Origin of the sequence: Streptococcus sp. HMSC057G03 (genome assembly GCF_001808745.1) — a bacterium.
In the GTDB taxonomy this organism is placed as follows: Bacteria; Bacillota; Bacilli; order Lactobacillales; family Streptococcaceae; genus Streptococcus; species Streptococcus parasanguinis_Z.
In genome coordinates this window covers 1-57,671 of sequence record NZ_KV794415.1, presented here as the reverse complement: position 1 = coordinate 57,671, position 57,671 = coordinate 1, and the positions used below count along the sequence as shown (strand labels likewise).

The following is a 57,671-nucleotide window of genomic DNA, read 5'->3' as shown; positions in this document are numbered from 1 at the left end:
CTGTAATGATTCCGACATTTCTCCAAAACCGGTAACGAGCGGATCGTTCTTGTTGTTGCTTTTTCATATTATTCTTCTCCCTCTACTAGACTAAAGACATTCTCCACTGGTTCATTGAAGATCTGGGCAATGGTCATGGCGATAATGACAGAAGGTGTATACTCACCACGTTCCAAGAGACTGATGGACTGGCGCGAGACCCCTGCTAGCTTGGCTAGCTCGGATTGGTTGAGTCCATCACGCGCCCTCAGCTCTTTCAATCGATTTTTTAAAATCATGGCATCAGCCCCCTTATAGTTGAATACCTTGAATATCTTCGATACGGACTAACTTGGTTTCCCTCTGTTGTTTATGAATCACACGGGTCAGTTTGACCCAATCTTCATCGATATCTATAATTTCATACTCAAATCCAACACCATCTACTGTAACAGTGGCCGTTTGGCCTTTCAATTCTTCTAAAAGTCTAGACATGTCTTGATTTCCTTTCACTTGTTTTTCTAATCGTCTGATGCGTCTGTTCAATCCTTTTATCTTCTTTTCTGAGCTTGCATAAACGATAACCAGAAAAGGGATAAATAGAATCCATATGGCTCCCATAAGAAACCTCCCCTTCTTTCAACTAAAAACATTGTAACACTTCTTTTTCTTTTTGACAAGCATATTTGTCAAAAAAATAAAAATATTTGTCAATAATAGCAGGATGGTTGACATGGATATTTTGAGTACTTAAAGGAATTTCTTTATTTTTATAGGGTTTTAAGGCCTATAACTTGCAAATCCTGGAAGAAAAAAACAGTTGAGAAATTCTCAACTGTTTCATCTTTTTACATCTTAACGCACTTCTGCATTGACTTTTTCTTCAAGTGAAGCTTGGATTTTTTCCATGTAGCGTGCGACTTCTTCATCTGTCAAGCTATCTTCTGGATTTTGGAAGGTCAAGCTGTAGGCCATAGACTTCATGCCAAGTCCTAGTTTTTCACCTGAGAAAACGTCAAAGAGTTTGATATCTGTTAAGCGTTTCACGCCAGCAGCTTGAATCGCATCAACCACTTCTTGGTGGGTCACTTCTGCTTTGAGGAGAAGGGCGATATCACGGCTCACAGCTGGGAATTTGGTGATTTCCACAAAGGCTGCGGCTGGTTGAAGAGCTGCTTCAATAGCAGATAAGTTCAATTCTGCCACATAGGTTTCTGGAATGTCATAAGCCTTAGCTGTTACAGGGTGGACTTGTCCCAAGACCCCAATCACCTGGTCACCAAGTGAGAGCAAGGCTGTACGTCCTGGGTGGAGACTCTTGATTTCCTGTGTTGCTGTATAAGTCACTTCAAGACCCAAGCGAGTAAAGAGGACTTCCAAGATTCCCTTGGCATAGAAGAAGTCAACTGGAACAGCTGGAGTTTGGAAGTCTTTTTCAGCAACTAAGCCAGTCAAAGCAAAGGCAAAGCTATTGATTTCGTTTGGCAAGTCTTCTTTTGGATTACCTGTCTGTTCAAAGACTTTTCCGATCTCATAGAGGGCCAAATCTTTGTTCTTACGAGCGACATTATAAGCTACAGTATCCAAGATTCCTGAGATCATATTTTGACGGAGGACCGAACGATCCACAGTCATTGGCCACATGAGCTCCGTTAAGTTGCTTGGTGCAGTCGTGAACTCCACTGCTTTTTCAGGAGTTGTCAGTGCATAAGTAATGATTTCAGTCAATCCAGCCCCTTCAGCGATAGTCCGAACTTGGCGACGCAATTTTTGAGTCGCTGTCAATTCACCTGCTGTCCCGTCATCTTTTGGAAGGGTTGCTGGTAATTTGTCATAACCATAAATTCGAGCAATTTCTTCAAAGAGGTCCGCTTCGATAGTGATGTCCCAACGGCGACGAGGAACGCTGACTGTGAAGCTTTCTGCATTTCCAGAAAGGCCAAAACCAAGACGACGGAAGACATCTTCGACATCCGCGTAGGAAAGTTCTGTTCCAAGGACACGGTTAACGTCTGCAAGAGTAGAAGAAACTTCTACATCAGAAGTGTCTAACTGGCCTGCTGAAACGATGCCCTTACGTACGGTTGCACCAGCCAATTCAGCAATCATACTTGCTGCGGCATCAAGGGCTTCATTAACAGTTGCCACATTGATGCCTTTTTCAAAGCGAGAAGATGATTCAGAGCGTAGGTTGAGGCGACCACTAGTCTTACGGATCGATTTGCCATTGAAAACAGCCGCTTCAAGAACTACACGAGTAGACTTTTCAGAGATTTCTGTAGCCTCTCCCCCCATGACACCTGCAAGGGCAACAGGTTTGTCAGCAACCGTAATCACGAGGTCACTTGTTTCCAACTCACGCTCTTCCCCATCCAAGGTCACTAATTTCTCACCTGCACGCGCTTCACGTACACGGATGTCATTTCCTTCAAAGGTATCCAAGTCAAAGGCATGCATGGGCTGACCAAAGTAAAGCAAGATATAGTTGGTCACGTCAACCACATTATTTATGGGACGGATGCCTTCATTCATGAGGAGGTTTTGCAACCATTGTGGACTTGGTGCGATGGTTACATTGTCCAAGATACGAGCTGCATAATAAGGAGCCTTATCTGTGTCGATGCTGACAGAAAGAGCATCCGCTGCAACTTGGTCTGTTTCTGTTAAAGTAAATTCTTTGAAGTTGACTGCCTTGTCATAGATGGCTGCTACTTCATGTGCTACCCCACGCATCGAAAGAGCATCTGCACGGTTTGGAGTGATAGAAAGCTCGATGATTTCATCATCCAAGTCTAGGTAAGAGAAGACTTCTTCTCCTGGAACAGCATCCTCTGGCAAGATTTGGATGCCATCCGCAAATTCTTTCGGTACAACTGAGTCAGAAATGCCTAACTCACCAAGTGAACAGATCATCCCAAGGGATTCCAAACCACGGATTTTCCCTTTTTTAATCTTGTAGTTATCTGCGATGCGAGCACCTGGAAGAGCCACCATCACCTTGATGCCTGCTCGCACATTTGGTGCTCCACAGACGATTTGACGCGCTTCTTCTTCCCCCACATTAACTTGGCAGACATGAAGGTGTGTCTCTGGCACATCTTCACAAGACAAGACTTCTCCGACGACAATTTTTGAGAGACCAGTAGCAGGCGATTCCACACCTTCTACTTCGATCCCTGTAGTTGACATTTTTTCAGCCAACTCTTCTGATGGCACATCCACGTCCACCAATTGTTTTAACCATTTATATGATACTAACATTATTCTGATCGTAAGATCCCACTTGGTGAGATCTTCTCAATTCCTTTCTCTCAATTTGGACCCACAATTAAGCTTGCGGATTCTCCTTCAAATGCTTGCGCAGCAACCAGTCGATATCCACAGCTTCCCCTGTGATAAAGTGGTGCTCGCTAAATCGTTCAAATCCGAATTGTTTGTAAAAGTTTTGGGCCTTAAAATTCCGTTCCCAGACACCCAGCCAGACCCAGTCAAATCCACGTTTTTGAGCCTCTTTTAAGGCAAAGGTAAACATTTCCTTGCCATAGCCCTTGCCATGATGTTCTTTTTTGACATAGATGCGCTGAATTTCAAAAGCATTGTCCATCTCTACTGGCTCCGTTTGTGCCTTGCCCCAGTTAAACTTGAGGAAACCACAAATTTCCTGATGGTGATCAAGGACAAAATAGGTCTCTGATTCCGGGTCTGCTAGGTCCTTTTGGATTTGCTCTAGCGATAAAACCATCTGGTAGTAATCTTCCATATCGGCATCAGAGTTGTAGGGACCAAAGGTATCCCCATAGGTTTCCACCTCTAATTCCCTTAAAATATGAAAATCTTTCGCCTTAACTTTAACTAACATGATTATTTAAATTGTTCTGAAAAACGGATATCCCCTTGATAGAAGCCACGGATATCATTGATTCCGTAACGAAGCATAGCCACACGCTCTTGACCAAGTCCAAAGGCAAATCCTGAATAAACTGTTGGGTCAATACCGCTCATCTCAAGGACGCGTGGGTGAACCATACCAGCTCCCATGATTTCAATCCAACCAGTTTTCTTACATACGTTACATCCAGCTCCACCACATTTGAAGCAAGAAACGTCCACCTCAACCGATGGCTCGGTAAATGGGAAGTAAGAAGGACGCAGACGGATTTGACGTTCTGCCCCAAACATCTTTTGCACGATCAATTGAAGCGTTCCTTGAAGGTCTGCCATTGAGATGTTCTTCCCAACGACCAAGCCTTCGATCTGATGGAATTGGTGGCTGTGGGTCGCATCATCTGTATCCCGACGGAAAACACGCCCTGGAGAGATCATCTTCAATGGTCCCTTGCTAAAGTCATGCGCATCCATCGCCCGTGCCTGTACTGGTGAGGTATGGGTCCGAAGCAAGATTTCTTCTGTGATATAGAAGGTATCCTGCATATCCCGCGCTGGGTGATCTTTAGGCAGATTCATCCGTTCAAAGTTATAATAGTCTTGCTCCACTTCAAAGCCGTCTACGACTTGATAGCCCATCCCGATAAAGATATCTTCGATTTCTTCACTGGTTTGGGTCAAAATATGACGGTAACCACTAGCAACTGGACGACCTGGTAGGGTCACGTCGATACTTTCACTAGCCAATTTGGCTTGGACTTTCTTTTCTTCCAAAAGTTTGGCCGTTTCTTCAAAGGCAGCCGTCAAGACATCACGCGCTTCATTGACGTGTTTCCCGATAACCGGACGCATCTCAGCAGAGACATCCTTCATCCCTTTAAGAATTTCCGTCAGAGATCCTTTTTTTCCAAGAACAGAGACCCGTAGTTCTTGCATCTCTTTTTCATTTTCAGCAGAAATCTGCTTCAAAGCTGCCAGCGTTTCTTCACGAAGCGCTTTTAATTGTTCTTCAATCGTTGACATATTTCCTCCATCATGGTCCCTCTACAGACATAGAAAAAACCACGCGCCAACACCCTCATTCGGAGCGTTGACACGCGGTACCATCCGTTTTTTATCCGTAAACCAGACCTTAATTTCTAAATCCTTTACGCAAGTGAATTCACTCAGCTTTCATGCAAAGAGCTTTCAGTCACGGCTCTTCTCCCTGTCGCACTTCCCTTGAGATACTAGTCTTGCAGATTTCTATTCGATTACTATCTAGTTTAGCAGATTTTTTGTTAAAAAACAAGTTAGATGAGACTAATTTCAATAGAAGAAGGAACTGGACGTAATGCATTATCTATTTGCCTGGTCGGTTTCATCTGCATTCCTTTTCAATAGAAGAGTTGCTGCTTGGTTAAAACCATCACACCAGTTATACCATTTTGCTTCATACTCATCTTGAGGTAAGATACGATTTTTTAAATCCAAGACAGAGTCTATCTTTCTTTCCTCGCAAGCTTGCGCATAGAGAGCATACAAGTCATCGCCACCATCTCTATCAAACTCAGCAGAAATCGTATCTTGACCCGCCAACAAAGCCTGATAAGCCCTGTGATGCCCGTCTGTAATCAAGAAGCGATTTCCAAATGTAAGAATACTAATTGGATCCATATTGATGATTTCTGCCGACTGATCAAGCATCTGGATATCATGTAACTTCTTTTCTGATAAGTATAGTTGGGTCGGATGAAGGTCCGTTAGCTTGACTTTCATTTCTTTCTCCTCAAAGGTCCCGATTAAAAGACCTATCAAAGCCAAATTCTCCTGCTACTCTTGTGATTCGTTTCGTTTTTATTTAATGACTTGTCCAGCATCTTTCAAGACAGATTCTGGAATAGTAATGCCCAATTCATCTGCGACTTTTTTATTGATGACAGATTTTCCTTGGCTAAAGATTTCAACAGGTGTGTCTGCAGGTTTTTGACCTTTCAAGATCTTCGCAGCCATTTTACCAGTTGCTACCCCAAGATCATGTTGGTCGACAACGACTGAACCAAGGCCACCAGCTTCTACCATGGCTGTCGCACTTGGGAAGATTGGTTTTTTAGCATCTTTATTGGCTTCAACAACAGTTGAGAATGCTGATGCGATGGTATTGTCGATTGGAACCCAGATAGCATCCACTTTACCTGACATAACCGATACTGTTGAAGCAATTTCGTTTGTAGAAGGAACTGAATACGGAACCACCTTGTAGCCTGCTTTTTCAGCCAATTTTGTAAATTCTTCTACTTGAGATTTAGAATTGTCTTCACTGGTTGAGTAAAGAACCCCGATTGTTTTTACGTTTGGAGTCAACTCTTTGATCAATTTCAACTGTTGCTCAGTAGGATTGTGGTCAGATACCCCAGTGATATTGCCACCTGGTTTTTTCAAATCTTTGACCAAGTTTGCACCGACTGGATCGGTTACAGCACCCATGACAATTGGTTTGTCTTTGGTTGCACTAGCCAAACCTTGAGCAGATGGGGTTGCAATCCCAATCAAGACTTGATTATCTTTTTCTGCCAATTGCTTACTCATAGTTGCAACCTTGTTTTGGTCCCCTTCTGCATTGAGGAAATCAATGTCCACTTTGTCCTTGTCATAGCCTTCTTCAGCTAGACCATCTTGAATCCCCTTGTAGATCAAATCAAGCGAAGGGTGGCTGACCAACTGCAAGACCCCAACTTTTGCCTTTTCATTGCTAGTTGCTGCCTTGTTGTCCTTACCAGCTGTAGCTGAATAGATCGCTGTCCCAATGACTGCTGCTGCAATCAAACCAATAATTCCCATTAACCGTTTATTTTTCATTTTACTACCTCTTCTATTTTTTCATTTTCTTCTATTTTTCATCCTCTAAAGAATGCGACGCCATCGTTTCTTCATATCTTTTCTCCCTTCTCATCTAAAACAAAAAACACGCCCACACATAGCAAAAGCTATGTGAGGACGTGTCATCGCGGTGCCACCTCACTTATGGGAAAAGGATAGTCTCCCCCCCATATCTCTGTCTTGTCTAGCAACAAGTTGCACGATAAGGTGTGCCAACCGAATTTTTATTGTTTCAAATTCATCTCATCATTAGTCCAATTTCATAAACTGCCGCTACCCACTCTCAGCAACCGTGGGCTCTCTTGAAACTTTCATTTACTACTTTTCTAATTTCTTACATTTTAAAGTTTTCTTTCAAAAAAGTCAATACTTTTTCAGTATTTTTTTGGAAACGTTCGCATTTTCTATATTACATCCCCTTGCTTCTTTCTGGGATTTCCGCTCTATTTTTGATATAATTTACTAGAATAACAGCTAGAATGATGAGGAATCCCATGTCTTTTGATGGATTTTTTTTACACCATATGGTGCAAGAATTGAAGGCCGAACTCTTAAGTGGTCGCATTCAAAAAATTAATCAACCTTTCGAGCAAGAATTGGTACTCCAAATCCGAGGCAATCGGAAAAACCAAAAACTCTTACTCTCTGCCCATTCTGTTTTCGGACGGATCCAACGGACCCAAACCAACTTTGAAAATCCTGCCTTTCCTAATACCTTTATTATGGTCATGCGTAAATATCTTCAAGGCGCTGTCATCGAAGGGATTGAGCAATTGGAGAACGACCGGATTCTCGAAATCCGTGTCTCCAATAAAAACGAAATTGGAGATGCCATTTCTGTCAGCTTAATGATCGAAATCATGGGCAAGCACAGTAATATTATTCTCCTAGACCGGACCAGCAATAAAATCATCGAGGCCATCAAACATGTCGGCTTCTCACAAAATAGCTACCGGACCATTCTTCCTGGATCAATCTATGTAGCCCCTCCGAAAACAGACGCGGTTAATCCTTTTACAATTGGAGATGAAGCCCTTTTTGCCCTTCTTCACAAAGAAGAGTTAAGCCCAAAGAACCTTCAAAAATGTTTCCAAGGTTTGGGGCGAGATACGTCTCAAGAATTGGCCAAGCGACTTGAGACGGATGAAAAATTAAAAACCTTCCGTGCCTTTTTCCAAGCTCCAACTGAGCCACGCCTAACGACCAAATCCTTCTCGGCTATTCCCTTTGAAGATGCCACTAGTCAAACCTTTGAGACACTTTCCGATCTGCTAGATGACTATTACCGAGACAAGGCTGAGCGCGATCGGGTGCAACAACAGGCTAGTGAATTGATCCGCAAGGTCGAAAACGATCTTGAAAAGAACCGAAAAAAATTAGCCAAACAAGAAGCGGAGTTAGCGGCGACCGACAATGCGGAAGAATTCCGCCAAAAAGGAGAATTACTGACCACCTTCCTCCATCAGGTACCAAACGACCAAGACCAGGTTGTCCTGGACAATTACTATACCAACGAACCCATCACCATCCAACTCAATAAGGCTCTGACCCCCAACCAAAATGCGCAACGCTACTTCAAACGCTACCAGAAGTTAAAAGAAGCCGTTAAACATTTGACCATCCTCATTCAAGAAACCAAGGAAACCATTTCTTATCTTGAAACGGTTGAAACGGCCCTTTCTCAAGCGAGCCTGGCTGAGGTGGCAGAGATTCGTGAAGAGTTAATCCAGACCGGCTTTATCAAACGGCGCAACCGAGAAAAAATCCATAAACGGAAAAAACCAGAAAAATACCTGGCTAGTGATGGCAAAACCATCATTTTAGTGGGTCGCAATAATCTGCAAAACGATGAACTGACCTTTAAGATCGCTAAAAAAGACGAACTCTGGTTCCATGCCAAAGATATCCCAGGCAGCCATGTCGTCATTACCGGAAATCTAAATCCATCGGATGAAGTGAAGACCGATGCCGCAGAGTTGGCCGCCTACTATTCCAAGGCCCGTCTCTCAAATCTGGTCCAAGTCGATATGATCGAAGCCAAGAAACTCAATAAACCAACCGGCGGAAAACCAGGCTTTGTGACCTATACTGGTCAAAAGACCCTGCGGGTTACCCCAGAAGAAGAAAAAATCAAGGCCATGAAACTAACAGACTGATTTCAAAAATAAAAGAGAGTGGGACAGAAATCGGTAATTCGTTAGAATTCGATTTCGTCGTCCCGCCTCCGCACAGTTGAGTAGGGCTGTAAAAGCTGATGAAATCAGCGTAGTAGAGCCCACTCAACCACTGCGTCTTGCTCTACAATCCAAAAATAATTGAGAGGCTAGGACTTTTGTCCCAGCCTCTTTTTATTCTGCTTTATTAATGTCTTCTTTGACCTCATCAACATTGAATTTGGCAAAGAGGTACTGACGGTCTTGAACTGGGAAACGTTGATCCAGCTGATCGATGGCCCCCACCTCTACAATCCCTTCTGTGATGACAAAATCCATGACATGGCCACCAAAGGTGTGGTCATCTGAAATAAAGTGCAAATGATAACCAGCCACGCTCACGCCATGGAAAATTTCTGGTGTCCAAAAACCGACGATGGTTCCAGTAACATTTTCTCGTGTATACTCTGGCTGATGGGTGGCAACCTCTGCAAACTTCATCTCAGGTGTTGATTTTGGAATCATACGGACATGCATCTTGGCAAAGTCACCATGAATCTTAATGGAGCGGAAAAGATTTTCCCCATCATAATAAGACTCAATACGGGCTTCCAATTCCTCGTCTGTCATTTCAAAACGTTGGCGGAAAATCACTTCTGCTTGGTGAGGGACGACTGCTGCATAAGGAACCTTTGCATCCGGAGAAACTTCGACTATTTCAGGATGGTCCCCTGATCCCTTGGCCTGATATGCCTTACCATCTAAAACGATCAACTCTCCATCAATAGAATCAAGCGTCCCAACTCCGAGATCTCCGTGTTCCAAGAGTTCTCCAATCGTAAATGAACCCCCGTACAGACCCGCCATTAGGGCACCTAAGGTATTGTATTGAAAAAGTTTCACTGGTTCCATGTTTTTCTCTCCTCATTCTATCTTCTACCAGTATACCACAAACTATTCCGAATCTTCACGATATGGTTTTGATTAGAGGCTATCATAGAGGGTTTGCATCTGCACATCGTCTGGTACGATGGCCAAATACTGGTTAGCCACTTCACGCGCCTTCGTCACATCTCCAGCCTCACGCAACAAATAAACATAGGCTTCGAGGAATTCTGGGTTGTCCTTTAAATCCTCATAGAGCTCTTGGTAGGCTGAGACGGCCTCTTCTGTTTTCTCCAAGGCAGCCAAGGCACGGGCAATGTTCCACCGAGTGACAACTGTTTCGACTTCTTCATTTTGCCAAGTCAAGACTTGGTCAAAGCGTTCCTGTTCCAAATAAAGAGTGGTCAGGCGAAGAGCAATCTCTTCGAGATCATCTGCCACTTCTTTAGCCTCTAATAGATAAGCTTCTGCTTGCTCAGGCTGGTGGAGTTCATAGGAAAGCTGAGAAGCAAGGAGCTTCAATTGGGCATCAAATGGATTCTTCTGGATCCCTTGTTTAGCAATCTCAAGCGCTTTTTCACGGTCATTTTCAGCCTGTAAAGCCAAGGCATAACCGTACTCATAGCCCTCAAAATCAGGCGACAAGGTATCAATTTGTTTGTAGTAGATCAGGGCTTTTTGGAATTCTTCTTGGTCAGACAATAAGGTCGCTAATTCGTAAGCAATCTGGTCATCAAATTCAATCTCCAGAGCTTTCTCTAAGAAAGGAACAGCTGCTTCAAACTTACCAAGATTGGCATAGGCAAACCCAATTCGTTGATAGGTGGAAATTCCTGTTGCTTCTAAAATCTCCCGATTGTCTAACTGGGCATACTCTTGGATAGCCTCTTGGTAGCGTTCCAATTCCAGATCAATTTCAGCTAGCCCTAATTGAATGATCGGATCATCAGACAAATGAGCAGCTTCAACTAATTTTTCACGCGCCACATCTGCTAGGCCTTCCATCTGATAGAGATCCGCCTTAACCAAGAGACTGGCCACATACCAGTTTGATTCAGGTCCAATTTCTTCTAAATAAGCAAAGGCCTCTTCCGTTTGGCCTTCCTCTGCAAGGATGGTTGCCAAACTCAGATACACTTCTGGGTAGGTTTCTGCAATCTGTTCATAGATTTCTTTTGCCTGAGGGTAAAAACCGATACTTTCAAGATATTGACCTAAATCCAATAATTGTGCTTCACTATCTTCTAACAAAGCCTGTTGAAATTGAACTTCTGCCTCTTCTAGCTCTTGCCGATCGAGAGCCTCTACCATTTGTTGACTATGACTCACTGTGTGTTTCCTCTTCTATTTCATTGTGTTCTTCATACAAGCCACTGACGACCTTATACCATTCAAAGATAGCTCCGATCACCACCTTAGCAGATGCATAGACTGGAATTCCAAGGAAAACTCCCCAGATTCCAAACATAGATCCTGACGTCAAGAGCACAAATAAAATGGTAATCGGATGGATATTTAACTGGCTTCCCAAAACCAACGGTGATACAAAACGTCCTTCAATGGTTTGCTCCACTGCAAATACAATCAAGACCTTGATAAACATCTCTGGCCCTGCTACCAAGCCCAATACTAAGGCAGGTAACATGGCTAAGAAACTACCCAAGTATGGGATCAAATTCAAGATCCCTGCAGAGATCCCTAGTGTCACCGCATAGCGCAAGCCAATGATCTTAAAGAAGATGATGAACATAATGGCGACGACAATGGCTACCGTAATTTGCCCTCGAACGTAGTTGGAGAGTTGGGTATTGACATCTGAGAGAACCTGTTCAGCCGATTTACGAATCTTAGTCGGTAAAAAGCGAACAATGTGGCCCTTTAAATTTTTTCCATCTCGAAGAAGATAAAAGACAATAAAAGGCATGATGATCAAGGCAACAATAACTTGCGAAGCCACTCCGATCAAGTTGCTGACCCAATTGACAGCCCGCCCAGAGATCGAACTGGCCCAAGAAGTAATGTTTGCAGACAATTCCTTAGTGATTTCATCTAATTGGGGTTTGATATCTGAAGAGACGCGATTATCTAGAAAATCATCGATGGTTGCATTGGCCTTTTCCAAATAAGTTGGCAGGTTATGAAAGAAACTCACCACTTGACGTTGGACGGATGGAATCACTACAGCTAGACCCCAAATTAAAAGCACTGCAATCAAGAAAAAGACTAAGGAAATCGCAAAAATCCGCTTGAGTCCTTTTCTTTCAAGAAAGTCAACAATGGGGTTAAGCAGGTAATAGAGCAAACCAGAAATAATGACAGGCAGCATGACGGCTCCTGCAAACTCAAAAATAGGAATAAAAATAAAGGTGATTTTACTCAAAACCAAAAGGTTCAAGCCCAACAGCAAGGTAACTAAAAATACGGTAATGGCCTTGTTGTCTAAAAACCATCTAAAAAACCAGGACAAACTAAACTGTTTTTCTTTATTATCCACAGAGAACTCCTTTTCATTTCAATCTGTTTCTATTTTAGCATTTTTTGAGCTTGAAGTTACGAAAAAACTAGCAAAATAAGAAAGAAAGGCCCTCGCCTTTTCAACTAGCAATTGCCTTCCAATAGGACCTTTGATATAATAAACCTAACAAATCATACGAGGTGTCCTATGTCTCAAACCATTTATTTCGGTACCTATACCAAAAAAGAATCCAAAGGAATTTACAAGGCACAATTTGACCCTGAAACAGGGACATTGAGCCAACTTGAACTAGTGGCAGCTGAGCCCAATCCAACCTATATCGCTTTTTCTGAAAAAGGCAACCTCTACAGTGTCGGAGCTGAAGAGGGAAAAGGAGGAATCGCAAGTTTTACAGCTGATTTTCAGCCGCTCAATCACGTTGTTGAAGAGGGAGCACCACTCTGCTATGTCTCTGTCGATGACAAGCGTCAACTGATCTATGGAGCCAACTATCACAAAGGCCAAGTTCTCGTATATAAGCTAGAGTCAGATGGGCGTTTGTCCTTTGTCAATCAAGACACCCACCAAGGAAGTGGTCCTCATGCCAATCAAGCAAGTCCACATACCCACTATGCAGACCTTACACCAGATCAGTACTTGATCACGTGTGACCTAGGAACAGACAGTTTGCATGTCTATGATGTCAGTGAGGAAGGAAACCTAACCCTGATCAATCAGTATCAAACAGCTCCAGGGGCAGGACCTCGTCACCTGGTCTTTCATCCCCACTATAAGACTGCCTATCTCATCAATGAATTAAATGCTACGATCGATGTACTCTTTTATGACGGTATGGGTGAATTCGAACACTTCCAAACTGTTTCCACAATTCCATCAGACTACGATGGTCAAAAATGGGCTTCTGCGATCAAGCTCTCAGCTGATGGAAAATTCCTCTATGCATCTAACCGTGCTCACAATTCCATCGCTGTCTTCAAAGTTGTGGCTGATGGTAGTCTAGAACTGATTGAAATTGTTCCAACTCAAGGGCTCAATCCACGTGATTTCACGCTTAGTCCTGATCAAAACTATTTGATCGCAGCCCATCAAGATTCACCTAATGCCACCGTCTTCAAACGAGATTCTACTAGCGGAAAATTGACCCTTCTATCCGACGACTTCTATGTTCCAGAGGCCGTTTGTACAGTTTTTCATTAAGTCGTTTTAGTTGTCAAACCTCTAAAAAAATGATTAAATAGATGAGAAAAAGGCGCGAGCCTGACTTCACAACTTATATTTTAGGAGATCCAAGCATGAATCCAATGGACTTATTTAACCAAGTAAAAGAAATGATCGAAAAGAAAGATTTCGACGCTGCAAAGAAATTTGTTGATGACAACAAAGACAACCTCGGTGACTACCTTGAACAAGCCAAAGGGCTTGTATCTGGAAATGAAATGGTCAGCGGTGCCTTGGACAAAATCAAAGGCTTGTTCTAATAGAACTACTCCTCAACGCTTTAGTTGAGGAGTTTTTGTTTATACCAATCGCAAAAAAGATCCTTGAGAAAACTCAAGGATCTTTTTAGTCTAGTAAACTAGATTATTTCTTAAGGTTGTAGAATGATTTCAATCCACGGTATTCAGCTACTTCACCAAGTTGATCTTCGATGCGAAGCAATTGGTTGTATTTAGCGATACGGTCTGTACGTGAAAGTGAACCAGTCTTGATTTGTCCTGCGTTTGTTGCAACTGCGATGTCAGCGATTGTTGAATCTTCAGTTTCACCTGAACGGTGTGATACAACGGCAGTGTAACCAGCTTCTTTCGCCATTTCGATAGCATCGAATGTTTCAGTAAGAGTACCAATTTGGTTAACTTTGATAAGGATAGAGTTAGCACATTTTTCTTCGATACCACGTGAAAGGTAGTCAGTGTTTGTTACGAAGAAGTCGTCACCAACCAATTGAACTTTACCACCAAGACGTTCAGTAAGAGCTTTCCAACCGTCCCAGTCGTTTTCATCCATACCATCTTCGATAGTGATGATTGGGTATTTGTTTACCAATTCTTCAAGGTAGTCGATTTGTTCAGCAGCAGTGCGGACAGCAGCTCCTTCACCTTCGAATTTAGTGTAATCGTAAACTTTGCGTTCTTTATCGTAGAATTCTGATGATGCACAGTCAAATCCGATAAATACGTCTTTACCTGGAACATAACCAGCAGCTTCGATAGCAGCGATGATAGTTTCTACACCATCTTCAGTTCCGTCAAAACGAGGAGCAAATCCACCTTCGTCACCAACGGCTGTTTCAAGACCACGACCTTTAAGGATTTTCTTAAGTGCGTGGAAGATTTCAGCACCCCAACGAAGAGCTTCTTTGAATGTAGGTGCACCAGCAGGTACGATCATGAATTCTTGGAAAGCGATTGGAGCATCTGAGTGAGATCCACCATTGATGATGTTCATCATTGGAGTTGGAAGAACTTTAGTGTTGAATCCACCAAGGTAGCTGTAAAGTGGGATTTCAAGGTAGTCAGCAGCAGCACGAGCTACAGCGATAGACACACCAAGGATTGCGTTTGCTCCCAATTTACCTTTGTTAGGAGTACCGTCAAGAGCGATCATTGCACGGTCAATAGCTTGTTGGTCACGAACATCGTAGCCGATGATTGCTTCAGCAATGATGTTGTTTACATTGTCAACAGCTTTTTGAGTTCCAAGACCACCGTAACGAGATTTGTCACCGTCGCGAAGTTCTACAGCTTCGTGTTCACCAGTAGAAGCTCCTGATGGAACCATACCACGTCCGAAAGCACCTGATTCAGTATAAACTTCTACTTCAAGTGTTGGGTTACCGCGTGAGTCTAGGACTTCGCGAGCGTAAACATCAGTAATAATTGACATTTCTTACTCTCCTTATTGAGTTATATTTTTTACTCCTCTATCATATCGTAATTAGGCTATTTTTTCAAGAAAAAACAAGGAAATCTACGAAAATTGAGAAGTTTTTAACAAGAAAACGGTTCCACTGCCTTATTTTCTTCCATTTCCCTTCCTTATTTAATTTTTTAGCATTCCTCTACTCTTCTGCTACGCTTTATGCTATACTAAACTTATGACAGATATTAATAAAACGATTTTAGAAAAAGCTGCTGGTCCTACTCGGTTCAATCCTGATGAACAGCGTCGATTTTTGGAGACATATGAGGAGCGTGTGATTGCATCATGTACCTTGGAGGAGGCAAGGGACAATCTCTATTTGGAGCACTATTCTTCAATTCTTACGAACATTTCAGAACGCTTTGAACCTGTATTGGTCAAGATTTCGCCTGCCTTGGATGAAAGCAGCCAACTTCAATATTTGAAAAAAACAAAGGATCTTGGTCTTGTGGCAAGCATTGTTTCAGATGACTGTCGCCACTCTCCCTTTGGTCTCATCATCCATACTGATCATCCATCTGGAATTTCTCCAACCGATATCAGCCTCCAGTATCCAAATTTGTTTGAAAAGAAGGAAGAGAGCACAGCACCTGAAAAAAAATCATTTTGGAAACGCCTCTTTGGCTAAAGAAAGAACCAATTGAAAAGGAATTTCCTTTTCAATTGGTTTTTTAGTTTGCTTTCATTTTTAAGAGGTTACCAATATTTCGAGCACAGGAAATCAGATTTTTTTCAGCATGAGTAAGTGCATCTGCCACCTCACAAGGACCTGGTACAATAGAGAAGGCAGCCTCAATATGATGACTTGGGAAAGCTGGCAAATCCTCTGCTAAGGCCCCACAAATAGCAAGCACTGGGATCTTATCTGGTGTTCGTTTGGCTACCCCGACAGGAGCTTTTCCAGACAGAGATTGGAGGTCCATCCTACCTTCTCCCACGACGACCAGATCCGCTTTTTGAACCTTACGATCGAAGTCGATTAGATCCAAACTTTTCTCAATTCCCGAGGAAACCTGACCACCCGCAAATGCGACCAAGCCAGCTGCCATGCCACCTCCAGCTCCGGCGCCAGCCATGGATAAAATTCGGGCATCTGCTAGCTGGTAAAAATCCTGCATAGCCTGGTCGACAGCTGGAAACAGAAGGGGATTCAAACCCTTTTGCCCGCCAAAGATATAGGTTGCTCCTTGACTGCCACAGAGAGGATTGGTGACATCCGTTAAGACCAGGAGCTCGATGTCTTGTAAAGCATTTGGAACCGCACTGGTATCTATTCTATCCACACGACCGATCGAAGCACCTACAGGACGAAGCAGATGACCTTGGTCATCATAGAAGGCTACCCCTAGTCCGGCTGCCATCCCAATCCCACCATCATTGGTCGCTGAACCACCAATTCCCACACAGATCGTTTTAACCCCTTGGTCAACCAATTGCAAAATCAGTTCACCAATTCCTCGTGTCTCTAGTTCTAGTGGATTGCGTTTTTCAGCTGGGATAGAGCCTAAGCCAACAAGAGAGGCCATCTCAAAAAATGCCATCTCATCTTTTTGGTAGTAAGACATTGAAACAGGCTGTCCAAATGGTCCGGTTACTTGCGTTTGGTACTCAGTTACATCTAGAACACCAGCTAGGGTTTCCATGGTTCCTTCGCCACCATCCCCTATGGGAAGGAGGTCAAAAGTTGCATCTGGTAGAGCCTCTTGAAATCCTTTTTTTAAGGCTTCTGCTACTTGTTTGGCGGATAAGGATTCTTTAAAAGAATCCGGTGCTAGTAGGATATGCATGCTGTTTCCTTTCTATGCTGGTCTAGAATTTCAAGAACAAGGCTTAGATCGCTCGTTTCAATACGGTATGGAGCTCGTTCGGCTACGATTGGCTTTGCCATAAAGGCAATCCCGATTCCGGCTGTTTCAATCATGGGAAGATCATTGGCACCATCTCCCATAGCAATCGTCTGACTTCGTGGAATATGATTTTCTCTCGCCCATGTCAGGAGGTTGTCTTTTTTTCTTTCAGGGGTCACAATCTCTCCGAGCACTTTCCCTGTCAGACGGCCATCAAAAGTCTGCAAACGATTAGCACGAACCAGATCAATTCCTAAAGACCTCGCGATAGGATCGATGACTTCATGAAATCCCCCTGAAACAAGGCCAACCTTGTAACCTCTTTGATGAAGTTCCGTGATTAAGGTCTTAGCTCCCGGTGTAACGTCCATCTGCTCTATAATTTTCGGAAAGATAGATGTCTCCAAACCTTTCAATAAAGCGACACGCGCCTGTAAAGATGCTGCAAAATCCAGCTCTCCATTCATTGCTTGTGCTGTTATCTCTGCTACTTTTTCTCCCACGCCAGCTTCTTGAGCTAGTAGATCAATCCCTTCCTGTCGGATCAAGGTTCCATCTACATCCATAACGAGGAGACCGGTTACTTCTTTCATCGCTTTCCTTTCTTATTTCTCCCTTACTATACAAAAATAGGGTTTAAATTTCAAGTTTCAATGATCATTTGAAGATAAAAAAAACGACATCCTAAGAAGTCGTTTTTTTGTTATTAGAAGCGAATTTGCTCGCGGGTTTTTTCATAGGAAGTAACAAAGCGATCGGTTACGCCTGCTTCTACCATTTCCAAAGCATCTGAGATGACTTTGAAGGAAGCCGCATAGTCATACTCTCTTTCGAAAATATAGAGGGACTCATCAAAGGCTGCCTGTACATGATCGTCAAATGAACGGTAACGGTTCGAGTATTGCAACAATTGTTCTGTCAATGTCGCATTTTGAACAATTCGATACGCCGCTTCTTCCAATTCATTCATATCATTGGTCAAGATTTCCAACAAACGATTGGTTGATTCGATGTTGATTTTATCCCCTTCCAACTCATCCATCAAAGCTTCTGTATTGTTACTTGCAGTGAAGAAAATTTCTAAGAATTCTTGAGGAATTCCTGGCAAGTTCCGTTTGTCCATATAGCGTTTAATGGCATGCAAACGGTTGGCATAGATGTTGACTTTTTGGCGAGCATTGGCATCGTCTTTTTCAATTTTTGAAAGGGAATCACTTAAGCCAATTTGCTCATCTTCGATTTCTTTCAAGCGAGCTTCAATAGCTTCTAACTCTTCTTCTACGATAGAATAGGCCTTTTCTGTTTCAGATGAATCTTTCAAGGCATCTTCTACCACATTTTCTTGTGAAGATAGCTCAGCTTCCAACTCTTTTAACTGTTGGCTGAAGGCTTCATTCAAGACGAATGTTTTACCGAGACGTTCCACTTCTGCCGCAAGCTTGCCATTGTTATCTTTAGCATGTTTCAAATAACCAGGTAGTTGTTTCACTAACTTCTTCACAACTTTTTGTGATTCAATTTCACGGGTAAAGATGTGATACAAAGCATCGATTTCTTCTTGAATTTGTTCATTTTCGTAAATGGCATTGTCCAATTCAAGGGCAGATACATTTGCCATATTGTTCTTCAAGGAAGCATGCAACTGTTGGAAACGAGATTCAATATCTGTTTCAGTGAAGTGGTATCCAGATTCCAAAAGCTTGCGGTAGCCACTTTCCAAATCCTCTAATTGATCTGGAAGTTTTGCTTGAAGAGCAGTGACAATTTCTGGCACTCGCTCAACAATTTGTTTTAAGGCTACAATATGATTTTCAGCTGTATCAAGGATTTCAGCCGCTTCAACAGGGTCACCTGAAGAATTCAAGGTTACAAATTGTGAAAACTCAGATTGAATATTTCCAATTTGTTTTTCAATTTCAGGAAGCGCACTGCCATAACGATCTGGGTCTGAAGTGACTTCTTTTTGAAGTTCTTCAAACATATCCAAGGCATGAACCACACGTCCGCTATTCTTTTGTTCCTGCTCTTCCAGATCAGAAAGGGCTTTGCGAATCGCCTTGATATCTTCGTCGATCAATTGGATCTGACTTTCGATATTGTCAATGGCTTGTTTAGCCTTCATGAAACGGAAAGAATTGTTATAGCCTTCCGCTTCAAACAGATTGTTTTCAATATCAGCAAATGAATTTAAGGATAAATCTACCCATTTTTGATTCCATTCACGAAATGCAATTTGACTTTGACCAATCAAATGCATGTTTTTTACGGCCTCTACTTCATCGTTGACCGGAAGGTTGTATAACTTTTCTTTTCGTTCTTCCAGTGCTGCCAGTAAGGCTTCATTTCGTTTTCTCAAAATGACTGCAACCACATATCCTACAATCAAGATAAGGGCGACAATAAAGATGAGAACAATTAGTCCACTAGACATATAAAAACTCCTTCATCGTATTACTTGAACGTAATCCTAGTAATTATACCATAAAATATCCATTAATGGGAAGCGTTCGGTGAATTTTATACATCGAGTGTACTATATTCAGCGTTTTCTTCGATAAATTCACGACGTGGTTCCACGCGGTCCCCCATCAACATATCAAAGATTTTATCTGCTTCCGCAGCATCGTCTACTGATACTCGTGCCATCAAGCGGTGTTCTGGATTCATGGTTGTTTCCCATAATTGGTGATCATCCATTTCTCCAAGACCTTTATAGCGTTGGATGGTTGGTTTTGAGCGACCTTCTGAATAACGTTCCAAAGCTGCAGCTAATTCGGCTTCTTGGTTGGCACCAGGTTGGATATATTCTTTGATTTCACTACCGACTTTGACCCCATAGATTGGTGGTTGCGCAATATAAACATATCCCGCTTCCAAGACTGGTTTCATATAGCGATAGATCAAGGTCAATAGAAGGGTTCGGATATGAGCGCCATCGACATCGGCATCGGTCATGATCACTAATTTTTGATAACGCGCTTTTGTAACATCAAATTCGGCACCAAATCCAGTTCCCATAGCAGTAAATAAACTACGGATCTCTTCATTGGCTAGAATTTTGTCCATACTTGCTTTTTCAACGTTCAAGATCTTACCACGGATTGGTAAAATCGCTTGGAATTCCCGATTTCGACCAGATTTTGCAGATCCTCCGGCTGAATCCCCTTCGACGATAAAGAGTTCTGTTTCTTGTGGATTATTTGAAGAACAATCTGCCAATTTACCAGGTAGGTTGGAAATCTCAAGCCCTGATTTCTTACGGGTCACCTCACGCGCTCGCTTAGCAGCCACCCGAGCTTTCGCCGCTAAAATCCCTTTTTCGACGATTTTCTTAGCAATTTGTGGATTTTCCAAAAGGAAATCCGAAAAGGCGTCACTAAAGAGTCGATTGGTAATTTTAACAACTTCTGAATTTCCAAGTTTGGTCTTGGTTTGTCCTTCAAACTGTGGATTTGGATGTTTAACCGAGATCACTGCTGTTAAGCCTTCTCGAACATCTTCCCCAGTTAGATTGTCTTCGTTTTCTTTTAAGAGTTTATTTTTCTTAGCATAATCATTGATCACACGAGTGAGAGCTGTACGGAAGCCCTGTTCATGCGTTCCACCTTCATGGGTATGAATGTTATTCGCAAAACTCATGACCGTCTCATGGTAGCCTGTGGTATATTGCATAGCTACTTCAACTGTAATATCATCCATTTCACCATCTGTGTAGATTGGTTTTTCAAAGATGACATCTTTGTTTTCATTGATGTATTCAACGTAACTAGAGATCCCACCTTCGTAGTGGTAATGCTTTTCTTGCTCTAAGCCTTCTCGCTTATCCGTCAAAGAAATACGCAAGCCACGATTCAAAAAGGCTAATTCTTGAATCCGTTTATTTAATTTTTCAAAATCATACTCGGTGGTTTCCGTGAAGATTTCTGGGTCTGGAATAAAGTGGACGGTTGTCCCTGTCCGATCTGTCTCCCCGATGACTTTCAAATCATCCACAACGTGTCCACGTCGATACTCTTGGTAATGGATACTGCCATTTTTATAGACGCGAACATCGAGGGATGTGGAGAGGGCGTTGACGACGGATGATCCTACCCCGTGAAGACCACCAGAAACCTTGTAGCCGCCTCCGCCGAATTTTCCTCCTGCGTGAAGTACGGTAAAGACAGTTTCGACGGCAGGTCGACCTGTCTTTTCTTGGATATCCACTGGGATCCCACGACCATCATCGACAACCGTGATCGAATTATCTGCTTCAATGAAAACTTCAATATGGCTAGCAAAACCAGCTAAGGCTTCGTCAATCGAGTTATCTACGATTTCCCAGACCAGATGATGAAGACCTTCTTTTGAGGTAGAACCAATATACATTCCCGGACGCATCCGAACGGCTTCTAGTCCTTCCAAGACCTGAATCTGACTGGCATCATATTCTTGCGCTTGAATTTCTTGCTGTTTATCCTCTGTCATAATTTCCCTTTTCTATTCAAATATAAACTGGTGTAAGTGGGGCATGGTATCAAATAAATAGGTTGAAAGCCCTGCAGCCTTCCCAGCTTCAATATCGATCGGACGATCTCCGATGACCAGACCGTCTTGAATGCCATATTTTTCCTTCAAATAAAGCATAGAGGCTGGGTCTGGTTTTCGAGGAAAGCCCTCGTCTGCTGTTACAATCTCCGTAAAGTAGGGTGCAATGCCTGTCTGTTCAATAAGGGTCAAAACTTGGCGATCCCGATGAGATACCAAAAAATGGCGTCCTCCATGTGCTTGGATCTCTTCTAGTAACTCTTTTGCTCCCTCAAATAAGACCGGCTCTTGCAAGCCCAAGGCTTCTTTTTTCTTGTATTCCGTACGAAAATTGGAAATATGAGGGGCAAAGGTTTGAATTGCATCCTGTGTTGAGATTTTTAATGCTGCATAAACAGAATCATGATCGGCTTGGATGTGAAAGTCCTTCAATGTCGCTACAAAGGCATTTGTGGACGTTTCGTAATTATCCAATAGCGTCCCACCAAGATCCCATATAAAATCATGATAATTCATAGTCAATATTATACCACAAATGGACAAAAAAAATAAGCTAAAACCCTCATTTAGGGGGGATTTTAGCCATTTTTTACGGTCATTTCATTTTAAATCAAAGAGAAGTCATTTCCCGTCATAGAATGTAAACTTTCACCAGAAAATATGGTGTCCAAAAGAGCTCTTTTAAGCATCTCCAAAGACATCTTGATAGAGCATTCCTTGACGAAGGCTTTGGGCATCTCCTCCAAATTGCTCTACCAAGGCATAAGCTAAGGCAAGAGCCGTTGAAGGACCACGACTGGTCAAGAGATTACCGTCTTTCACCACTGTTTCTTTCTGATAGTGTCCATCTTGAATCTCTTCTTCAAAACCATCGTAACAGGTATAGTTTTTATCTTTTAAGAGGCCGGCACGCGCCAAGACAATTGGTGCTGCACAAATCGCAGAAATGATTTTTCCCTTCCTACTTTCTTCTTGAAGAGCTGCAATCAATTCCGGATTATCCCGCAAATTCGCGGCTCCTGGCATCCCACCTGGTAAGAAGATTCCATCATAATCTGACAGATCCCCATTCCAGAGGCGGTCGACTTCCACTGTGATCTGGTGAGAACCTGTGACCGTTTCTTCCATGCCAACGAGGTCACAGTCGATCCCAGCACGTCTCAAAACATCGACAATGGTCAAGGCTTCAATTTCTTCAAAACCGTTTGCTAAAATCGTTGCTACTTTTTTCATTTTCATTCCTTCTTTCTATCTATTGCGCCCTTTTAAGGACTACTTTTTTACGGATTGGAGGCCCTTCTTCTGGCTCTTTCTTTTTGCTACTATGATTATATATTGAGAGGACCAGACCAACACCAATTAGATTACTAATAATAGACGATCCACCCTGTGAGATAAAGGGGAGGGGAATCCCCGTCAAGGGGAGAAGACCCGTTACCGCGCCAACATTTTCAAAAATATGAAAGACCAGCATCATGATAAATCCAATGGAAATATAAGTATAAAATTGGTTATTGGACTGGAGGGTAATTTTTAAAATGCGGTAAATCAGGGTCACGTATAAAATCAACAGCACCAGAGCTCCAACAAAGCCAAAGTCTTCTGCGACGACCGTAAAAATCATATCGCTTTCCCGTACGGGAACCAATAAATTGGAGACATTAAAGCCTTGACCAAAGAGGCCACCACTAGCAATAGCTAGCTGTCCTTGTGCCTGCTGGTAGGTGGTGGTTTGTGCATAGTCAAAAGGATTTAACCAGGCTAAAATACGGTTCATCTGGTAGGTTGGCATCCCGACTTGCTGGTGCAGAAAAGCCCGACCCCCTTCTGAAAGAAAGAGGAAGAGAAAGCCTGCTAACCCACCTGCCAGAAGCAAGATGACCGGCAAGATAATTTTCCAGGAAACTCCTGAAACGAGCACTAAGCCCGCAAAAATGGCCAAGAATACTAAGGCCGTTCCCAAGTCCTGCTGGAGAGCCAATAAGGCAAATACAGGAATCGTATAGATGGTCAACTCTAGAATCAAAAACCAATCTTGTCGTAATAATCGCTCACGCCCCTTATTTCTTTGCAAAAATCGGACAATAGAGCGTGACAGCATCAGGATGAAGGGGATCTTCATAAATTCTGAGGGCTGAAATAAGGTGATGTTCCCATAAGCCACCCAGTTTTTAGCTCCTGTTGAAGCTACCAAGTTGGGATTATAAAACACAAGAGGAAGAACCATCAAGGCTAGGCCAAGCAGGTAAAGAAAGGGAGTGATTTTCCAAAGAAATTTCGTGCTAAAAATCGTCACAATCAGGCAAATGACACATCCCACACCAATCCAGGCCAATTGCTGCCCTAAAAAAGGCCACACCATTTGGGGATAGTCATGAGAAACTGCTACATAAACAGATAAAATCCCAATCATGAGAAGGGCGAAGACAATCCCAATGATCGAATAATCCAGGTGAATCGTCCAAAAATGATGTTTCTTCATTCACGTTCCTTTCTGTGAGAATCATCAAATCAATTAATAGAACAACATTTGTAGAATCAAGCTAGATCCTGCTACACAAAACCAAGCAATCAACCCTACTAGAAGGGGGGCTGCTCCTGCTGCACGGAACTGTTTCCAAGAAACCTTGCTTCCAATTCCGACCAAGGCCATGGCCATAAAGAGGTGAGAAAGGTCCTTTAGGTAAGGAAGAACCACTTTAGGTACCAAGCCGATAGATGAAAGAATAGAAGCCACAATAAACCAGATGATGAACCAAGGAATAATTTTCTTTAACATTCCTTTGTTTCTTCCTTGTTGCTTGCTCCGATACCATTTTAAACCGATCAAGCCCAAACAAACTGGTACAATCATCAGGGCGCGTGTCAACTTAACAATGGTCGCCATTTCACCCGCCGCTTTACTGTAGGAAAATGCTGCTGCTACAACTGATGACGTATCGTTAATAGCTGTTCCTGACCAGAGGCCAAATTGAAAATTAGACATATGCCATACATGCCCTAATACTGGAAAGATAAAGACAGCCAAAATGTTGAAGAAGAAGATGGTTGACATAGATAGGGCAATTTCCTCTTCGTCTGCTTCAATGATCGGTGCTGCTGCTGCGATAGCAGATCCACCACAAATAGCTGTTCCAAACCCAATTAAGGTCCGTAGGTGAGATTTCAGATGGAAGACTTTCCCAAAAATCATCGCTGCAAGAAAGGCAACTGTTATCGTTGGCAGACTAATCTTCAAAGAAGACAAGCCTGTAGAGGCAACTGTCGCAATCGGCAAGCTAAATCCCATGAAGATAATCGAATACTGCAATAATTTCTTACCAGACCAGTTCAGTCCTGGTCGTGAATTCTCTGGTAAATCTACTAATTCGTTGAGGACAATTCCTAAAATCAAAGCAAAGACACTGGAGCCAATGATGGGAAAGAAAGTTCCCAATAACATGGCGCAAAGAGCCAGTACAAATGCAATTGCAAGTCCAAATCCTTTATTTTTCATTCTCTCAATTCCTTTCAAAAAAATCAGCTGCTTGCTCAACAAGCCGCTCTCTCACTGTCGTGTGAAGGGGCAACAATTGTTGCAAGCCATCTAAAATTTGTTTTCCATATCGTTTGGTCACCACCCGCTGATCCAATAAAAGGACCAACGATTCCTGATCTTGAAAACGGCTGGTTCTCCCAATAGCCTGTTTGAGCCTTAAAATTGCGACTGGAAGACTATAGTCATAAAAGGGATTTTTTCCCTGTTCTCTGAGTTGGGTATTCAGCTTTTGAACCATATAATCTTTAGGGTTGTCAAAAGGAAGGCGCGTGATGATTTGAATCACTTCTTTTTGTTGGGAAAAATCGACACCCTCCCAGAAGCTTCCTGTTCCCAATAAAATATAGCTTTCTCCTCTGTCAAATCGTCGCTTAATATTAGCTGCATCGCCATTTCGATACTGGGCTAAATGAGGAAACTTCAAGGCGTTTGACGTCTCCAGTAACAATTCTTTTGAGGTAAACAAAAGAAAAATTGGTTTTCTTAGAGGAAGGAGTTCATCGATGAGCTGACAAATCTCTCCTGCATACTCCACGGAAGATAAAGAAACGACATCTGGAAAATCTATCGGCACCAATAATTCCTGGTGTTGTTTGACTGTTATTGGCACCCGGTAGATCTGCTGCTCTTGGTATCCCAAAAGGGCAGGTAAATGCACCTTTTTGCTGATCGCGATCGTCGCTGATACAAAGAGCACGGGCACTTCTTCAGGAACAAACTCCTTAAAGGATAGCAAGTCCTCAACTCCTCCGTGGAGACGAAGAATCTGGTAGCTTTCGACCACTTCCTTGTCCATCCAAAAGGTTTGGTAGCGCTCATCAAACAATTCCCTTAGATTCTCTAAAGATTCGTTTTTTAATTCCGATACATCCTGTCGAATTTTTGCCACTGTTTGATCTGATAAGATCGCTGTTTTTCCTTGTACAACTTCCTTAGAGCAGGCATTTAACTCAAATTGAATACTCTCCAGCAAACGCCGCTGCAGCAGATCTTTTTCCTCTTCGATGGCGTGTTGCAAGCTTAGAAGAAGAGATTGCAGCGTTTCTTCTCTCTGTGAAAACTGTTCTAAAGCAAAGAAGAGTTTTTGCGCTTCATCCACTACCAGAACAGACTCTTGAAGTAGACTCTTATCATCCTCTAGACGGGTCAACAGATAGGCATGATTGGTCAGAATTACCCGGCTGGTTTTCACTTTTTCCTGGCCCAGACGCCAAAAATCTTCTTGATAAAAAAGCGAACGCTTTGACAATTGGCCATCGTGGCATATTTCAGCTACAAAATGAAGATGACGATAGAGTTGACCAATTTCACTGAACTCTCCCGTTTCCGTCATGGTCAGCCAAACCAACAGTTGCATTTTAAAGCGTCGGATCATCCCATTATCTGACTCACTCTGTAAGGCCTCATAAAATTTATCGAGTTGTATGTAATCCTTGGGACTTTTCAGGCTATGAAAGGGAATTTGGAAAAGTTCTTGGATGGTTTTTCCTTCCTTCTTCATAATTTGATCCTGAAGAATTTTAGTTGGAACACTGATAAGAATGCGCTTGGAAGTTTTCGCCAAAAGCGTTAATAGATAGGCATAGGTCTTCCCGATACCCGTTGGCGCTTCAATAAAACTCGGAAGTGGCTGTTGCAAACTATCCTCGATATAAGCAACAAATTCTCTCTGCTCCGGATAAGCCTCCATTCCCAACAGCTGCATATTGAGTTCAAACTGTTTAGACAAATGCCGACTTTCTAAAAACTGCTGTGGCTTTCGCAGATAGAGACCATGAACTTCTACTAAATGAGCTGGTAAAAAAAGGCTACTGTCTTCAAGCGCATCTTCTATTAAGAGTCGCGATTCATAAATCAAACAATCTGCCATCGAAATAAGTTTTTCGATCAATCCTCTTGGTAAGCTCGCAATTTTCTCTCTCATTTTTATCAGCAGCTGGGCCGTTGCCATAGCATCCGCTAGAGCGGAGTGAGCATGGTGCAACTCAATTTCCAGTTCAGCCGCAAGCGCTCCTAAATTGTAGCGTTCTAAAGTCGGATAGAAAATTTGAGACAATTCAACCGTATCAATCCGAGGAGTCGTTAGCTCAAATCCTTCCCAAAAGAGGGCTTCTGCCAATAAATTCGCATCAAATTTGACATTATGGGCCACAAAGACGGCATCTTCTATTAATTCAAAAATTTCTTTTGCCACTTGTGCAAACTCTGGTGCTTTTTTCAAGCGAGCATCTGTCAGGCCAGTCAATTGTTTGATATGCTCATCCAATCGTTCATGGGGATTCACATCCGTCTCATAGGATTGCATAATCCTCCCATCTTCGATGATGACAATCCCAACCTGAATGATTTTAGCATTGCTTCCAGCACTGGTCGCTTCCAGATCCACAATGGCATATTTCCGTTTCTGTCTTGTCATAATACTTAAAATTATATCACGTTTGAGCAAGCTCTGCAGATTTTTTTCTCCTTTCATGCTGACTTCAATCCTGTTATTTTCCTCGCAATTTGATACACTATTCTAGAAAGGAGTCCTTATGAAAATCTATCGTACTGTTAATCCTGTAGCTTATGAAAACACCTACTACCTTGAAAATGACCACTCCCTCATTCTTGTCGATCCAGGTAGCGACTGGGCGACTATTCAAAAACAAATAGATCGCATCGGAAAACCAATTGTAGCGATTCTTTTAACCCATACGCATTATGATCACATTATGAGTCTTGAAAAGGTTCGTCAGACCTATCATTTCCCACCTGTTTATGTCCATTCAGCAGAAGCCAGTTGGTTGTCTTCTCCTGTCGATAATTTATCTGGTTTGGATCGTCATGCGGATTTAGAAGATGTGGTATGCAAGGAGGCCGACTTCCTTTATGACATTCGCTCCGATTACCAGATAGCTGATTTCCACTTTTATGTTCTGGAGACACCAGGCCACTCTGCAGGAGGAGTCTCCATCGTCTTTCCTGAGGATCACCTGGTTCTATCCGGTGACGCCCTTTTTCGCGAAACCATTGGACGGACCGATCTTCCAACAGGGAACGCGACACAGTTGCTTATCAGTATAAGAGAAGAACTCTTTACCCTTCCATCTTCCTACACTGTCTATCCCGGTCATGGCCCTGAGACTTCTATTGGTCACGAGAAGATGTTCAATCCCTTCTTTAGACAATCCTAAAGAGTCCTTATCATCCTTCCTGTCCTCATAAAAGTAGACAAAAAAAGCAAGTGCGAACTTGCTTTTTTATTATATCTTAAGAAAACGTCTCATGGAGATTGAAGAACCAATCGCTCCAATCAAAATTCCTAATCCAAAGAGGCCACCAACCATGATCGGTACCAAGAGATGAGGACTATAGAGATACAAGTTTTGGTCTGCCAAGTTATTGTTCATTGACGTATAGACAACATTATAAACATAGAAGACCAAAGCGGAAGGAACCAAGGCTCCCAAGAGACCGATCCAAGCACCTTCTAAAAGGAATGGTGCACGAATATAGCCATTTTTTGCTCCTACCAGTCGCATAATCTTAATCTCACGACTACGTGAAATGATGGTAATCCGAATGGTATTCGAAATCAAGAAGACTGCGATGAAGATCAATAAAGCTACACCAATCAAGCCCCAGTTTCGGATGAAGGTTCCAAGAGCAAACAAGCGTTGGGTATCGACCCCACCATCTTTAACCTCAGAAACTCCTTCAATTTTTTTAGCATCTGCTGAGACTTGCTTCACATATTTTGGAGCAGTCGTCTCTACATAATAAGCATCATAGAGAGGATTGGCATCTCCATCAAAAATCTTCCAGTTGTTCCCAGCCGTTTTGATCAGTTTATCATACTGTTCTTCCTTGCTAGAAAAATCAACCTTGTCGACATGCTTCATGGCTGTCAGAGCATCGTAGACCTTATGGTAGTTTTCATTGGTCACGGTTTGACCGTCTTTTTCAATCTGCTCGCTCTGATCTTGAATATCCTTGCGCATGTATACTACAACCCGCACACTGTTTTGAATATCATCTGAAAGCTTGATGGTATTGGCAATAACTGAGGCGAAAATAGCAACCAAGCTAAGGGTAATCATAACCGAGCTGACCGCTGCAATCGTCATCCAACCATTTCGTTTCAAGCTTTTAAGCGATTCGATTAAGTGTCGGAAAAATCTTCTAATCATCGTATCCGTACTCTCCTTCCGCTTCATCACGCACTACACGACCATTTTCAATCGCGATGACACGGTGACGTAAAGTATTTACAATCTGGCTATTGTGGGTCGCCATCAATACTGTGGTCCCTTGCAGATTAATCCGCTCCAAAAGATTCATGATTTCCCATGAATTATCTGGGTCCAAGTTACCCGTTGGTTCATCCGCAATCAAGACTTTCGGATTGTTGACGATCGCACGAGCAATCGCAATCCGTTGTTGCTCCCCACCGGACAATTCATTCGGGAATGAGCGGACCTTGTGTTTCAATCCGACAAGATCCAAAACTTCCATAACACGCTTTTTAATATTGCGACGGCGCTCACCGATAACTTGCATAGCGTAGGCAATATTTTCATAAACGGTTTTCTTTGGAAGCAATTTATAATCTTGGAAGACCACTCCCACATTGCGTCGCAACATAGGAATATCGCGTTTTTTGATTTTATCCAAATCAAAATCAGCTACTTTCAAACTTCCTTTATCGTGTTTGACTTCACGGTATAAAAGTCGAATAAAGGTCGACTTCCCTGCACCAGAAGGTCCTACGATGTAGGCAAATTCTCCTGGTTCAATTTGGACAGAGACCCCGCGAAGGGCCGTCGTCCCGTTGTCATACTTTTTGACAACATCTTTCATTTCAATCATTGACATGTAATGAAATTCCTTTCATTCTTTTCTGGTTGATTCCCTCGAGGTTATTGGAGACGCCATTTAAGGTAGGCATCGATAAAGCCATCGATATCTCCATCCATCACCTTGTCCACCTGCGCTACTTCGTAGTTGGTCCGGTGATCCTTAACCATCGTGTAAGGGGTAAAAACATAGGAGCGGATTTGACTTCCCCAGGTGATTTCTTTTTTATCCCCTTTTAGAGAATCCACTTCTGCTGCTTTTTTCTCTTGCTCTAATTGGTAGAGTTTAGCTTGCAACATCTTCATCGCACGATCACGGTTCCCGTATTGGGTCCGATCCACGGTGGATGCCACTACAATCCCTGTCGGAATGTGGGTCAAGCGCACCCCTGTAGAAACCTTGTTGACGTTTTGTCCACCAGCTCCACCAGAGCGGAAGGTGTCCATCTTGATATCATCATCACGAACTTCGACTTCGATGGTATCGTCTAATTCGGGCATGACCTCAACAGATGTAAAGGAGGTATGACGACGTTTAGCGGAGTCAAATGGAGAGATCCGAACCAAACGGTGTACCCCCATTTCAGATTTCAGAAGACCGTATGCATGTGGCCCTTCAAAGGATAGGGTCACAGACTTGATTCCAGCCTCATCCCCAGCCTGATAGTCCAAGACTTCAACTTTAAAGCCGTGGGCATTTCCAAAACGAGTATACATCCGAAGAAGCATGTCGCCCCAGTCCTGAGCTTCTGTCCCTCCTGAACCTGGGTGGATTTCTAAGATGGCATTATTATTGTCATAGGGTTCAGACAATAGCAAGGTCATCTCATAGCTGGTCATCCGTTTATCCAGCTCCTCCAACTTCTCGATCAATTCTTCCTTGACCGAATCATCTTCTGCCAAAAAGTCCAGTAAGATTTCTGACTCATCAAAGAGATCCACCATTTGATGGAAATTTTCATAGGTCTGCTTGAGTTCATTTAATTCTTGAGATGTTTTTTGCGCAGCAATGTTATCATCCCAAAAATCAGGTTCTGTCATTTTATTTTCTAAAATGGCAATTTCTTCTTCCAATGCCTCTAAGTCAAAGAGACCCCCTGAAAGAAGCTAATTTTTCACGATTTGCGTCAATTTTTTGACGAATTTCTGAAATGTCCATAAGTACCTCTTTCTATGTATCTAGTCTATTATATCATAACCTTCACTATTTGCCCACCTTCCAATATTGGATCTGCTGGTTGACCATTGCCAAACCAGCTAATTTTCAAAATTTTTCCATTCATTTGTAACCTATTTGTTAGAAAAAAAGATCCTCTTATGCTAGACTGGTAGCATGACAACAGTAGCTTTTATGTCCGATTTACATATTGATTCAAACAACTTTGGAAAAGATGAATTAGAAACCCTTATCACTCTTTTCAAGGACAGAAAAATTCAACATCTCCATATTGCAGGAGATATTGCCAACGGCTTTGAAAAGACCTCACAAGAATTTTTAGCCCAACTCCAATATCAGCTTCCTGTGACCTTTAGCTTGGGAAATCATGATATGTTGGGCCTATCAGAAGAAGCCATGAGACCTTTTGAATTTCAAAAGATTCCTTTTTCAAAGCATACACTCCTTGCCTTTTCTGGCTGGTATGACTACAGCTTTGTTCCTAATCTCTCTCCCCAAAAACATCTCCAAACCAAGAATCTGTTTTGGTTTGACAGACGCCTCCAACGAATGGGATCTGATCCAGCCATTACTCAACGTTTGTTGCGAGAGCTCGAAACAGAACTCATGCAAGTGGATCAACCCCTGATCATCGCTATGCACTTTGTTCCCCATAGTCAGTTTCTCCTACGCCACCCTTATTTTGAACGTTTCAATGCTTTTTTAGGGAGCCAAGCCTTTCATGAGCTTTTTAGACAATTTCCTGTCAGAGAAGTAATTTTTGGTCATAGCCACCACCGAATGCCAGCAACAACTATTGACACGATCACCTATCATGCCAGACCTTTAGGCTATGTCAGAGAATGGGAGCTCTGCAAACAATTCTTTGAGGTTTTTCCTGAATATGATTTTCCAAAACGATACGACCCCTACAAACGCTATCGCAGAATTAAAGACCTTCCTGAATTTAAAGCCTACAAGAAAAAACAGCTTGCTCATGAATTTTCTCAAGCCATGACTATACTTGAACTATAAAAAAATTGGTTCCTTCGGAACCAATTTTTTATTACTCTTCTGTATCCAAGAGATTTTTTGCAACGATTGCAGCCAGAACACCACCGACAATTGGAGCCAAGATAAAGATCCAAATTTGTTGAAGGGCTGCACCACCAACAAAGAGGGCAGGTGCCAAGCTACGAGCTGGGTTAACAGAAAGTCCTGTAATGTTCAAACCAACAAGAATAATCAAAGTCAAGCTCAAACCGATCACAAGACCAGCGATTTTCCCATTACCTTTGGTAGCTGATGTCACTGTCATGATGACTAAGATAAAGATAAAGGACGCAATCACTTCAAACAAGAAACCGCCAAATGGGGTCACTCCTTTAGCCAAGGCATTTTCACCAAGACTAGCTGTTGACATACCTGAATTTGACAAGAGGAAGAGTACTGTTGCAGATGCGAGAACCGCACCCACTACTTGCGCTGCAATATAATTAACCAAGTCTTTAGATGACAAGCGTTTGTTTACAAACATGGCAATCGAAACAGCCGGGTTCAAGTGGGCACCAGAAACAGTCCCAATTGAGTAAGCTGCTGCAACAATGGATAAACCGAATGCCAAGGCAATTCCTAAATGTCCCAGACCTTCTGTCCCATTTCCAAAAACAACTGCGCCAGTCCCGATAAAGACAAGCATAAATGTGCCGATTACTTCAGCAAAAAACTTTTTCATAACTAAGTTTCCTTTCTTCAAACTGTTGACTAGTTTATCAAAAATCCACACGTACCTCAAGAAATATGCCCAGTCTATTTTGCCCGCAAAAAAAGCCATCCGAAGATGACTTTTTTTATGTTTAAATGGCGTTTTTATCTTTTCCAAGTGCACGTTGAACGGCTTTGACAATCTCAACGAGAACAACAATCAAGAGCGAACCAATCATAACAGCTAACCATTGTGTCAAACTCAAATGAGAGACATGGAAGAGTTTGTTAAATCCAGGGACAATGATGGTCGCCATCAAGAGAACAAAGGCAACTGGAATCGACCAGTTAAAGGTCTTGTTCTTGAAGAGTCCCACTTTAAAGATGGATTGGTAAACCGATTTAACGTTAAAGGCATGGAGCAATTGGATCAAACCAAGAGTTGCAAAGGCCATGGTCAAAGCGTCTGCATGGATTTCGGCACGAGTCGCATGTTCTGGATAGAGTAAGGCCCAGCCATAAACACCAAGAACCAGCATGGTTTGGAAGACACCTTGATAAAGAATAGCTCCGAAGACCCCACCGTCAAAGAAGTTAGATTTACGTCCACGAGGTTTGTGGGTCATGACACCTGGCTCAGCTGGTTCCACACCAAGAGCGATGGCTGGAAGAGTATCGGTAACCAGGTTAATCCAGAGAAGATGTACTGGTTGAAGAACATCCCATCCAAAGAGGGTTGCAAAGAAGATGGTGAAGACTTCAGCCATATTGGCAGACAAGAGGTATTGGATAGATTTTTGGATATTTGAGAAGACCTTACGTCCTTCTTCTACCGCTACGATAATGGTTGCAAAGTTATCATCTGCAAGGACCATGTCTGAAGCTCCCTTAGAAACTTCTGTACCAGTGATCCCCATACCGATACCGATATCAGCTGTCTTAAGTGATGGCGCATCGTTGACTCCGTCACCTGTCATGGCAACAACTTTTCCTTCATTTTGCCAAGCTTTCACGATCCGAACCTTGTGTTCAGGTGATACACGCGCATAGACAGAGTATTGCTTGAAGACTTTTTGGAATTCTTCATCAGTCAGTTCATTCAACTCAGCCCCTGTGAAGACATGGTCTTCTGTATCATTTGGATCGATGATTCCAAGACGTTTGGCAATGGCTTCTGCTGTATCTTGGTGGTCACCCGTGATCATGATAGGGCGGATACCTGCTTCCTTAGCGACACGAACAGCTTCTGCTGCTTCTGGACGCTCAGGGTCAATCATGCCGACCAAACCAGAGAAGATGAGGTCAGACTCAACGATTTCAGATTCCAAGGTTGGAATTTCATGGCTTGTCTTATAAGCCATCATCAAGACACGAAGGGCTTGTTTAGCCAAGTCTTTGTTGGTAGCAAGGATAGCTTTTTTATCTTCATCCGTGATAGGGCGAACTTCCCCATTAACTTCAATACGCGTCACACGCTTGAGCAATTGGTCAGGGGCCCCCTTGACAGCGATAAAGTATGAACCATCAGCTTCCTTATGGATAGTAGACATAAGCTTACGGTCAGAGTCAAATGGCAATTCAGCCACACGTGGCTCATCCTTCAAAATTTCGCGAACATCAAAATTGTGATCCAAACCAAACTGTACCAAAGCAGTCTCTGTTGGGTCCCCAATCAACTTGCCAGATGGGTCCACCTTAGTATCATTGGCAAAGTTCATGATACGAAGGGTATTGTTGCTAGCAGCAATCTCAGCTGCTGAGCTTTGCAATTGACCGTTGGTGTAGACCTTCTCAACAGTCATTTGGTTCATAGTCAAAGTACCTGTTTTATCAGATGCGATGATTTCTGTTGAACCAAGAGTTTCAACCGCTGGCAATTTACGAACAATCGAATTGCGTTTGGCAAGGGTTGTAGTTCCCAAAGATAGAACGATAGTTACAATGGCAGGAAGTCCTTCTGGAATGGCCGCAACCGCAAGGGCTACCGCAACCATCAAGCCTTCTAATGGATGCTCTCCACGAACGAAGACACCAACTAAGAAAGTAATGACCGCAATCACAACAATTAAGTAAGTCAAGGCTTTAGATAATTGTTCCAAGCTTTGCTTCAATGGTGTTTCAGTCTCATCGGCATTAGCCAACATATCTGCAATCTTACCAACTTCTGTATACATACCAGTGTTTGTTACGACACCAATACCACGACCATAAGTTACATTTGAGTTTTGGTAACCCATATTAACGCGGTCCCCAATACCAGCATCTGCTTCAACAAGTCCTGTCACATCTTTTTCAACTGGCACAGACTCCCCTGTAAGAGCTGCTTCTTCAATTTTAAGAGAAGCTGCTTCAAACAAACGCATATCTGCAGGCACGACATCTCCCGCTTCAAGCAAGACGATATCTCCGGGTACCAATTCTTTTGAGTCAATCTCAATAACATGGCCATCACGACGAACACGAGCCATGGGGCTAGACATATTTTTCAGAGCTTCAATGGCTGCTTCTGCTTGCCCTTCTTGGTAAACCCCAAAGGCAGCATTCAAGACAACAACGGCCAAGATGATCATGGCATCCGTTAGACCGTCCATTCCTTCTGTAATCACAGAAAGTGCCGCTGCCACAAGCAAGATGATGATCATCAAATCCTTAAATTGATCAAGGAATTTAGCTAGTAGGCTACGTTTTTCACCCTCTTCCAACTCATTACGACCATAATTCGCTAAGCGTTCTTGAGCCTGGGCGGTTGACAAACCTTCGACAGATGAGTCCAAGTTCTTTAGGACTTCCTCAGAAGATTGCGTGTAAAACAAATCTTTATTTTGTTCTTTTGACAAAACAGTCTCCTCCTTTTTGGCCTCTTTTTACAAAAAAAGAGACCTGTTTTTTAAAAAAACAAGTCTCGCTGTTTAATATAGTGCCGGAAATAATTCGTAATGACGACACTATCGCGGAAAACCGCCAGCTACTCCCTTGAGTGGTTTTATTATACCATTTTTATAGAATAAAGCAAGCGGGATCTCTAATAATTTAATGAGGTCTATTCTTCCCATTCCACTAGTAATTGATAATTGGCAAATTCCTGTTCTCCATCGAGAGTTAACAAGCGATAAGAGACTTGCAAATGACCTGCTTCTAATTGAAAGAGGTCTGTTGTAATCAAAAACTGCTGAATGCCCATCGGAGTTGGGATGATTGCCCCACCATCTTCATTTTTGTAGAAACGCATGATGGATTTAGGACTTGAGAATCGTGTCATGACCAATTCATCGTTGGAAAATTTCAAAGCAACCTTTTCATCTTCTTCATTGGTATACAAGAGATATTGAAAACCTGCTTTTTCCTTCCATTCACCTTGATAGTACTGATCAACGATTTCCATTTCTTCTCCAAATCGAATGGTATTTTGAATGCGAATCTGCATCTTTGTCTCCTTCTCTTCTTTTCTTGCCTTACTATTCTATCAAATTTTACGCATTTTGACTGCCCCTATTAGCCTCTAGATCGCAAAATAGGCTTTTTTTTGCTATAATAGACCCATGAATGAAAAAGTCTTTCGCGATCCCGTACATGATTACGTTCATGTGGATCATCCCATCATTTATCAATTAATTAATAGTAAAGAATTTCAACGACTACGCCGCATCAAACAACTGGGGACATCTGGTTTTACCTTCCACGGTGGGGAGCATAGTCGTTTTTCTCACTGTCTTGGCGCCTATGAAATTTCAAGACGCATTCTGTCCATTTTTGAGGAAAAGTATGCAGAGCAATGGAATTCTGATGAAAACTTACTGACCATGACAGCCGCTCTTCTTCATGACATTGGACATGGTGCCTATTCCCATACCTTCGAAGGACTCTTTGGGACCGATCATGAAAAAATGACCCAGCTGATCATCACCAGTCCAGAGACGGAGGTCAATCAGATCCTCTTACAGGTAGCACCTGATTTCCCAAATCGTGTAGCCAGCGTCATTGATCATACCTACCCCAATAAACAAGTGGTGCAATTGATTTCTAGTCAAATTGATGTGGACCGGATGGATTATTTACTGCGGGATGCCTATTTTACGGGTGCTTCCTATGGAAAATTTGACTTGACCCGTATTTTGCGTGTCATTCGACCGATTGAAAATGGTATTGCCTTCCAACAAAATGGCATGCACGCTGTCGAGGATTACGTGGTCAGCCGTTACCAAATGTATATGCAGGTCTACTTCCACCCAGCTACTCGTGCCATGGAAGTCCTCCTTCAAAATCTACTCAAACGCGCTAGAACCATTTATCCAGATCAGAAAGAGTATTTTCAACTGACTTCACCTCGCTTGATTCCATTTTTTGAAGAAGAGGTCACCATTCAAGACTACCTAAATCTAGATGACGGTGTGATGAATACCTATTTCCAAGTCTGGATGGATAGCCCGGATACCATCCTGTCTGATCTTGCTCAGCGCTATATCAATCGGAAAGTCTTTAAGTCGATTCTATTTACAGAAGATAAGCGGAAAGACTTAGCAATCCTTGAAAAACTGATTAAAGAGGTTGGCTTTAATCCAACCTACTACACAGCTATTCATCAAAATTTTGACCTGCCTTACGATATTTATCGACCAGAGCTTGAAAAACCACGGACCCAGATCGAGATGATCCGAAAAGATGGGAGTCTCGCTGAATTGTCTCAGTTGTCTCCACTCGTCGCTGCTTTAGCAGGAACTCGCTATGGGGACAACCGCTTCTATTTTCCAAAAGAAATGCTGGAGGTTAATGGACTTTTCAGTAAGCAAGTAGAAGAATTCACTTCTTACATTACCAATGATTATTTTACAGGAGAGACGGATGTCCATTAAATTAGTTGCGATCGATATCGATGGTACACTCCTCAATTCAAAAAAAGAGATCACACCTTCCGTATTTGAAGCCATTCAAGATGCTAAAGCCGCAGGCGTTAAAATCGTGATCACAACCGGTCGTCCTATCGCAGGGGTCTCAAAACTTTTAAAAGAACTCCATTTGATGGATCCTGGAGACTATGTCATTACCTTTAATGGCGGTCTGGTGCAAGAAACTGCTACTGGAAAAGAACTCATCAAAGACCTTTTACATTATGAGGACTATCTCGATATCGAGTCTCTTGCTAACAAACTCCAAATCCACTCTCATGCTATTACTAAAGACGGCATCTATACCAGCAATCGCGATATCGGACGCTACACCATTCATGAATCTCAACTGGTCAATATGCCCCTTTATTACCGGACGCCTGAAGAAGTTCGAGAGAAAGAATTTGTCAAGGCCATGTATATCGATGAACCAGATATTCTGGATACTGCGATTGCAAAAATCCCAAAAGAATTTCAGGACCGCTTCACCATGGTCAAATCAGCCCCTTTTTATTTAGAAATTCTAGGAAAAACGACCAATAAGGGAGCTGCCGTTCTTCATCTAGCTGAACGACTTGGAATCCAGCAAGAAGAAACCATGGCTATCGGAGATGAAGAAAATGACCGTTCCATGCTAGAAGTCGTGGGACATGCTGTCGTTATGGAAAATGGCAATCCAGCTCTTAAAAAAATTGCTACAACTATTACCAAATCAAATGATGAATCTGGCGTTGCATACGCCATTAGAAAGTGGGTATTATAAGAAATGTACCATTACCAGCTAGGAATTTCTGCTAGTGAGCATGATGACTTTGTTATTCAGAGTGACCAAACCAATCTCTTACAAAGCAGCTCATGGGCAAAAATCAAAGATAATTGGGGAAATGAACGGGTTGGTTTTTATCAAGAAGACCAATTAGTCGCTGTTGCAAGCATCTTGATTCAACCCCTGCCACTTGGCTTTTCCATGCTCTACATTCCTCGAGGCCCCATCATGGATTACCAAAACAAGGAGCTGGTTTCATATGTGATCCAGTCCCTTAAAAAGATAGCCAAACAATACAAGGCCTTGTTTGTGAAATTTGATCCAAGTCTTTTCTTGAGTAAACAATTGATTGGACAAGAACAGACGCAAGCTCCTGCCGTGCAAGAAGTGATCGATACCCTAACAAAAGAAGGGATTGAATGGACTGGCCGAACCAGTGATATGGCAGAAAATATCCAACCACGCTTTCAAGCGAATATCCACAAAGAGTTTTTCACCGAGCAAGATCTTTCAAAATCTACTCGACAAGCCATCCGAACTGCTCGAAACAAAGGGATCCAAGTCCAATTTGGCGGGACTGAATTATTAGAGGACTTTGCTTCTCTTATGAAAAAGACTGAGGCTCGTAAAAGCATTCATTTACGTGGAAAAGATTATTACGAAAAACTACTTACAACCTACCAAGGACAATCCTACATTACTTTATCTACTCTAGATCTCGAGAAGCGTAAAACCTCCCTTACAAAAGATCTTGAAAAAAACAAGGCAGAGGCTGAAAAATTCACTGAAAAAACAAAGCCCGGCAAAGTTGAGAACAACCAAAAAGAAAAAGAGCGCATAGAGGAAGAACTGCAATTTCTTGAGCAGCATCTCCAGGCAGGTAAAAAGGTCGTTCCTTTATCTGGTACCTTAAGCCTTGAATTCGGTGGGACGTCTGAAAATGTTTATGCAGGGATGGATGAAGAATTCCGCCGTTACCAACCTGCTATCCTCACCTGGTATGAAACTGCCCAACACGCTTTCGACCGTGGTGCTTCTTGGCAAAATATGGGAGGCATTGAAAATTCACTCGATGGTGGACTCTATCATTTTAAATCTAAGTTTAATCCTATCATTGAAGAATTTGTTGGGGAATTCAACCTTCCAACAAGTCTACTCTATCCACTTGTAAACACAGCTTACAAGATTCGGAAAAAATTAAGGAGTAAATAAGTTACATGACTCTTACGACAATTTCAAAAGAAGAATTTACCTCATTTGCAAATACCGTCCCCCATCGCTCTTTCATCCAGTCTGCAGAGATGGCAGATCTGCTTGTAGAGCGAGGAAATACCGTCCAATTTATCGCTTGGAAGGAAGATGATCAAGTCCAAGTGGCTGCGATCTTGTATAGTCTTCCCATGACAGGTGGTCTCCATATGGAAATCAATTCAGGGCCCCTCTACCAAGAGGAAGCTATGCTAGAACCCTTCTATGCAGCTTTAAAAGACTATGCGAAAGACAATGGCGCTATTGAACTCGTCATCAAGCCCTATGATACCTATCAAACCTTTGACAGTGACGGTAATCCAACCAGTGAAGAGCAAACCCATTTTATGGATACCCTTAAAAACTTGGGCTATCAGCATGATGGTTTAACAACTGGTTACCCAGGTGGAGAAGGTGATTGGCACTATGTGAAAGATATGGAGGGTATCACCGAAAAAAATCTTCTCCAGAGCTTCAGTAAAAAAGGAAAGCCACTTGTCAAAAAAGCCAAATCTTTCGGTATTGAACTGAAACGATTAAACCGCAATGAACTGCAACTCTTTAAGGATATTACCTCCTCTACTAGTGATCGTCGAGACTATCAGGACAAGACCTTGGATTATTACCAAACCTTCTATGATAGCTTTGGTGACAAGGCAGATTTCATGATCGCAACGCTGAACTTCCACCACTACTACACGAATCTTGAAAAAGACCAAGCGAAACTAGCACAGAAGATTGAAAAATTACAGAAGGATCTAGAAGTCAACCCCAACTCAGAGAAAAAACAAAATCAACTTCGTGAATTCTCTAGCCAGTTTGATACCTTTGAGGTGAGAAAGAGGGACGCAAAAGAATATATTGAAAAATATGGAGATCAAGACGTCATTCTTGCAGGTAGCCTCTTCGTCTATATGCCACAAGAATCCACCTATTTATTCAGTGGCTCTTATACAGAATTTAATAAGTTCTATGCTCCTGCTGTTCTCCAGGAATATATGATGCTTGAAACCATCAAACGTGGTATCCCAAGATATAACTTCCTTGGTATTCAAGGAATCTTTGACGGGTCAGACGGTGTTCTTCGTTTCAAACAAAACTTCAACGGCTACATCGTCCGTAAGATGGGGACCTTCCGTTATTACCCAAGTCCTCTGAAATACAAACTGATTTCTCTCGTTAAGAAACTATTAGGACGTTCCTAACTTAAAAGACCAGCTTTGTAGCTGGTCTTTTCTACTATAAAAAAGACGAGAAACCTCTCGCCTTTTTATATGTCATTATTTAACGAAGTCAAGCAATGCCAAGAAGCTTTCTGGATCAAGTGATGCACCACCTACAAGAGCTCCGTCAACGTCTGGACAAGCCATGTATTCAGCAACGTTTTCAGGTTTCACTGAACCACCGTATTGAACACGTACTTTGTCAGCCACTTCTTGACCAAAGTCAGCAGCTACAACGTCACGAACAACTTTACACATTTTTTGTGCGTCGTCTTGTGAAGCTGATTTACCAGTACCGATCGCCCAGATTGGTTCGTATGCGATAACTGTTGAAGCCACTTGTTCTGCAGTCAATCCAGCAAGAGCAGCTGAAACTTGAGCCCCTACAAATTCTGCTGCTTTACCAGCTTCGTAAGTTTCAAGGCTTTCACCACAACAGATGATTGGAAGCATACCGTTCGCAAAGATTGCTTTTGCTTTTTTGTTGATATCTTCATCAGTTTCATGGAAGTAGTCACGACGTTCTGAGTGACCGATCACAACGTAGTCAGTACCGATTTCTTTCAAAACTTGTGGGCTAGTTTCACCAGTGAAGGCACCAGCATTTTCAAAGTAAGTGTTTTGGGCAGCAACTTTAAGGTTTGAACCTTTAGCAGCAGCAAGAACAGTTGTCAAGTCAACTGCAGGAGCTGCGATACCAGCTTCAACAAGGTCAGCTGAAGGAAGTTTTGATGCTACAGCTTCAACGAATGCTTTTGCTTCTTCTGGATTTTTGTTCATTTTCCAGTTACCAGCGATAAATGGTTTACGTGACATTTCACATACCTCTTTTTTCTAATTTTATACTATCTATTTTACCATAATTTTCGTCATAATGAAAGGTTGCACAAGCTCATTTTACTTTTTACCAAAATAAAAACCCCGTCTTCACGGGGTTTTCTGTCTGTCTATATAATTGTTAATCTGGGAACTAGATCGAATTAAGCTTCGATTTCAGTAACCATACCTGAACCAACAGTACGTCCACCTTCACGGATTGAGAATGTAGTACCTTGTTCAACGGCGATTGGGTGGATCAACTCAACGTCGATAGTCACGTTATCACCAGGCATTACCATTTCAGTTCCAGCTGGAAGTTCGATAGATCCAGTTACGTCAGTTGTACGGAAGTAGAACTGTGGACGGTAGTTGTTGAAGAATGGAGTATGACGTCCACCTTCTTCTTTAGTAAGGATGTAAACTTCACCTTTGAATTTAGTGTGTGGGTTGATTGAACCTGGTTTAGCGATAACTTGTCCACGTTCGATTTCATCACGTTGGATACCACGAAGAAGCACACCAACGTTATCCCCTGCAAGACCTTCGTCAAGTTGTTTACGGAACATTTCAACACCAGTAACAACTGCTTTTTGGATTTCGTCTTTGATACCAACGATTTCGATTTCGTCGTTGACACGAACAACACCACGGTCGATACGTCCTGAAGCAACTGTACCACGTCCAGTGATTGAGAATACGTCTTCGACTGGAAGAAGCAATGGTTTGTCAGTATCACGTTCTGGTTCTGGGATGTACTCATCAACAGTATCCATCAATTCCATGATGATGTCTTCATATTTAGAGTCACCTTCAAGAGCTTTAAGAGCTGAACCTTGGATAACTGGAAGGTCATCACCTGGGAAATCGTATTCTGAAAGAAGGTCACGGATTTCCATTTCAACCAATTCAAGCAATTCTTCATCGTCAACCAAGTCAACTTTGTTCATGAAGACGATCAAGTGTTTAACACCAACCTGACGTGAAAGAAGGATGTGTTCACGTGTTTGTGGCATTGGTCCGTCAGTTGAAGCTACTACAAGGATAGCTCCGTCCATTTGAGCGGCACCAGTGATCATGTTTTTAACGTAGTCCGCGTGTCCTGGAGCGTCGATGTGAGCGTAGTGACGTTTAGCAGTTTCGTACTCAACGTGTGCAGTGTTGATGGTGATACCGCGTTCGCGTTCTTCTGGAGCAGCATCGATAGACGCATAGTCTTTAGGTTGGTTAACTGATGAAGGCAAGCGACGTGCCAAAACAGTTGTGATTGCTGCAGTTAGGGTAGTTTTACCGTGGTCAACGTGTCCGATTGTACCGATGTTAACGTGCGGTTTACTACGATCGTATTTTTCTTTTGCCATTTGAGTAAAAGCCTCCAATAAAATATATTTTATAGATAGACAGTAGGCAATACAGTCTAACTTTCCTTACTATTCTATCGAATTTTAGATAAAATTGCAAGCCTTTTACCTATATTTTCTTAATTATTCCTCTTCTTTTCTTTTATTTTATCAGCTTGCTGAAAGATCCTGATCTAGCTTTGAAAATTCTCATTTAAAATCTGCTATTTAAGCCTTTCTGTACCTTTTGCTTCTTTGGGTTCAGGGAATAAAAAAATCGGAACAGTCGTTCCGATTTTTTTAACCTGAATTACGTAATCCTGTCGCCACACCGTTGATGGTGATATGGATTAGCTTGTCTTGATCGGCTGGTAATTGGCCGGTCCGTTGACGTCGAATCAATTCTAACTGAATATAGTTCAAAACGTTAAAGTACGGCATCCGATAATCTAAACTTTCTTTCAGATAAGGGTTTTCAGCGAGCAACTCGTCTTGCTCTTCAATCATCAAGATGATGTCCTTGGTCAATTGCCATTCATGTAAGATGATCTGATAGATATTACGAACTTCTTCTTCTTCACACAATTGGGCGTACTCAAAGGCAATGTCCATGTTGGCTTTGGATAAGACCATGTCCACATTTGACAAGAGAGATTGGAAGAAAGGCCAGTTTTTATACATGTATCGAAGGGTTTCGATATTCTCAGGATCCTCATCGATAAATTCCTTAAAGCTAGAACCTACTCCGTACCAACCAGGGAACATCACCCGACTTTGTGACCATGAGAAGACCCATGGGATAGCACGCAAACCACCGATTTCTGTAATGGTCTTACGAGCAGCAGGACGTGAACCAATATTAAAGCTTGAAATTGCTTTGATCGGACTTGATTCAAAGAAGTAGTCATAGAAGTGCTCATTTCCAAAGACCAAATCACGATAGATATCGTAACTGCGATTCACGACTTTATCCATGACTTCCCCGAAACGATCAAACATAGAGAATGGACTCTTTTGTTCGGCAATCATTCGGTTAATGGTTGCAGAGACGAGCATCTCAAGGTTGTAGTAAGCAGCATCTTTATTTCCATATTTATTGCCGATTACTTCCCCTTGCTCAGTTAAGCGGATACGGTCATTAATGGATTTCAATGGTTGAGACGTGATGGCTTCATAAGTAGGACCTCCACCACGACCAACAGTACCACCACGACCATGGAAGAAGGTAATCTTCACTCCAAACTCATCTCCGATAGCGGTCAATTGTTGTTGGGCTTTAAAGAGGGTCCAGCAAGAAGACAAGTATCCACCATCTTTGTTGGAATCAGAATAACCTAACATAATCTCTTGGTAGTTGTTCTTAGAAGCAATCCAACGTTTGGCAATCGGAAGAGACAAGTAACTTCTCATGGTTTCTTCTGAGTGATCCAAATCTTCGATGGTTTCAAACAAAGGCACGATTTGCACACGAGCTTTTTCCGTATCGACTAAGCCCACTTCTTTCAACATCACAGCCAATTCCAACATATCTGACACACTGGTTGCATGAGAAATGATGTTTTGACGAATGACTTCTTCTCCTAAACGATCCTTCAATTCACGGGCCGTTTGGAAAATCGCTAATTCTTTTTCAAGCAGTTCAGATTTTTCAGCATGAGTTGCTGATAAAATACGTGGATCTTCTAAAAGTTCTTTCAAGAGAACTTGACACTTTTCATCCTCTGATAAATCAGAATAATGGTCATTAATTCCAGCTGATTTCAGCAATTCTGCCACACAGGCTTCATGCACACTCGAATCCTGGCGCATATCAATAGAGGCCAGATAGAATCCAAAAACATCGATGGCTTCTAGAAGTTCTGCAAATTCACCAGAAATCAAATACTCTGATTTGTTTTCTAACAAGGAATCTTTGATCTTTTCAAGGTCTTCTTTAAATTCTTGAGCTGATGCATAAGCTGGAGCTTCTTTCTCAGAAATTTTCTTTAGAGCCCCAGAGATACGATTGCCGATATAATCAGAAACTGGCCCTTGTTGATGAGCATTTGCTCCTAATAACCTCTCGACAGCATAACGATCTTCTCTAGTTTCCCCAACCATAGTCCATTCTTTTAAATTGACCAAGGTTTGGATCAATTTTGACTGGATATAGTGGAAAGCCCGACGGTAAGGTTCTTTTTCACGAAAGACGGATGTATCACTGGATAGGGCGGCCATTTCAGCTACTGCTTCACTTGTTTTAGAAAGACTCGTTGAAAGGGAGAAATGACGGTATAATTTTGAAATCTTTTCGATGTAATAGTTCAAAATGACTTCACTTTGAATAGTTGCTGAACGCTTCAAGGTCTCAGCTGTTACAAATGGATTCCCGTCCCGGTCTCCCCCGATCCACATACCCATTGTGATCGGACGTGGTTGTTCAAGCTCTAATCCATGCTCTTTTGCCAAGCGTTTGTATTCCAACATAAGATTTGGAACAGCTTGTAAGAAAGAGCTATTGTAATATTCCATGACGTTGGTGATCTCATTGGTAACCTTCAATTTTTTGTCACGAATCATATCCGTTTGCATCATGATTTCGATATTACAACGAAGATTGTTATACCACTTATTCTCATTCATTAAACCAGCTTTAACATCCCGGTGCTGACGAAGAAGAGCATGAATATGATTGGTTAGATCCAGCATGGTTTTTCGTTGCACTTGAGTTGGATGGGCTGTTAAAACAGGTACAATATTGAGATTTTCAAGAATTTCTTGTGCATCTTCATTTTTCGCAACTTCTTTGATGGTTGAAGAAAGTTTTCCGAGGTATTCACCATCCACGTTATTCAAATGATTGATTTCATAGGCCAAATCGACATCTTCTGAGATGTTAATCAAGAGTGGTAAAATCGCAAAATAACGTGAAATCACTGTCATTTCTTCATTTGTCAATTGTTCCACTATTTGATTCAACTCACGATAGTTCTGTGTTTTTGATAGATCCTTCAACTGCCTAATTTTATCAAAGGTTTCCGGACGAACCAAATTTTTCGTAATATCATCTAATAAATTGGTTAAAATTTCGGCTTCTTCTTTGATAATATCTTTATTTGTGAAGTTCTCTAATTTTTGTAAGACCATTTTTTCTCCTTTTTGAATAGCCATTCAACAATTCCCTTTTAATAATAAGGTTTGATTTTACCTTTTTCTTCAAAAACCATGCCTTCTTGTTCCATCTTAGCCCGTTTTTCACTAGCGTCGATATTCAAAACGAAAGCAATCGCTACGGATAAGACCCATAAGCTATTTCCCCCTTGGGATAAGAAGGGGAAGGTCACTCCTGTAGACGGAATCAAACCAGAAATTCCTCCGATGTTAATGAAGGTTTGCACTAAGATCATCCCACCGATCCCAATGGCCATCATCGAATTAAAAGGATTCTTTGCTCGAATACCGACTAAAATGATCCGAAGAATTAAAAAGAATAGGAGAGCAAGGATCAAGCTAGCTCCAACAAAACCTAATTCTTCAATCACGATCGCAAACACAAAGTCTGTGTGCGCTTCTGGTAAGTAACCTTGTTTTTCAATGGAATTTCCTAGCCCTAAGCCAAACCAACCACCGTTACTCATGGCATAGTAAGAATTAGCTAATTGGTGACCTGCGCCAGACAAGTCATTAAAGGGGTTAAAGAAGGCACTAAAACGTTTGGCCACATAACCAAAGACAGGAATTTTAGCGACACGGTCCACACCGATGATCCAAATTGAACCAAGGACAATGGTGGAGGCTCCAACAACTAAACCAAGTAAAGAGGTAAACCAACGGTAGCCCACTCCACTAGCCGTAATCATGATCAAGACCGTTAAGGCCAAGATCGTCGCATTTCCCAAGTCCGGCATAATCACAACGATTCCAATCAGAATCAAGGTCAGCCAACGCCAATCGTTTAAATTCCTTGGAATCCATTCATTATGGGTCAAGGCTTGATAATCATAATCACGGATTTCATCTTGTCGTTTCGAAAAGATCAAGGCCAGATACCAGACTAAGATCACCTTGAGGTACTCCGCTGGCTGGATACTGAAACCTCCAGGAATTGTCAACCAACCGTGAGCTCCATTGACCGTATCCGTGATAAACCTAGACAAAATCAACAAAATCACTTCAATAAAGATGACAAAAGCCAGCACTTTTTTATTTCGAAGAAACTTTAAGCTAAATTTATAAATCAAGGCGATGGTTAGGAGACTAAGGATAAAAAAGAGTCCCTGTGTCCGCACCATCCGAGTAGAACTCACTCCACTTTGAATTGCCAAGGCACTTGTTGTCGAATAAACTACAATCAAACCAATAATGGATAAAATCAAATAGGGAATGAGGATGGAATAATTTAAAAGATGTCTTTTTTCAATTTTCATAATTCACCATATTCCTAATGTTCAACCTTCATTATATCATTTTTAAGAAGCAAAACCAAGGAAAGGCCAGAAAAGATTCGGCTTCTTCTCTATTTTCCAGAAATATTCTTAATATCTTTCTTATTTTCATATATTTTTATCCTTTTTCGATGAAAAGATTCCTTTTTTTTGAAAATAATGGCTGAAATTGGGATCTTTTAAGCATTAAGTTTTGCCTTTTCGTTTTTTTTACGGTAAAATGATTCTGTATGAGAAAAAGGATAAAACCCGTTGTTCTCTTGGTCTTTTTTATCAGTTTCATTTCTTTTCTCGTTCTTTCACGAACAATTGCTGATATGCAAGCAAGAGCACAACAAGAAACAACCCAAACGATTCCGAACTCCAATACACCTAAAAAAACAACTACTGCAAGCTCTTCTTCTAAAAAAGAGGAAGACATCAATCCAGAACTGGTTGGCCGCCCGATCATTGATATCTCAGGCTGGCAATTGCCTAGTGAAATTGATTACGATGTCCTCTCCCAAAATGTGGGAGGTGTGATCATTCGTGTCCATAGTGGGGCTCAAGCAAAAAAGGAAAATGCAGCAACCTACTTAAATGGTCTGGATAAATCTTTTAAAACCCATATCCAAGAATTCCAAAAACGAAATATCCCTGTCGCAGTCTATGCTTATGTCGCTGCTAAGGATAAAAAAGAAATGGAAAAAGAAGCAGAAGAATTTTACAAGGCTGCTTCTCCTTACAAACCGACCTACTATTGGTTAGACGTTGAGGAAAAAACTATGAAGGATATGAACGCAGGTGTTGAAGCTTTCCGAGCAAAACTGCAAGCTTTGGGTGCAAAAAATATTGGACTCTATATCGGAACTTACTTCATGGAAGAACATAGTATCTCCACTGATAAATTTACGGCTCTTTGGATTCCTACTTATGGATTTGATGATGGCTACTATAATGCTGCGCCAGATACCAACACGGAATACGACTTGCATCAATATACCTCTCAAGGGCAATTAAATGGATTCTCACACTACTTGGATCTCAACCAAATTGCTCCGACGCAAGACCAAGAAGCGATTTATCGGAAGCTTTTCAAGGTACAAAAAGATAACTCTTCCTCATAGCCTTAAAACAGCAGATCAAGTGGTTTTCACTTTTTCTGCTGTTTTCTATTTTTAAGGAGAAGAGAATATCGTCGCTATTATATGTTATAATGGTCTAATGAAATCTGATTTTGTAGAGAAAAAGAGAAAAGGAGAAAGCCGTGGCAAAAAAAAATAAAGTGAAGAAAACCTTGGTCGAACAGATCTTGACTAAAGCAAAAATCGAGCACATAGGCTTACAAATCAACGCTTTAGAAGGGATCTTACCAGAAGGGATTGATCGCTCTACTATTTTCAAAACCCTAGCTCTCAAAGGAGATAAAACGGGTCCAGTGATTGGGATCATTCCTATCACGGAGCATCTTTCAGAGAAAAAATTGGCCAAATTATCGGGCAATAAGAAAGTGGCTATGATTCCTCAAAAGGATCTCGAAAAAACAACAGGTTATATTCATGGGGCCAATAATCCGGTGGGCATTCGTCAAAAGCATTCTTTCCCAATCTTTATCGATGAATCAGCCCTTCAGTTAGAAACCATGATCGTATCTGCTGGGGAAATCGGCCATAGTATTCAAATCAAACCACAACTTCTAGCAGACTTCGTACAAGCGACTTTTGCAGATATTTTAGAATAATGACAGAGAAGGAGACAAGATTGTGAAACTATATTTTATTCGACACGGACGGACAGAATGGAATGAAGAAGGACGTTTTCAGGGATCAAATGGCGATTCTCCGCTGTTACCAGCCTCTATTCATCAGCTTGAAAAATTAGGAAAGCACCTGGCTACTGTTCCTTTTGATGCAGCCTTTGCAAGTGATCTACCACGAACAGTCCATACCGCACAGATCCTCCTCGATCAATTGGAAACACCTCTAGAATTGCAAGCAACGCCTGCTCTTCGTGAATGGAATTTGGGAAAATTGGAAGGAGCTAAAATTTCTACTATTTCAGCTATCTATCCCCAACAAATGGATGCCTTTCGCCATAACCTAGCCCGCTTTCAAAATGAAATCTTTGATGCAGAATCTGTCTATGAAACGACCAAACGTACCTGTGATTTTGTAAAAAGCCTGAAAGGAAAAGAGCTCGATACCGTTCTCATCGTTGGACATGGGGCTAATTTGACAGCTTCTATTCGAACCTTGCTTGGTTATGACACAGGAGAACTTCGCAAAAATGGCGGACTAGATAATGCCAGCGTGACGATTCTGACAACAGATGATTTTGAGCACTATCACTTAGACACTTGGAACGACACCTCTTATATGGAAGACTAAAAAACACTGATCTTGCGATCAGTGTTTTCTTTTAGCTTATTTCATAGTTGGGAAGAGAAGGACGTCACGAATTGTTGTTACATTTGTCAACAACATAACGAGACGGTCAATACCAATTCCAAGTCCACCTGTTGGTGGCATACCATATTCAAGGGCTTCAACATAGTCATAGTCAATGCCTGTAGCTTCGTCATCTCCCAATTCTTTGGCACGCGCTTGTGCTTCAAAACGTTGCAATTGATCGATCGGATCATTCAATTCGGTGAAGGCATTCGCATACTCTTTGGTCATGATGAAGAGTTCGAAACGGTCAGTGAAGCGTGGATCTTCTGGATTTTTCTTAGCCAAAGGTGACACTGCTACTGGGTGACCGTAAACAAAAGTTGGTTGTGTCAAGGTTTCTTCAACGAATTCTTCGAAGAAGGCATTGATAATTTGTCCCACTTCTGTGTAGTGTTTTTCAACCGGTACATGTTTTTCGTTTGCCAGTGCTACAGCTTCTTCAAAGGTCATGTCTTGCCAGAAGTCAACACCTGTGATTTCTTTGATCGCATCAACCATGTGAACCCGTTTGAATGGTTCGTTGATTTTGATTTCTGTTCCTTGATAGTCAATTGGACCATCACCATGGACCGCTTTCGCAGCATGTTGGATAATGCCTTCTGTTAAGTCCATGATATCGTGGAAGTCAGCGTAAGCTTGGTAGACTTCGATCGAAGTAAATTCAGGGTTGTGAGTAGCATCCATTCCTTCGTTACGGAAGATCCGTCCGATTTCATAAACGCGTTCCATCCCACCAACAATCAAACGTTTCAAGTGGAGCTCAGTCGCGATACGAAGCACCATGTCAATGTTTTGTGCATTGTGATGAGTGATAAATGGTTTGGCAGCCGCACCCCCAGCTTCATTGTGAAGCACTGGTGTTTCCACTTCAAGGAATCCTTGACCATCTAAATAACGACGGATTTCAGAGATGATTTTTGAACGGGTTACAAAGCGTTCGAAGCTTTCACGGTTTGAAATCAAATCCAAATAACGTTTACGATAGATGGTTTCAACGTCTGAAAGTCCGTGGAATTTTTCAGGCAAAGGACGAAGGGCTTTTGACAAGTGAGTGATATAAGTTGCTTTAATCGAAAGTTCACCCATGTCTGTGCGCATGATTTCCCCTTCAACACCAAGGAAATCACCAAGGTCTGCTTTTTTGAAGATTTCGTAGTTTTCTTCTCCAACAGCGTCCTTACGAACGTAGATCTGAATTTGACCTTCACGGTCTTGAAGATGGGCAAAGCCAACCTTTCCTTTTCCACGTTTGGTTACGAGACGACCGGCAATAATTGCTGTTTCGTTCAATTCGTGGAGTTGTTCTTTATCTAATTCTGAATATTTTTCTTTTAATTGACCTGAATTTGCAGTGCGTTCGAATCGTTTCCCAAATGGATCGATTCCTTGTTCACGAAGGGCCGCCATTTTCTCACGACGGACAATCTGCTGGTCATTCAATTCTTCCATATGTTCAGTAGTCATTTGGAACCTCCTAAGTTATTCTCCCCTATTCTATCATATTTAGGCCAGAAATTCACTAATATTTACCAATTAAACAAAAATAAGATGGAAGAAAAAATGCAGCTTCTTGAATGAATACTCAAAAACATCGGAAGACCGTCGTTGACTGTCCAAATAGTTTGACCTGTATAAGACAAGGTTTCGACAAGCTATTCCAAAACAGCATCAAAAAGGAGCGTGGAGAATCTTAAACCATTCATCCTGACCCGCTCCTATTTTTTTATTCATAACGCAGTGCTTCGATCGGGTTTAACTTAGAAGCCTTATTCGCTGGTAAAATTCCAAAGATGATGCCTACAAAAGCAGAGAAAATAATACTGCCGATGGCGACATTTAAGGAAATAATCGGTGGTCCTTCTAGGGAAGCTGCTGCGAGTGTAGTAATCAAGCTATTCACACCATAAGCAAGGCCAAGTCCAATCAGTCCACCAATGATGGTTAAGACCATCGACTCAATCAAAAATTGAACCAGAATCTTACCCCGAGTTGCTCCCAAAGCCTTGCGAAGACCAATTTCTCTCGTCCGCTCAGTAACAGAAACCAACATGATATTCATGACTCCAATGCCACCAACTAAGAGGGAAATCCCAGCAATGGCACCAATCACTGTCGTCATAATTCCTACTACTTTATTGGTTTCCTCTAGGATGCTATCCAAATTAAAGATTTGGAATTCTCCTTGTCGAACACCTGAAAGCTCCGTTAGCTTTTGAGCAGCTTCGATCCCAACAGATTTGATTTCTTTCACATTTGGAACGTGAACGACAATGTTCTGAATCTCGTCTGTTCCAAATTCAGAAGCCAGCTGGGTATTGGCCATCAAGGCACTTCCACCTGAAGAAGCTCCATAGAGGGCTGTCCCGGCATTTGGATCCTTGAAAATACCAACGACGCGATAATTGTTGTCCCCAACAGAGACCACCTGATTCAGTGGATTCTCCGTTCCAAATAATTGTTGGGCCAATCCTTCATCAAGGAGCACCACCCGGGAGAAATTACTATAGTCTGAAGGGGTTAATTTTCGTCCAGATAAGAGCTCAACCTTTTTGACAGAAAAATAGGTTTCATTTACCCCTTGGATGTTTACCCCTTCTGCTTTTTTCTTTTGAAAAGCAATGGTTGCATTGGAGGTATTGCCAACATAGTAACCATCGATGCCTTGAATCTTGGTTAATTCCTTAACCCAAGATTCTTGCACAACTGGCGGTGCTTCTTGAACTTGACCATCAACATCTTCAGCGTTTTCCCCATCGATATCCGATGGAGCAGCCATCCCTCGGTCTTCAGCTGCAGGGCCACTTTCGCCTCCGCCTTCTCCTTCTCCAGTATCATCAGAAGGGCCAATATTGATCCCAGTCACATAGCCACTCTTGTTGGGAGAATAAGAGATTTGTACATACTCTTGGTCCTTGGTGAAGGTCTTGGTGACACCAGCTTTCATTCCATCTCCAAGAGCCATGATGACAACGACAGAAGCAACCCCAATAATGATCCCTACCATGGTCAAGAAAGACCGTAATTTATGGCTCATAATCGAGCTGATCGCAAATTTCCAATTTTGCATTAGGTCCCCCTTTCCAGCTTGCTATCTGAGGAGATCACTCCATCACGAATGACGATGCGGCGATGCGCAAAGGCTGCAATTTCTGGCTCGTGTGTAACCATGATAATGGTTTTTCCTTCTTGGTTTAGCTTGGTTAACAAGTCCATTATTTGCTCCCCCGTCTTGGTATCTAGGGCTCCAGTCGGCTCATCTGCTAAGACGATGGCTGGCTGATTGACAAGGGCTCGAGCAATCGCAACCCGCTGTTTTTGACCCCCTGAGAGTTCCGACGGCAAATGGTGCATGCGAGAATGGAGCTCCACCTTTTCAAGGTACTGCTCAGCTAATTCCTTCCGTTTAGCAGGATGAACCCCTGCATAAATGAGAGGCAGTTCTACATTTTGAAAGGCATTGAGCTTAGAGAGAAGAAAGAATTGTTGAAAGACAAAACCGATCTGTTCATTTCGAACACGTGCTAATTTTTTCTCACTGAGATTTCCAACCTCCTGACCTTCTAGGAAATACTCTCCACTGGTCGGGCGGTCCAACAAGCCAATGACGTTCATCAAGGTCGATTTCCCTGAGCCAGATGGACCCATAATGGCCACAAATTCTCCCTCTTCGACTTCTAAATCGATGTCTTTTAAGACACGAAGTTCCTGATCCCCATTTTTATAGGTTTTATTGATTCCTTTTAGCTCAATCAATTTTGTCATATTTTCCGATCTCTTTTCCATCTTCCAGTTTCTCATTAGGATTCACAATAACTTGAGCATCTTTCTTCAAGCCTGACAAGATTTCCTGGTTTTCAGCATCGGCGTTACCAAGAGTTACTTTTACTTTCTTAGCCTTGCCATTTTCGACCGTCCATACATAACTCGTATCCCCATCAGCCATGACACTTGTCACGGGAACAAGGGGATGTTGAGTAGAACTTTTGACTTCAATATTGACAGAAAAGCCTTGTTTGAGTTCTCCAATCTCACTGGTAATATCCACTGTAAATGGGTACTTGGCTCCACCGCTTCCTTGTGTTCCACCTGCTGCATTGGCACCTGCTTGACCCGCGTCAGTCGGATAGTTCGCTACATAAGAAATCTTTCCTGTCCAGGTTTTATCCGGATAAACCTTGGAAGTGAGGACCACTTCCTGACCCTCAGAGATATTGGCCAAATTGTATTCAGATAATTCCCCTTTAACTTGTAAATTCCCGTTGCTCACAATGTGAACCAGAGTTTGGTTGGTCCCTGTAGTCGATTTTGAAACATCTTTATTGACTTCGACCACGGTACCATCTGTATTACTCCTGACTGTTGTCGCATCCAGAAGAGCCTTAGCCTTGTTCATATTATCGACCGCATCTGACTTAGCATCTCGTAAATCGCTAGCTTGAGAATCGACTGTTCGTTGGGTCTGCGAAGCCGATTTGGCATCTGCTTCTTCATCTCCTGTCGTATCAATGGTCACACCATTTGTCAGTAAATCATTTAACTGACGATCTGCCTTATTGACAGCACGAACGGCTGCATCATAAGCGGTTTGGGCCTCTGTACTGCTATACTGAACAATCGGCTGACCGGCTGTTACTTGATCTCCTACATTGACCAAAATCGACTGCAAATCCCCTTTGGTTCCATCAAAATAGACATACTGCTCCTGGTTGGCAGTGACTTTCCCAGTTAACAAGACTGAAGAAGCGATCGATCCATCCTTGACCGTTTGCACCATTGGAGTTTCTTTCGTGATTGCTTGATCAGGAGTACTTGGGTGCGAAAACACCATCACACTTCCTGTTCCAATCACCGCAATAGCTGCACCTGCAGCTGCAAATAGTTGCCATTTTTTCAATTTCTTCATCGTTTTTCTCCATCAAAGAAAGCGTTTTATTCTATACCATAGTATACCATATTTCCTTACTTTTCTATCTAAAATTGACACGGCAACATGAAATTTAAATGCTTGGTAACATGCTAAACCCTTGACTTTTGTAACAGTTGATATTACAATCAAACTGAAGTCCTATTTAGGAGGAAAACATGAAAGAATTTGATATTATTTCAATCGGTGGAGGTAGTGGAGGAATCGCTACGATGAACCGGGCTGGAGAGTACGGAGCGCGCGCTGCTGTCATTGAAGAAAAACAATTGGGTGGCACCTGTGTCAACAGAGGATGTGTGCCTAAAAAGATTATGTGGTATGGTGCACAAATTGCAGAAGCAATTCGCGATTATGGACCAGACTATGGATTTACTTCTGAACAGACAAAATTTGATTTTGCAACCTTAAGAAAAAATCGCGAAGCCTATATTGACCGTTCCCGTAATTCCTATGATGGCAGTTTCAAACGCAATGGGGTTGAACGAATTGAAGGACGTGCCCGTTTTGTGGATGCTCATACGGTTGAGGTAAATGGAGAAACCATTAAGGCCAAGCATATCGTAATTGCGACCGGTGCCCATCCCTTTATTCCTTCTGTTCCTGGAGCTGAATTTGGCGAAACTTCTGATGATGTCTTTGCTTGGGAAGAACTTCCTACATCTATTGCCATTATTGGAGCTGGCTACATCGCAGTGGAACTAGCCGGTGTGCTCCATGCCCTTGGTGTTCAGACCGATCTCTTCGTTCGCGGTGATCGTCCCTTAAGAAAGTTTGATTCCTACATTGTCGATGGCTTAATGGAAGAAATGGAAAAACAAAACCTTCCGCTTCACAAACATAAGGTTCCCATGAAGCTTGAAAAATTAGAAGACGGTCGTGTGAAGATTTATTTTGAGGATATGACCAGCCACGTGGCAGATCATGTTATCTGGGCAACAGGACGAAAACCAAACGTCCAGGATCTCAATCTAGAAGCTGCAGGCGTCACCTTAAATGAAAAGGGATTCATTGAAGTAGATGAATACCAGAATACAGTTATTCCAGGAATCTATGCTCTTGGGGATGTTACAGGAGAAAAAGAATTAACCCCTGTCGCTATTAAAGCTGGACGCACTCTTTCTGAACGACTATTCAATGGAAAAGTCAATGCCAAAATGGATTATACAAACATCCCAACCGTTGTCTTTTCTCACCCTGCTATTGGAACCGTTGGCCTAACGGAGGAAGAAGCCCAGCAAACTTATGGTAAAGAGAATATCAAAGTCTATACTTCTCAATTTGCTTCCATGTACACCGCTGTTACCCAACACCGCCAGCAAGCAAAATTCAAACTCATCACTGCTGGTCCCGAAGAAAGGGTCGTTGGCCTTCATGGTCTTGGCTACGGAGTCGATGAAATGATCCAAGGATTTGCAGTTGCTATCAAGATGGGAGCGACAAAAGCCGATTTCGACGCAACCGTCGCCATTCACCCAACCGGATCCGAAGAATTTGTGACAATGAGATAAAACATAAGCTTGAAGTTGTTCCACTTTAAGCTAAAAGGACTATTTTAACAAACAATAGTCCTTTTTCATTTATCTGATTTTTATAAAATCCTTAAAATTTCATAGATAAAATATTTTTATTGTTAAAATCTTACTAATTTGTGATATAATTCACTTTGTAGATGTCTTTTTTGAAAATAGACTAGTGGGGGGTGCACTTTTATTAATGTCGTCTTAAAAGACACCTATAAAAATTTCTCAATTTTGTAAGTTTTTGGCAACAACATACAAATTGATGTAGATAATTGGAGAAAAATGGGAGAAGAAAATGAAAAAAATGAATCTAAGTAGACTTGTCAAAGTCTTCTTTATTGTATTTTTACCATTATTATTCATCGTATTATCGCAATCTGATATGGTAAAAGCTGGCGATGTCAGCAACAATATTAGCTCACTTACTGTTTCATCAGAAGAAATCACAGATGGTGGACAAACAACTGTTAAGTTTACATTTGATGAGCATGCACAAAAGATTCAACCGGGGGATACATTAAAAGTTAATTGGACTAGTTCTGGAACAGTCTTTGGGATAGGATTTAAAAAGACTATTCCATTAAGTATTGACGGAACTTACGTTGGAGACATGGTTATTACAGATGGATCTGCGACAGTTACTTTCAATGAGGCTATCAAAAACCTTCAAAACATTCGCGGTTGGGGTGAGTTTGAGATTGAGGGTCATAACGATACAGCAACCGATAAGGAGCATGTTGGAAAATTCACTATTATTAGTGGAGCTAGAAAAGTAGAATTAAACGTTAAGAAAATGGCTACTGGTGTTAACAGCGCTCCATTCTATCTCAAAGCGGGTGATATGCACGCGAATGATCCTGAACATATTCTTTGGACACTAACCATTAATGCAATGAACTTAGATGTAGATGGTGATGTTCGTGTTGAAGATGACATCCAAGGTGGTCATTCACTTGTAAAAGATAGTTTTAGTATTACTACTACAGGTAACAAACCAGGATATTACGGTGGCTCAACTGCTATCGATGATTTCTTAGCAGCCTTTCCTGGATCAACATTCACAGTTGATGCTGCAGGAAAAATTACGGTTACTATTCCTCAAAGCCAAATCGATAAAACTGGAGTTCTCATCTTCTACCAAACTAAAGTAGAGAATGAAAATCAAAAGAATTTCTTAAACAATACTAAGGTATGGTATCAAGTTAAAGGTGAGCAAGCCGTTGTTGCCAAGGAAGTCAATGCATCTGTTGCAAATATTAATGCAAACGGTGGAGTGGATGGCGATATGACATCAACTACTACAACAACCACTACGACTCAAGAGCCGAC

General features: G+C 42.0%; 50 protein-coding genes (1 of these 50 running past the window's edge). 15 read left to right on the top strand and 35 right to left on the bottom strand.

What is annotated here, in order from left to right:
• The 8 genes from HMPREF2686_RS00320 to trpX form a co-directional block, all read right to left on the bottom strand.
• Window positions 1–67, bottom strand: partial view of a DUF3169 family protein gene (locus HMPREF2686_RS00320; protein WP_070448777.1) — the start only. It extends 731 nt beyond the left edge of the window; 67 of the gene's 798 nt are visible here — the first part of the coding sequence; it begins with the start codon at window positions 65–67; its stop codon lies off the left edge, out of view.
• Window position 68: 1 nt separating this feature from the next.
• Window positions 69–278, bottom strand: coding sequence for a helix-turn-helix transcriptional regulator (locus tag HMPREF2686_RS00315; RefSeq protein ID WP_024056334.1), 210 nt, complete (start codon window positions 276–278; stop codon window positions 69–71).
• A 13-nt stretch (window positions 279–291) separates the two neighbouring features.
• A complete protein-coding gene (locus HMPREF2686_RS00310; protein ID WP_024056335.1) occupies window positions 292–600 on the bottom strand; it encodes a PH domain-containing protein in 309 nt (102 codons plus the stop codon).
• Between the two features lie 234 nt (window positions 601–834).
• Entirely contained in the window at window positions 835–3,240 is a 2,406-nt protein-coding gene (gene pheT / locus HMPREF2686_RS00305) for a phenylalanine--tRNA ligase subunit beta (protein ID WP_045759651.1), read from the bottom strand.
• 67 nt (window positions 3,241–3,307) lie between these two features.
• Window positions 3,308–3,838, bottom strand: a complete 531-nt coding sequence (locus HMPREF2686_RS00300) for a GNAT family N-acetyltransferase (protein ID WP_024055668.1) — start codon at window positions 3,836–3,838, stop codon at window positions 3,308–3,310.
• Between the two features lie 2 nt (window positions 3,839–3,840).
• Entirely contained in the window at window positions 3,841–4,887 is a 1,047-nt protein-coding gene (gene pheS, locus HMPREF2686_RS00295) for a phenylalanine--tRNA ligase subunit alpha (RefSeq protein ID WP_045759652.1), read from the bottom strand.
• A gap of 315 nt (window positions 4,888–5,202) precedes the next feature.
• Window positions 5,203–5,622, bottom strand: coding sequence for a ParB N-terminal domain-containing protein (locus HMPREF2686_RS00290; RefSeq protein WP_045759653.1), 420 nt, complete (start codon window positions 5,620–5,622; stop codon window positions 5,203–5,205).
• Window positions 5,623–5,700: 78 nt separating this feature from the next.
• Window positions 5,701–6,702, bottom strand: coding sequence for a tryptophan ABC transporter substrate-binding protein (gene trpX / locus HMPREF2686_RS00285; protein ID WP_031574527.1), 1,002 nt, complete (start codon window positions 6,700–6,702; stop codon window positions 5,701–5,703).
• A 515-nt stretch (window positions 6,703–7,217) separates the two neighbouring features.
• Between trpX and HMPREF2686_RS00280 the strand changes: the two genes are divergently transcribed.
• The gene (locus HMPREF2686_RS00280; RefSeq protein ID WP_045759654.1) at window positions 7,218–8,879 is read left to right on the top strand and encodes an Rqc2 family fibronectin-binding protein; all 1,662 of its coding nucleotides are present in this window, start codon (window positions 7,218–7,220) and stop codon (window positions 8,877–8,879) included.
• A gap of 192 nt (window positions 8,880–9,071) precedes the next feature.
• Here the strand turns inward: HMPREF2686_RS00280 and budA are convergent, their stop codons facing one another.
• The 3 genes from budA to HMPREF2686_RS00265 form a co-directional block, all read right to left on the bottom strand.
• Window positions 9,072–9,788, bottom strand: coding sequence for an acetolactate decarboxylase (gene budA, locus HMPREF2686_RS00275; protein ID WP_003007973.1), 717 nt, complete (start codon window positions 9,786–9,788; stop codon window positions 9,072–9,074).
• Window positions 9,789–9,860: 72 nt separating this feature from the next.
• On the bottom strand, window positions 9,861–11,090 hold the full coding sequence (locus tag HMPREF2686_RS00270) for a tetratricopeptide repeat protein (RefSeq protein ID WP_049507700.1): 1,230 nt from the start codon (window positions 11,088–11,090) through the stop codon (window positions 9,861–9,863).
• Entirely contained in the window at window positions 11,080–12,255 is a 1,176-nt protein-coding gene (locus HMPREF2686_RS00265) for an AI-2E family transporter (protein ID WP_024054839.1), read from the bottom strand. The genes HMPREF2686_RS00270 and HMPREF2686_RS00265 overlap by 11 nt, the downstream gene beginning before the upstream one ends.
• Window positions 12,256–12,423: 168 nt before the next feature.
• On the opposite strand from HMPREF2686_RS00265, the gene HMPREF2686_RS00260 reads away from it, so the two are divergent.
• Window positions 12,424–13,434 (top strand): lactonase family protein, encoded by a 1,011-nt coding sequence (locus HMPREF2686_RS00260; RefSeq protein ID WP_049507697.1) that lies wholly within the window; start codon window positions 12,424–12,426, stop codon window positions 13,432–13,434.
• A gap of 95 nt (window positions 13,435–13,529) precedes the next feature.
• Window positions 13,530–13,715, top strand: a complete 186-nt coding sequence (locus HMPREF2686_RS00255) for a hypothetical protein (protein WP_009731358.1) — start codon at window positions 13,530–13,532, stop codon at window positions 13,713–13,715.
• Between the two features lie 103 nt (window positions 13,716–13,818).
• Here the strand turns inward: HMPREF2686_RS00255 and eno are convergent, their stop codons facing one another.
• Entirely contained in the window at window positions 13,819–15,123 is a 1,305-nt protein-coding gene (gene eno / locus HMPREF2686_RS00250; RefSeq protein WP_049475342.1) for a surface-displayed alpha-enolase, read from the bottom strand.
• 211 nt (window positions 15,124–15,334) lie between these two features.
• On the opposite strand from eno, the gene HMPREF2686_RS00245 reads away from it, so the two are divergent.
• Window positions 15,335–15,787, top strand: coding sequence for a DUF1694 domain-containing protein (locus HMPREF2686_RS00245; RefSeq protein WP_045759659.1), 453 nt, complete (start codon window positions 15,335–15,337; stop codon window positions 15,785–15,787).
• A 43-nt stretch (window positions 15,788–15,830) separates the two neighbouring features.
• On the opposite strand, the gene HMPREF2686_RS00240 is transcribed toward HMPREF2686_RS00245, so the two are convergent.
• The 9 genes from HMPREF2686_RS00240 to HMPREF2686_RS00200 form a co-directional block, all read right to left on the bottom strand.
• Complete coding sequence (locus HMPREF2686_RS00240; protein ID WP_049475343.1) at window positions 15,831–16,946, bottom strand: glycerate kinase; 1,116 nt, start codon at window positions 16,944–16,946, stop codon at window positions 15,831–15,833.
• Window positions 16,931–17,599 carry a phosphoserine phosphatase SerB gene (serB, locus tag HMPREF2686_RS00235; RefSeq protein ID WP_021153557.1) on the bottom strand — a complete coding sequence of 223 codons (669 nt, stop codon included), beginning with the start codon at window positions 17,597–17,599 and terminating at the stop codon, window positions 16,931–16,933. The genes HMPREF2686_RS00240 and serB overlap by 16 nt, the downstream gene beginning before the upstream one ends.
• 113 nt (window positions 17,600–17,712) lie before the next feature.
• Window positions 17,713–19,437, bottom strand: a complete 1,725-nt coding sequence (gene ezrA, locus HMPREF2686_RS00230; RefSeq protein ID WP_049475344.1) for a septation ring formation regulator EzrA — start codon at window positions 19,435–19,437, stop codon at window positions 17,713–17,715.
• 86 nt (window positions 19,438–19,523) lie between these two features.
• Window positions 19,524–21,473, bottom strand: a complete 1,950-nt coding sequence (gyrB, locus tag HMPREF2686_RS00225) for a DNA topoisomerase (ATP-hydrolyzing) subunit B (protein WP_023918630.1) — start codon at window positions 21,471–21,473, stop codon at window positions 19,524–19,526.
• A gap of 12 nt (window positions 21,474–21,485) precedes the next feature.
• Window positions 21,486–22,049 (bottom strand): HAD-IA family hydrolase, encoded by a 564-nt coding sequence (locus HMPREF2686_RS00220; RefSeq protein ID WP_049507692.1) that lies wholly within the window; start codon window positions 22,047–22,049, stop codon window positions 21,486–21,488.
• 165 nt (window positions 22,050–22,214) lie between these two features.
• On the bottom strand, window positions 22,215–22,766 hold the full coding sequence (locus HMPREF2686_RS00215; protein ID WP_070448775.1) for a DJ-1 family glyoxalase III: 552 nt from the start codon (window positions 22,764–22,766) through the stop codon (window positions 22,215–22,217).
• A gap of 19 nt (window positions 22,767–22,785) precedes the next feature.
• Window positions 22,786–24,015, bottom strand: a complete 1,230-nt coding sequence (locus HMPREF2686_RS00210) for an FtsW/RodA/SpoVE family cell cycle protein (RefSeq protein ID WP_070448773.1) — start codon at window positions 24,013–24,015, stop codon at window positions 22,786–22,788.
• Between the two features lie 33 nt (window positions 24,016–24,048).
• A complete protein-coding gene (locus tag HMPREF2686_RS00205) occupies window positions 24,049–25,029 on the bottom strand; it encodes a YeiH family protein (protein WP_070448771.1) in 981 nt (326 codons plus the stop codon).
• A gap of 4 nt (window positions 25,030–25,033) precedes the next feature.
• Window positions 25,034–27,487, bottom strand: coding sequence for a bifunctional DnaQ family exonuclease/ATP-dependent helicase (locus HMPREF2686_RS00200; protein ID WP_070448796.1), 2,454 nt, complete (start codon window positions 27,485–27,487; stop codon window positions 25,034–25,036).
• Between the two features lie 118 nt (window positions 27,488–27,605).
• Between HMPREF2686_RS00200 and HMPREF2686_RS00195 the strand changes: the two genes are divergently transcribed.
• A complete protein-coding gene (locus HMPREF2686_RS00195; RefSeq protein WP_070448769.1) occupies window positions 27,606–28,247 on the top strand; it encodes an MBL fold metallo-hydrolase in 642 nt (213 codons plus the stop codon).
• 69 nt (window positions 28,248–28,316) lie between these two features.
• Here HMPREF2686_RS00195 and ftsX read toward each other — a convergent pair whose 3' ends face one another.
• The 3 genes from ftsX to prfB all read right to left on the bottom strand — a co-directional run bounded on the left by ftsX (window position 28,317) and on the right by prfB (window position 31,068).
• Complete coding sequence (gene ftsX / locus HMPREF2686_RS00190; protein WP_042759907.1) at window positions 28,317–29,243, bottom strand: permease-like cell division protein FtsX; 927 nt, start codon at window positions 29,241–29,243, stop codon at window positions 28,317–28,319.
• Complete coding sequence (gene ftsE / locus HMPREF2686_RS00185; protein WP_003008021.1) at window positions 29,236–29,928, bottom strand: cell division ATP-binding protein FtsE; 693 nt, start codon at window positions 29,926–29,928, stop codon at window positions 29,236–29,238. Before ftsE ends, ftsX begins: the two co-directional genes overlap by 8 nt.
• A 44-nt stretch (window positions 29,929–29,972) precedes the next feature.
• Window positions 29,973–31,068 (bottom strand): peptide chain release factor 2 gene (prfB, locus tag HMPREF2686_RS00180; protein WP_100209015.1). Its coding sequence is split into 2 segments (ribosomal slippage): window positions 29,973–30,995 and window positions 30,997–31,068, totalling 1,095 coding nucleotides; the frame shifts between segments, so codons are not numbered across the junction.
• A gap of 174 nt (window positions 31,069–31,242) precedes the next feature.
• On the opposite strand from prfB, the gene HMPREF2686_RS00175 reads away from it, so the two are divergent.
• Window positions 31,243–32,100, top strand: coding sequence for a metallophosphoesterase (locus tag HMPREF2686_RS00175; RefSeq protein ID WP_070448767.1), 858 nt, complete (start codon window positions 31,243–31,245; stop codon window positions 32,098–32,100).
• Between the two features lie 31 nt (window positions 32,101–32,131).
• Here the strand turns inward: HMPREF2686_RS00175 and HMPREF2686_RS00170 are convergent, their stop codons facing one another.
• From HMPREF2686_RS00170 to HMPREF2686_RS00160, 3 genes are all read right to left on the bottom strand, one after another.
• The gene (locus tag HMPREF2686_RS00170) at window positions 32,132–32,800 is read right to left on the bottom strand and encodes an MIP/aquaporin family protein (protein WP_045759670.1); all 669 of its coding nucleotides are present in this window, start codon (window positions 32,798–32,800) and stop codon (window positions 32,132–32,134) included.
• Between the two features lie 121 nt (window positions 32,801–32,921).
• Window positions 32,922–35,606: a cation-translocating P-type ATPase gene (locus HMPREF2686_RS00165; protein ID WP_070448765.1), complete on the bottom strand. Its 2,685-nt coding sequence runs from the start codon at window positions 35,604–35,606 to the stop codon at window positions 32,922–32,924.
• Window positions 35,607–35,809: 203 nt separating this feature from the next.
• Complete coding sequence (locus HMPREF2686_RS00160) at window positions 35,810–36,193, bottom strand: YwiB family protein (RefSeq protein WP_003008038.1); 384 nt, start codon at window positions 36,191–36,193, stop codon at window positions 35,810–35,812.
• A 115-nt stretch (window positions 36,194–36,308) separates the two neighbouring features.
• Here HMPREF2686_RS00160 and HMPREF2686_RS00155 point away from each other — a divergent pair, with 115 nt between their 5' ends.
• Genes HMPREF2686_RS00155 through HMPREF2686_RS00140 form a run of 4 tightly spaced genes read left to right on the top strand, consistent with a single transcriptional unit; the run spans window position 36,309 to window position 40,871 of the window.
• Entirely contained in the window at window positions 36,309–37,619 is a 1,311-nt protein-coding gene (locus tag HMPREF2686_RS00155; RefSeq protein WP_013903868.1) for an HD domain-containing protein, read from the top strand.
• Window positions 37,609–38,415, top strand: a complete 807-nt coding sequence (gene yidA / locus HMPREF2686_RS00150) for a sugar-phosphatase (protein ID WP_049472437.1) — start codon at window positions 37,609–37,611, stop codon at window positions 38,413–38,415. Before HMPREF2686_RS00155 ends, yidA begins: the two co-directional genes overlap by 11 nt.
• Before the next feature lie 3 nt (window positions 38,416–38,418).
• Entirely contained in the window at window positions 38,419–39,630 is a 1,212-nt protein-coding gene (locus tag HMPREF2686_RS00145) for an aminoacyltransferase (RefSeq protein ID WP_070448763.1), read from the top strand.
• Between the two features lie 5 nt (window positions 39,631–39,635).
• On the top strand, window positions 39,636–40,871 hold the full coding sequence (locus HMPREF2686_RS00140) for an aminoacyltransferase (protein WP_070448761.1): 1,236 nt from the start codon (window positions 39,636–39,638) through the stop codon (window positions 40,869–40,871).
• Between the two features lie 75 nt (window positions 40,872–40,946).
• On the opposite strand, the gene tpiA is transcribed toward HMPREF2686_RS00140, so the two are convergent.
• The 4 genes from tpiA to ftsW form a co-directional block, all read right to left on the bottom strand.
• On the bottom strand, window positions 40,947–41,705 hold the full coding sequence (gene tpiA, locus HMPREF2686_RS00135) for a triose-phosphate isomerase (RefSeq protein WP_003002560.1): 759 nt from the start codon (window positions 41,703–41,705) through the stop codon (window positions 40,947–40,949).
• A 164-nt stretch (window positions 41,706–41,869) separates the two neighbouring features.
• Window positions 41,870–43,066, bottom strand: a complete 1,197-nt coding sequence (gene tuf / locus HMPREF2686_RS00130; protein WP_003008055.1) for an elongation factor Tu — start codon at window positions 43,064–43,066, stop codon at window positions 41,870–41,872.
• Between the two features lie 279 nt (window positions 43,067–43,345).
• Window positions 43,346–46,171 carry a phosphoenolpyruvate carboxylase gene (gene ppc, locus HMPREF2686_RS00125; RefSeq protein WP_070448794.1) on the bottom strand — a complete coding sequence of 942 codons (2,826 nt, stop codon included), beginning with the start codon at window positions 46,169–46,171 and terminating at the stop codon, window positions 43,346–43,348.
• Between the two features lie 38 nt (window positions 46,172–46,209).
• On the bottom strand, window positions 46,210–47,451 hold the full coding sequence (gene ftsW, locus HMPREF2686_RS00120; RefSeq protein ID WP_003008061.1) for a cell division peptidoglycan polymerase FtsW: 1,242 nt from the start codon (window positions 47,449–47,451) through the stop codon (window positions 46,210–46,212).
• 248 nt (window positions 47,452–47,699) lie between these two features.
• On the opposite strand from ftsW, the gene HMPREF2686_RS00115 reads away from it, so the two are divergent.
• The 3 genes from HMPREF2686_RS00115 to HMPREF2686_RS00105 all read left to right on the top strand — a co-directional run bounded on the left by HMPREF2686_RS00115 (window position 47,700) and on the right by HMPREF2686_RS00105 (window position 49,835).
• Entirely contained in the window at window positions 47,700–48,575 is an 876-nt protein-coding gene (locus tag HMPREF2686_RS00115; protein ID WP_070448759.1) for a GH25 family lysozyme, read from the top strand.
• A 140-nt stretch (window positions 48,576–48,715) separates the two neighbouring features.
• On the top strand, window positions 48,716–49,189 hold the full coding sequence (locus HMPREF2686_RS00110; protein ID WP_070448757.1) for an aminoacyl-tRNA deacylase: 474 nt from the start codon (window positions 48,716–48,718) through the stop codon (window positions 49,187–49,189).
• Between the two features lie 22 nt (window positions 49,190–49,211).
• Window positions 49,212–49,835 (top strand): histidine phosphatase family protein, encoded by a 624-nt coding sequence (locus tag HMPREF2686_RS00105; protein ID WP_031574000.1) that lies wholly within the window; start codon window positions 49,212–49,214, stop codon window positions 49,833–49,835.
• Between the two features lie 36 nt (window positions 49,836–49,871).
• Here the strand turns inward: HMPREF2686_RS00105 and lysS are convergent, their stop codons facing one another.
• From lysS to HMPREF2686_RS00085, 4 genes are all read right to left on the bottom strand, one after another.
• Window positions 49,872–51,362, bottom strand: a complete 1,491-nt coding sequence (gene lysS / locus HMPREF2686_RS00100; protein WP_070448755.1) for a lysine--tRNA ligase — start codon at window positions 51,360–51,362, stop codon at window positions 49,872–49,874.
• A 259-nt stretch (window positions 51,363–51,621) separates the two neighbouring features.
• The gene (locus HMPREF2686_RS00095) at window positions 51,622–52,965 is read right to left on the bottom strand and encodes an ABC transporter permease (RefSeq protein WP_070448754.1); all 1,344 of its coding nucleotides are present in this window, start codon (window positions 52,963–52,965) and stop codon (window positions 51,622–51,624) included.
• Window positions 52,965–53,660 (bottom strand): ABC transporter ATP-binding protein, encoded by a 696-nt coding sequence (locus HMPREF2686_RS00090; RefSeq protein WP_003002759.1) that lies wholly within the window; start codon window positions 53,658–53,660, stop codon window positions 52,965–52,967. Before HMPREF2686_RS00090 ends, HMPREF2686_RS00095 begins: the two co-directional genes overlap by 1 nt.
• The gene (locus HMPREF2686_RS00085) at window positions 53,644–54,801 is read right to left on the bottom strand and encodes an efflux RND transporter periplasmic adaptor subunit (RefSeq protein ID WP_003008081.1); all 1,158 of its coding nucleotides are present in this window, start codon (window positions 54,799–54,801) and stop codon (window positions 53,644–53,646) included. The genes HMPREF2686_RS00090 and HMPREF2686_RS00085 overlap by 17 nt, the downstream gene beginning before the upstream one ends.
• A gap of 179 nt (window positions 54,802–54,980) precedes the next feature.
• Here HMPREF2686_RS00085 and gorA point away from each other — a divergent pair, with 179 nt between their 5' ends.
• A complete protein-coding gene (gene gorA / locus HMPREF2686_RS00080; protein ID WP_070448752.1) occupies window positions 54,981–56,330 on the top strand; it encodes a glutathione-disulfide reductase in 1,350 nt (449 codons plus the stop codon).
• A gap of 307 nt (window positions 56,331–56,637) precedes the next feature.
• Window positions 56,638–57,671 (top strand): collagen binding domain-containing protein (locus tag HMPREF2686_RS00075; protein ID WP_070448749.1); only part of this gene is annotated, 1,034 nt, incomplete at its 3' end.

Coding starts and splice junctions, on each gene's coding strand:
- HMPREF2686_RS00210 (WP_070448773.1), bottom strand. CDS start 24,015: ATGAAGAAACATCATTTTTGGACGATTCACCTGGATTATTCGATCATT.
- yidA (WP_049472437.1), top strand. CDS start 37,609: ATGTCCATTAAATTAGTTGCGATCGATATCGATGGTACACTCCTCAAT.
- tpiA (WP_003002560.1), bottom strand. CDS start 41,705: ATGTCACGTAAACCATTTATCGCTGGTAACTGGAAAATGAACAAAAAT.
- HMPREF2686_RS00115 (WP_070448759.1), top strand. CDS start 47,700: ATGAGAAAAAGGATAAAACCCGTTGTTCTCTTGGTCTTTTTTATCAGT.
- HMPREF2686_RS00245 (WP_045759659.1), top strand. CDS start 15,335: ATGACAGATATTAATAAAACGATTTTAGAAAAAGCTGCTGGTCCTACT.
- trpX (WP_031574527.1), bottom strand. CDS start 6,702: ATGAAAAATAAACGGTTAATGGGAATTATTGGTTTGATTGCAGCAGCA.
- HMPREF2686_RS00220 (WP_049507692.1), bottom strand. CDS start 22,049: ATGAATTATCATGATTTTATATGGGATCTTGGTGGGACGCTATTGGAT.
- ppc (WP_070448794.1), bottom strand. CDS start 46,171: ATGGTCTTACAAAAATTAGAGAACTTCACAAATAAAGATATTATCAAA.
- HMPREF2686_RS00090 (WP_003002759.1), bottom strand. CDS start 53,660: ATGACAAAATTGATTGAGCTAAAAGGAATCAATAAAACCTATAAAAAT.
- ezrA (WP_049475344.1), bottom strand. CDS start 19,437: ATGTCTAGTGGACTAATTGTTCTCATCTTTATTGTCGCCCTTATCTTG.
- HMPREF2686_RS00160 (WP_003008038.1), bottom strand. CDS start 36,193: ATGCAGATTCGCATTCAAAATACCATTCGATTTGGAGAAGAAATGGAA.
- HMPREF2686_RS00290 (WP_045759653.1), bottom strand. CDS start 5,622: ATGAAAGTCAAGCTAACGGACCTTCATCCGACCCAACTATACTTATCA.
- eno (WP_049475342.1), bottom strand. CDS start 15,123: ATGTCAATTATTACTGATGTTTACGCTCGCGAAGTCCTAGACTCACGC.
- gorA (WP_070448752.1), top strand. CDS start 54,981: ATGAAAGAATTTGATATTATTTCAATCGGTGGAGGTAGTGGAGGAATC.
- HMPREF2686_RS00205 (WP_070448771.1), bottom strand. CDS start 25,029: ATGAAAAATAAAGGATTTGGACTTGCAATTGCATTTGTACTGGCTCTT.
- ftsX (WP_042759907.1), bottom strand. CDS start 29,243: ATGATTAGAAGATTTTTCCGACACTTAATCGAATCGCTTAAAAGCTTG.
- HMPREF2686_RS00280 (WP_045759654.1), top strand. CDS start 7,218: ATGTCTTTTGATGGATTTTTTTTACACCATATGGTGCAAGAATTGAAG.
- pheT (WP_045759651.1), bottom strand. CDS start 3,240: ATGTTAGTATCATATAAATGGTTAAAACAATTGGTGGACGTGGATGTG.
- HMPREF2686_RS00240 (WP_049475343.1), bottom strand. CDS start 16,946: ATGCATATCCTACTAGCACCGGATTCTTTTAAAGAATCCTTATCCGCC.
- pheS (WP_045759652.1), bottom strand. CDS start 4,887: ATGTCAACGATTGAAGAACAATTAAAAGCGCTTCGTGAAGAAACGCTG.
- HMPREF2686_RS00200 (WP_070448796.1), bottom strand. CDS start 27,487: ATGACAAGACAGAAACGGAAATATGCCATTGTGGATCTGGAAGCGACC.
- serB (WP_021153557.1), bottom strand. CDS start 17,599: ATGAAAGAAGTAACCGGTCTCCTCGTTATGGATGTAGATGGAACCTTG.
- HMPREF2686_RS00140 (WP_070448761.1), top strand. CDS start 39,636: ATGACTCTTACGACAATTTCAAAAGAAGAATTTACCTCATTTGCAAAT.
- HMPREF2686_RS00085 (WP_003008081.1), bottom strand. CDS start 54,801: ATGAAGAAATTGAAAAAATGGCAACTATTTGCAGCTGCAGGTGCAGCT.
- HMPREF2686_RS00175 (WP_070448767.1), top strand. CDS start 31,243: ATGACAACAGTAGCTTTTATGTCCGATTTACATATTGATTCAAACAAC.
- HMPREF2686_RS00315 (WP_024056334.1), bottom strand. CDS start 278: ATGATTTTAAAAAATCGATTGAAAGAGCTGAGGGCGCGTGATGGACTC.
- HMPREF2686_RS00155 (WP_013903868.1), top strand. CDS start 36,309: ATGAATGAAAAAGTCTTTCGCGATCCCGTACATGATTACGTTCATGTG.
- HMPREF2686_RS00310 (WP_024056335.1), bottom strand. CDS start 600: ATGGGAGCCATATGGATTCTATTTATCCCTTTTCTGGTTATCGTTTAT.
- budA (WP_003007973.1), bottom strand. CDS start 9,788: ATGGAACCAGTGAAACTTTTTCAATACAATACCTTAGGTGCCCTAATG.
- HMPREF2686_RS00145 (WP_070448763.1), top strand. CDS start 38,419: ATGTACCATTACCAGCTAGGAATTTCTGCTAGTGAGCATGATGACTTT.
- ftsE (WP_003008021.1), bottom strand. CDS start 29,928: ATGTCAATGATTGAAATGAAAGATGTTGTCAAAAAGTATGACAACGGG.
- HMPREF2686_RS00300 (WP_024055668.1), bottom strand. CDS start 3,838: ATGTTAGTTAAAGTTAAGGCGAAAGATTTTCATATTTTAAGGGAATTA.
- HMPREF2686_RS00170 (WP_045759670.1), bottom strand. CDS start 32,800: ATGAAAAAGTTTTTTGCTGAAGTAATCGGCACATTTATGCTTGTCTTT.
- HMPREF2686_RS00215 (WP_070448775.1), bottom strand. CDS start 22,766: ATGAAAAAAGTAGCAACGATTTTAGCAAACGGTTTTGAAGAAATTGAA.
- tuf (WP_003008055.1), bottom strand. CDS start 43,066: ATGGCAAAAGAAAAATACGATCGTAGTAAACCGCACGTTAACATCGGT.
- gyrB (WP_023918630.1), bottom strand. CDS start 21,473: ATGACAGAGGATAAACAGCAAGAAATTCAAGCGCAAGAATATGATGCC.
- HMPREF2686_RS00095 (WP_070448754.1), bottom strand. CDS start 52,965: ATGCAAAATTGGAAATTTGCGATCAGCTCGATTATGAGCCATAAATTA.
- ftsW (WP_003008061.1), bottom strand. CDS start 47,451: ATGAAAATTGAAAAAAGACATCTTTTAAATTATTCCATCCTCATTCCC.
- lysS (WP_070448755.1), bottom strand. CDS start 51,362: ATGACTACTGAACATATGGAAGAATTGAATGACCAGCAGATTGTCCGT.
- HMPREF2686_RS00195 (WP_070448769.1), top strand. CDS start 27,606: ATGAAAATCTATCGTACTGTTAATCCTGTAGCTTATGAAAACACCTAC.
- HMPREF2686_RS00255 (WP_009731358.1), top strand. CDS start 13,530: ATGAATCCAATGGACTTATTTAACCAAGTAAAAGAAATGATCGAAAAG.
- HMPREF2686_RS00260 (WP_049507697.1), top strand. CDS start 12,424: ATGTCTCAAACCATTTATTTCGGTACCTATACCAAAAAAGAATCCAAA.